The 57,671-nt window shown below is 38.1% G+C and carries 47 protein-coding genes, 4 tRNA genes and 1 pseudogene (1 of these 52 cut by a window edge); 43 read left to right on the top strand and 9 right to left on the bottom strand.

The features are described from left to right. Positions 1-264 precede the first annotated feature (264 nt). The 11 genes from H4J66_RS02425 (at position 265) to H4J66_RS20130 (ending at position 9,815) form a co-directional block, all read left to right on the top strand. Positions 265-1,539 carry a S8 family serine peptidase gene (locus H4J66_RS02425; protein WP_182170101.1) on the top strand — a complete coding sequence of 425 codons (1,275 nt, stop codon included), beginning with the start codon at positions 265-267 and terminating at the stop codon, positions 1,537-1,539. 163 nt (positions 1,540-1,702) lie between these two features. Continuing rightward, the gene (locus H4J66_RS02430; RefSeq protein ID WP_182170104.1) at positions 1,703-3,022 is read left to right on the top strand and encodes a DEAD/DEAH box helicase; all 1,320 of its coding nucleotides are present in this window, start codon (positions 1,703-1,705) and stop codon (positions 3,020-3,022) included. A 618-nt stretch (positions 3,023-3,640) separates the two neighbouring features. Next, a complete protein-coding gene (locus tag H4J66_RS02435; RefSeq protein ID WP_182170107.1) occupies positions 3,641-3,997 on the top strand; it encodes a PAS domain S-box protein in 357 nt (118 codons plus the stop codon). Further along, positions 3,978-4,415 carry a PAS domain S-box protein gene (locus H4J66_RS02440; RefSeq protein WP_182170110.1) on the top strand — a complete coding sequence of 146 codons (438 nt, stop codon included), beginning with the start codon at positions 3,978-3,980 and terminating at the stop codon, positions 4,413-4,415. Before H4J66_RS02435 ends, H4J66_RS02440 begins: the two co-directional genes overlap by 20 nt. Positions 4,416-4,421: 6 nt before the next feature. Then, a complete protein-coding gene (locus H4J66_RS02445; protein WP_182170113.1) occupies positions 4,422-6,038 on the top strand; it encodes a bifunctional diguanylate cyclase/phosphodiesterase in 1,617 nt (538 codons plus the stop codon). A 127-nt stretch (positions 6,039-6,165) separates the two neighbouring features. Beyond that, the gene (locus tag H4J66_RS02450; protein ID WP_182170116.1) at positions 6,166-6,627 is read left to right on the top strand and encodes a nuclear transport factor 2 family protein; all 462 of its coding nucleotides are present in this window, start codon (positions 6,166-6,168) and stop codon (positions 6,625-6,627) included. A 236-nt stretch (positions 6,628-6,863) separates the two neighbouring features. Next, the gene (locus H4J66_RS02455; RefSeq protein WP_182170119.1) at positions 6,864-7,778 is read left to right on the top strand and encodes a hypothetical protein; all 915 of its coding nucleotides are present in this window, start codon (positions 6,864-6,866) and stop codon (positions 7,776-7,778) included. 166 nt (positions 7,779-7,944) lie between these two features. Next, a complete protein-coding gene (locus H4J66_RS02460; protein ID WP_182170121.1) occupies positions 7,945-8,202 on the top strand; it encodes a DUF2999 family protein in 258 nt (85 codons plus the stop codon). A 20-nt stretch (positions 8,203-8,222) separates the two neighbouring features. After that, entirely contained in the window at positions 8,223-8,474 is a 252-nt protein-coding gene (locus tag H4J66_RS02465) for a hypothetical protein (RefSeq protein WP_070376573.1), read from the top strand. Between the two features lie 45 nt (positions 8,475-8,519). Next, entirely contained in the window at positions 8,520-9,059 is a 540-nt protein-coding gene (locus H4J66_RS02470) for a DUF924 family protein (RefSeq protein WP_182170124.1), read from the top strand. Between the two features lie 18 nt (positions 9,060-9,077). After that, a complete protein-coding gene (locus H4J66_RS20130) occupies positions 9,078-9,815 on the top strand; it encodes an RDD family protein (RefSeq protein WP_259368565.1) in 738 nt (245 codons plus the stop codon). A gap of 102 nt (positions 9,816-9,917) precedes the next feature. Here H4J66_RS20130 and H4J66_RS02480 read toward each other — a convergent pair whose 3' ends face one another. After that, the gene (locus tag H4J66_RS02480) at positions 9,918-12,230 is read right to left on the bottom strand and encodes a peptidase U32 family protein (RefSeq protein ID WP_182170127.1); all 2,313 of its coding nucleotides are present in this window, start codon (positions 12,228-12,230) and stop codon (positions 9,918-9,920) included. A 111-nt stretch (positions 12,231-12,341) separates the two neighbouring features. On the opposite strand from H4J66_RS02480, the gene H4J66_RS02485 reads away from it, so the two are divergent. The 21 genes and pseudogenes from H4J66_RS02485 (at position 12,342) to pyrD (ending at position 39,796) form a co-directional block, all read left to right on the top strand. Beyond that, entirely contained in the window at positions 12,342-13,022 is a 681-nt protein-coding gene (locus tag H4J66_RS02485; RefSeq protein WP_182170130.1) for a glutathione S-transferase, read from the top strand. 93 nt (positions 13,023-13,115) lie between these two features. Continuing rightward, a complete protein-coding gene (locus H4J66_RS20135) occupies positions 13,116-13,319 on the top strand; it encodes a hypothetical protein (RefSeq protein WP_259368564.1) in 204 nt (67 codons plus the stop codon). A 12-nt stretch (positions 13,320-13,331) separates the two neighbouring features. Further along, positions 13,332-13,643: pseudogene (locus tag H4J66_RS02490) on the top strand (TlpA disulfide reductase family protein); the annotation flags it as partial. Positions 13,644-13,675: 32 nt separating this feature from the next. Beyond that, entirely contained in the window at positions 13,676-13,900 is a 225-nt protein-coding gene (locus tag H4J66_RS02495) for a DUF4266 domain-containing protein (RefSeq protein WP_070376578.1), read from the top strand. Next, on the top strand, positions 13,891-15,216 hold the full coding sequence (locus H4J66_RS02500) for a DUF3570 domain-containing protein (protein WP_182170133.1): 1,326 nt from the start codon (positions 13,891-13,893) through the stop codon (positions 15,214-15,216). The genes H4J66_RS02495 and H4J66_RS02500 overlap by 10 nt, the downstream gene beginning before the upstream one ends. Positions 15,217-15,295: 79 nt before the next feature. Further along, positions 15,296-16,192, top strand: a complete 897-nt coding sequence (locus H4J66_RS02505; protein ID WP_259368563.1) for an FAD:protein FMN transferase — start codon at positions 15,296-15,298, stop codon at positions 16,190-16,192. Between the two features lie 110 nt (positions 16,193-16,302). Continuing rightward, the gene (locus H4J66_RS02510; RefSeq protein WP_182170136.1) at positions 16,303-16,926 is read left to right on the top strand and encodes a DUF2057 family protein; all 624 of its coding nucleotides are present in this window, start codon (positions 16,303-16,305) and stop codon (positions 16,924-16,926) included. Positions 16,927-16,979: 53 nt separating this feature from the next. Then, positions 16,980-17,765 (top strand): SIMPL domain-containing protein, encoded by a 786-nt coding sequence (locus H4J66_RS02515; protein WP_182170139.1) that lies wholly within the window; start codon positions 16,980-16,982, stop codon positions 17,763-17,765. 145 nt (positions 17,766-17,910) lie between these two features. Next, the gene (locus H4J66_RS02520; protein ID WP_182170142.1) at positions 17,911-18,387 is read left to right on the top strand and encodes a GAF domain-containing protein; all 477 of its coding nucleotides are present in this window, start codon (positions 17,911-17,913) and stop codon (positions 18,385-18,387) included. Continuing rightward, positions 18,387-18,677: a hypothetical protein gene (locus H4J66_RS02525; protein WP_070376584.1), complete on the top strand. Its 291-nt coding sequence runs from the start codon at positions 18,387-18,389 to the stop codon at positions 18,675-18,677. The genes H4J66_RS02520 and H4J66_RS02525 overlap by 1 nt, the downstream gene beginning before the upstream one ends. A gap of 28 nt (positions 18,678-18,705) precedes the next feature. After that, positions 18,706-19,509 (top strand): RNA chaperone ProQ, encoded by an 804-nt coding sequence (gene proQ / locus H4J66_RS02530; RefSeq protein ID WP_231907384.1) that lies wholly within the window; start codon positions 18,706-18,708, stop codon positions 19,507-19,509. 17 nt (positions 19,510-19,526) lie between these two features. After that, positions 19,527-21,563, top strand: coding sequence for a carboxy terminal-processing peptidase (gene prc, locus H4J66_RS02535; RefSeq protein ID WP_182170145.1), 2,037 nt, complete (start codon positions 19,527-19,529; stop codon positions 21,561-21,563). A 203-nt stretch (positions 21,564-21,766) separates the two neighbouring features. After that, complete coding sequence (gene nhaC / locus H4J66_RS02540; RefSeq protein WP_404842790.1) at positions 21,767-23,302, top strand: Na+/H+ antiporter NhaC; 1,536 nt, start codon at positions 21,767-21,769, stop codon at positions 23,300-23,302. Positions 23,303-23,414: 112 nt separating this feature from the next. Beyond that, positions 23,415-25,979: an aminopeptidase N gene (gene pepN, locus H4J66_RS02545; RefSeq protein ID WP_182170151.1), complete on the top strand. Its 2,565-nt coding sequence runs from the start codon at positions 23,415-23,417 to the stop codon at positions 25,977-25,979. 7 nt (positions 25,980-25,986) lie between these two features. Next, positions 25,987-26,202 carry a DUF2835 family protein gene (locus tag H4J66_RS02550; RefSeq protein ID WP_182170154.1) on the top strand — a complete coding sequence of 72 codons (216 nt, stop codon included), beginning with the start codon at positions 25,987-25,989 and terminating at the stop codon, positions 26,200-26,202. Positions 26,203-26,525: 323 nt separating this feature from the next. Next, entirely contained in the window at positions 26,526-28,574 is a 2,049-nt protein-coding gene (locus tag H4J66_RS02555) for a DUF1302 domain-containing protein (RefSeq protein WP_182170156.1), read from the top strand. Between the two features lie 23 nt (positions 28,575-28,597). After that, a complete protein-coding gene (locus H4J66_RS02560) occupies positions 28,598-29,974 on the top strand; it encodes a DUF1329 domain-containing protein (protein WP_182170159.1) in 1,377 nt (458 codons plus the stop codon). A 136-nt stretch (positions 29,975-30,110) separates the two neighbouring features. Then, the gene (locus H4J66_RS02565) at positions 30,111-31,121 is read left to right on the top strand and encodes a YCF48-related protein (RefSeq protein WP_182170162.1); all 1,011 of its coding nucleotides are present in this window, start codon (positions 30,111-30,113) and stop codon (positions 31,119-31,121) included. A 58-nt stretch (positions 31,122-31,179) separates the two neighbouring features. Beyond that, a complete protein-coding gene (locus H4J66_RS02570; protein WP_182170165.1) occupies positions 31,180-33,489 on the top strand; it encodes an RND family transporter in 2,310 nt (769 codons plus the stop codon). Between the two features lie 310 nt (positions 33,490-33,799). Beyond that, entirely contained in the window at positions 33,800-38,650 is a 4,851-nt protein-coding gene (locus H4J66_RS02575) for an NAD-glutamate dehydrogenase (RefSeq protein ID WP_182170168.1), read from the top strand. A gap of 135 nt (positions 38,651-38,785) precedes the next feature. Beyond that, on the top strand, positions 38,786-39,796 hold the full coding sequence (gene pyrD, locus H4J66_RS02580; protein WP_182170171.1) for a quinone-dependent dihydroorotate dehydrogenase: 1,011 nt from the start codon (positions 38,786-38,788) through the stop codon (positions 39,794-39,796). Between the two features lie 40 nt (positions 39,797-39,836). Here pyrD and H4J66_RS02585 read toward each other — a convergent pair whose 3' ends face one another. Further along, positions 39,837-40,250 (bottom strand): hypothetical protein, encoded by a 414-nt coding sequence (locus tag H4J66_RS02585; protein ID WP_182170174.1) that lies wholly within the window; start codon positions 40,248-40,250, stop codon positions 39,837-39,839. A 131-nt stretch (positions 40,251-40,381) separates the two neighbouring features. Between H4J66_RS02585 and H4J66_RS02590 the strand changes: the two genes are divergently transcribed. Both H4J66_RS02590 and H4J66_RS02595 read left to right on the top strand, forming a co-directional pair. Further along, positions 40,382-41,290: a DMT family transporter gene (locus H4J66_RS02590; RefSeq protein WP_259368562.1), complete on the top strand. Its 909-nt coding sequence runs from the start codon at positions 40,382-40,384 to the stop codon at positions 41,288-41,290. A gap of 66 nt (positions 41,291-41,356) precedes the next feature. After that, positions 41,357-41,848 carry a peptidylprolyl isomerase gene (locus H4J66_RS02595; RefSeq protein WP_182170177.1) on the top strand — a complete coding sequence of 164 codons (492 nt, stop codon included), beginning with the start codon at positions 41,357-41,359 and terminating at the stop codon, positions 41,846-41,848. A gap of 90 nt (positions 41,849-41,938) precedes the next feature. Here H4J66_RS02595 and tsaA read toward each other — a convergent pair whose 3' ends face one another. The 4 genes from tsaA to metG form a co-directional block, all read right to left on the bottom strand. Further along, positions 41,939-42,670 (bottom strand): tRNA (N6-threonylcarbamoyladenosine(37)-N6)-methyltransferase TrmO, encoded by a 732-nt coding sequence (gene tsaA, locus H4J66_RS02600; RefSeq protein ID WP_182170180.1) that lies wholly within the window; start codon positions 42,668-42,670, stop codon positions 41,939-41,941. Continuing rightward, positions 42,670-43,086, bottom strand: coding sequence for an Rcs stress response system protein RcsF (gene rcsF / locus H4J66_RS02605; protein ID WP_182170183.1), 417 nt, complete (start codon positions 43,084-43,086; stop codon positions 42,670-42,672). The genes tsaA and rcsF overlap by 1 nt, the downstream gene beginning before the upstream one ends. Positions 43,087-43,099: 13 nt before the next feature. Next, positions 43,100-45,226: a cation:dicarboxylate symporter family transporter gene (locus H4J66_RS02610; protein ID WP_182170186.1), complete on the bottom strand. Its 2,127-nt coding sequence runs from the start codon at positions 45,224-45,226 to the stop codon at positions 43,100-43,102. Between the two features lie 127 nt (positions 45,227-45,353). Beyond that, the gene (gene metG, locus H4J66_RS02615; RefSeq protein ID WP_182170346.1) at positions 45,354-47,471 is read right to left on the bottom strand and encodes a methionine--tRNA ligase; all 2,118 of its coding nucleotides are present in this window, start codon (positions 47,469-47,471) and stop codon (positions 45,354-45,356) included. Positions 47,472-47,576: 105 nt separating this feature from the next. On the opposite strand from metG, the gene apbC reads away from it, so the two are divergent. Next, entirely contained in the window at positions 47,577-48,674 is a 1,098-nt protein-coding gene (apbC, locus tag H4J66_RS02620) for an iron-sulfur cluster carrier protein ApbC (protein WP_182170189.1), read from the top strand. A 51-nt stretch (positions 48,675-48,725) separates the two neighbouring features. After that, positions 48,726-49,322 (top strand): dCTP deaminase, encoded by a 597-nt coding sequence (dcd, locus tag H4J66_RS02625; protein ID WP_070376602.1) that lies wholly within the window; start codon positions 48,726-48,728, stop codon positions 49,320-49,322. Between the two features lie 66 nt (positions 49,323-49,388). On the opposite strand, the gene yvcK is transcribed toward dcd, so the two are convergent. Beyond that, positions 49,389-50,297 carry a uridine diphosphate-N-acetylglucosamine-binding protein YvcK gene (gene yvcK, locus H4J66_RS02630; RefSeq protein ID WP_182170192.1) on the bottom strand — a complete coding sequence of 303 codons (909 nt, stop codon included), beginning with the start codon at positions 50,295-50,297 and terminating at the stop codon, positions 49,389-49,391. A gap of 412 nt (positions 50,298-50,709) precedes the next feature. Between yvcK and H4J66_RS02635 the strand changes: the two genes are divergently transcribed. From H4J66_RS02635 to H4J66_RS02650, 4 genes are all read left to right on the top strand, one after another. After that, positions 50,710-50,785, top strand: a tRNA-Ala gene (locus H4J66_RS02635). Positions 50,786-50,890: 105 nt separating this feature from the next. After that, positions 50,891-50,966, top strand: a tRNA-Glu gene (locus H4J66_RS02640). A gap of 185 nt (positions 50,967-51,151) precedes the next feature. Then, positions 51,152-51,227 (top strand) — tRNA-Glu (locus tag H4J66_RS02645). A gap of 184 nt (positions 51,228-51,411) precedes the next feature. Next, positions 51,412-51,487: transfer RNA gene (locus H4J66_RS02650), tRNA-Glu, on the top strand. 377 nt (positions 51,488-51,864) lie between these two features. Here the strand turns inward: H4J66_RS02650 and H4J66_RS02655 are convergent. Further along, complete coding sequence (locus tag H4J66_RS02655) at positions 51,865-53,439, bottom strand: cation:proton antiporter family protein (RefSeq protein ID WP_182170195.1); 1,575 nt, start codon at positions 53,437-53,439, stop codon at positions 51,865-51,867. 1 nt (position 53,440) lies between these two features. Beyond that, a complete protein-coding gene (locus H4J66_RS02660; protein WP_182170198.1) occupies positions 53,441-54,079 on the bottom strand; it encodes an arylesterase in 639 nt (212 codons plus the stop codon). Here H4J66_RS02660 and H4J66_RS02665 point away from each other — a divergent pair. From H4J66_RS02665 to H4J66_RS02675, 3 genes are all read left to right on the top strand, one after another. Then, complete coding sequence (locus H4J66_RS02665) at positions 54,078-54,812, top strand: ABC transporter ATP-binding protein (RefSeq protein WP_182170201.1); 735 nt, start codon at positions 54,078-54,080, stop codon at positions 54,810-54,812. The genes H4J66_RS02660 and H4J66_RS02665 overlap by 2 nt on opposite strands. Beyond that, positions 54,812-57,388, top strand: a complete 2,577-nt coding sequence (locus tag H4J66_RS02670) for an ABC transporter permease (protein WP_259369041.1) — start codon at positions 54,812-54,814, stop codon at positions 57,386-57,388. The genes H4J66_RS02665 and H4J66_RS02670 overlap by 1 nt, the downstream gene beginning before the upstream one ends. A 105-nt stretch (positions 57,389-57,493) precedes the next feature. Then, on the top strand, positions 57,494-57,671 hold the start of the coding sequence (locus tag H4J66_RS02675) for an AI-2E family transporter (RefSeq protein ID WP_182170352.1). The gene runs 872 nt beyond the window's last position; the window shows 178 of its 1,050 coding nt (coding positions 1-178); the start codon lies at positions 57,494-57,496; its stop codon lies beyond the right edge, outside the window.

Genomic DNA, 57,671 nt, shown 5'->3' on the forward strand with positions numbered 1-57,671 from the left:
ACCTTAAGCACTAACTATTAGCTGCGTTTTAGCAATCGTGTTTATTTGTTCGTTTTTTGTTTGATATTAACTTGATTGTTAACAACTCGATGTCACCCATGAGGGGTTAATATTATTAAAATAGGGGTTTTCCCTGATGGTCATACCAGTATCAAGACTCTACATTAGTAACAACACGTTTACTTTTAGATGTGTACCAAAAACAATAATTAAGTGCTCTATCCTAGAGTAGCTTGAGAAACTTAATACTATGTGGAGCCAAAAATGAAAAAGAAATTAATAAGCTTAATGATTTCATCTTGTATTGCACTGCCAGCTATTGCTGCAGAAGACAACGTACTTAGCAATATTATCGTTAGCCTAGATGCGAATCAAATCGCCAGTGTTGCAGATTTTATCGACGATTACGCTATAGCAAGTAAATATACTTACAGCCATGTTTTTACTGGTTTTTCTGCAACGGTCCCGTCAAAAATACTTGCCCAACTAAGTCAAGATCAACGTGTTTTGAGTGTTTCAAAAGATGGCAGAGTTCACGCAACAAAAAGTACTTCAAATCAAGCGGCAGCCTGCAGTTTCTTATTTGGTTGCCAGACTAGCCAGCAAGAAACTCCTTGGGGAATTAGTCGCATAGGTGCAAATACCGATGAAAACACCGGTCAGGGAGTTCATGTTTATGTTATTGATACAGGTATAGACTCTGATCACCCAGATTTAGCTAGTAATGTCGCTAATGGTTATAGCGTTGAAATGTGTCTTGGTTTAGGTTGTTCAAATAACTGGGATGATGATCAAGGCCATGGCACCCACGTTGCTGGTACTATTGGCGCACTAGATAATAACCTTGATGTTATTGGTGTGGCACCAGCCGTTACCTTACATGCGGTTAAAGTATTAAATGCTGCTGGCAGTGGCTCTAATTCTGGGGTTATTGCTGGTATTGATTGGGTAACACAGCAGGCTGAATCATTAGGCGTAGCGGTTGTTGCTAACATGAGCTTAGGCGGTAATGGCTCTAAAACAGGTACCTGCACCAATGACGGTTTTATTGGTAATGACAACTTTCATCGCGCTATATGTAATGCGAAAAATCAAGGGGTTATTTTTGCTGTGGCGGCAGGAAATGACAGTGCAGATGCTTATGGTTCAACGCCAGCCGCTTATGACGATGCGGTGATAACCGTTAGTGCAACCGATATAAATGATGATTGGGCTGGCTTTTCAAACTGGGGCAATGGCTCTGCTAACTGGACGAGTCATCAATCTGCGCCAGTAGCTATTGCAGCCCCGGGTGCTAATATTTTATCGACTAAAAGTGGTGGTGGTACAACAACGATGAGTGGCACATCAATGGCCGCTCCACATGTTGCGGGTGTTTTAGCACTTTACTTGGAATCTATATCACTAAACCCTGATGGCAGCGCTTTTGACGCAGCAAGAGATTGGTTACTTTACAACAGTGAGTCTAATGCTAACTTAACTAATTCAACGGGTCAGCCTCACCAAGAAGATTTTCTTAACGCAGAAATAGCTAAATAAAGAGCTATTAGTAAAATTTATCTATCTTGTCAGGGGGAGCGGTTAACTTGAATTTAATTCAAGTTAACCGCTTTCTGTTAGGGATAGTCAATTTTATTCACTTACTGGGGCAAAAATAGGCTAAAATATACTTACTTATTTTAGCCTTGAGCCCTTTATCTTAATGACCTCTATTTCACCCCCAATCCAGTTTACAGAACTTGGTCTTATTCCCCCCTTATTAGCTCGATTAACTGAGCTCGAATATATACAGCCTACGCCTATTCAGGCACAAGCTATTCCAAGTGTTTTAGCAGGACGTGATTTAATTGCAGGGGCAAATACCGGTTCGGGTAAAACAGCCACTTTTGCATTACCACTTTTGCAGCACATTTTTCTACAACTATCCGCTGATACAACCTCACATAGCAAGAGTAACAAGGGTAATTATGTTACTGGGCTTATTTTAGTGCCTACGCGTGAACTTGCTAAACAAGTAGCAGACAGCATTAAATCTTATGCCGTGCATTTCAATGGTGCGATAAAAACGGTCGCTGTTTTTGGTGGTGTGTCAGTCAATACACAAATGCTGGCATTACGAGGTGGTACCGATATTCTGGTGGCAACACCAGGTCGATTACTCGATTTAATTTCAAGTAATGCCATTAAGCTCGATTTAGTTAAGACCTTAGTCCTTGATGAAGCCGATAGGATGTTAAGTTTAGGTTTTACCGAAGAATTATCCGCGCTGTTAGCCTTATTACCTAAGAAAAAACAAATATTATTATTTTCAGCAACCTTTCCGGAACAAGTAAAAGCGCTAACCCAAGAATTACTTAACAACCCGATTGAGATACAAGTACAAAGTGCTGATGCAAGTACGCTAGTTCAGCGTGTATTTAGCGTTAATAAAGGTGAAAAAACCGCAGTGTTAGCACATTTAATTGCTGAGAATGAATGGCGACAAGCACTCATCTTTGTTAATGCTAAACACCATTGTGAGCATTTAGCTGAAAAACTTGCTAAACGTGGTATTACCGCGGCAGTGTTTCATGGTGATAAAGGTCAAGGCGAACGAAGTAGGGTGCTTGATGGTTTTAAAGCTGGCGAGATTGACGTGCTCATCGCTACAGACATAGCCGCTCGCGGACTCGACATTGAAAAGCTGCCAGTGGTTATTAATTTCAACTTACCGAGAAGTCCGTCAGACTACATGCATCGTATTGGTCGAAGTGGCCGTGCTGGTGAAGTGGGTCTGGCTTTATCATTAATTGACCATGAAGACTTTCATCACTTTAGTATCATTGAAAAGAAAAATAAAATTCGTCTTGAACGTGAGCAAGTCAAAGGTTTTGAAGCCGATGAAGTCAGTAATGATTCAATTACTGCCGCAGAGAAACCCATGGCAAAGCCTGAAGGCACAGGAAAGAAAAAGCGTAAAAAGAAAGGGTCGGTGAAAACCATAAACGCTGATATTTGGGCGGGTTATAGCGAAGCAGAGTAGATTGATTAAACTAAGCGGCTGAATGTATATTCAGCCTCATGAGCTAATGTCTTACTTGGCAAATATAAACATCAATCATTTATTGGCATTGTGATATTTTTATGGTGTTTTTAGCAAGATTTAGCCCGATGGAATAGGTGCTAATACACTTTTTTTGTCGGTCAATAATCGCTAAATTATACAGTGTCACCTTTGATCTTCTGTACGCTTTTTGACTTTCTGTTATTAATCTCGCCCTATGCTACTATCTTAGCATTAAATGGAATTAAGTTAATTTAACGAACTATCTTAATACAGCTTTTACTTTAATGAGATTTTACATTCATCTTAAGTATAATGGGATCATATGTTCAATGTTAAGCGCTTCTGCCTGCTAAAGGCGATCAAGGTTTCGTTCAAAAAATATCGGTATCTTTGCGCTTTTGTTATGCTGTTATTATTTTCAAATGATACTTTTTCAAAAAGTGATTTTAGCACTATTTTTGAAAGACATAGTGCAGTTATGTTAATCATTGAACCTAAAACTGGTAATATTCTTCAGGCTAATTCAGCCGCTCAAGACTTCTATGGATTCGCAGAAAAAAACTTGAGTCACTAACTATTCAAGATATTAACCTGTTGAGTGTAGAGCAAGTCGCTTCAGAAAGAGCCTTAGCTAAATCAGAAGAGAGAAATTATTTTATTTTTAGACATAAAACCAGTAATGGTGACATCAAAACCGTTTCGTCACATTCCATTCCGATAACTTATAATAATAAAGCTGTGCTGTTTTCCATTATCCAAGATGTGACATCGGAAAGGGAATATCAGCAGGCGCTTTGGCATTATCAAAGTAATTTAGAGAGCTTGGTCGATAAGCAAGTTAATGAAATCGATAAAACTAAAAGAAACTTAATACAACTATTAGTGATAGGTCTCTTGTTATTATCGACCTTGAGTCTTTTTTTACTTTTTTATGTTAAAACGAAAAAATGAAGCTGAAGCTCAGCGTTCATTAATTGCTCAAATTGTAGAGCAAAGCCCGGTCTCAATTCAAACCACAGACCTTAATGGTATTATCACTTATGTTAATAAGGAATTTGTTAAAAGTTCTGGGTTTCAAGCAACAGAAGTGATCGGTCAAAAAACAAATATTCTTAAATCTGGTTTTCATCAATCTCCGCTATATGAAAATTTATGGGCAACAATAACATCAGGTAAACACTGGGTTGGGGAGTTTTATCATCAGCGAAAAAATGGTGATAATTTTTGGGAAAAAGCCAATGTATACCCCCTCAAAGATGCTAAAAATAGAATCACCAGTTATGTAGGGATTGAAGAAGATATTACCCAAGTTAAGCAAGATGAAAAGCAGTTAAGACTCGCTTCAACAGTGTTTAAAACCGCAACATAGGCTGTAATGGTTACCAATGTTGATAATAATATTGTTGCGGTTAATCAAGCGTTTATATTAATTACTGGCTATGAGGAAAAAGAAGTCTTAGGTAGAAATCCTACATTGTTAAGCTCTGGTCATCATGATACAGAATTTTATCAGCGCATGGCGGCAGATTTGGAAAGCTTGGGGCAGTGGCAAGGTGAAATCTGCAATCGACGTAAAAATGGTGAGGTGTTTTATGAATGGTTATCTGTTACTGCTTTGAGAGATGAGTTTGGGCAATTAGAGTCTTATGTTTCACTATTTAGTGATATTACTAAACGTAAAAAGGCCGAAGATAAAATTTATCGCCAAGCCAATTACGATTCATTCACCGGACTCGCCAATAGAAATCTGTTCGTTGACAGATTTGAGCATACTTTGGAACTTGCCCAACGGGACAATAATAGAGTTGCGATATTTTTTATTGATTTAGATGGCTTTAAGAATGTTAATGACACCTTTGGCCATGCCAAGGGAGATATGTTGTTAAAATTAACCACAGAGCGTATCAAAGAGTCGGTAAGAAAAGCCGATACGGTCAGTCGTTTGAGTGGTGATAAATTTGCAATAATTTTGTCGGGTGACAATGATGTCTTTAGTTTTGAAAAAATTGCCAGCCAGATACTTGATAAAATAGCCAAGCCATTTCATTTAATAGAAATAGAAGCTTATGTTACCGCAAGCATAGGTATATCAATATTTCCAGATGATGGCAGTACCTATGAAGAGCTATTGAGTAAAGCCGACAGCGCTATGTATAAAGCCAAAGAAAAGGGCAAAAATAATGTGCAATTTTTTACTAAAGAAATGGACATAAAAGCTCAACAACGAAGGCACCTAGAAGTTGAATTACGCAAGGTTATTGTTAACAAGGAGTTGATTTTACATTATCAACCTATCCATCAAGTTAGTAGTAATAAAGTTGTTTCTGCTGAGGCATTAGTTAGATGGCTACACCCAATAAAAGGCTTGGTTCCACCTGTCGATTTTATTGCATTAGCAGAAGATATTGGTTTTATTACTGAAATTGGAGGTTGGGTCTTAGAAGAAGCTTGTAAACAAGCTAAATGCTGGCAAAGCCAATTTGACCTTGCGCCAAAGATATCAGTTAATATCTCGAGTGTGCAGTTTCAACGTCAGGATTTTATCAGTAAACTGGAAGCTATTTTAGCAAAAACACAACTTGCTCCAGATTCACTGATCCTTGAAATGACAGAAAGTTTATTAATTCAAGAAGATGATCAAACCCTAATTCAGTTATCAGCTATAAGAGCAATGGGCATAGAACTGTCGATTGATGACTTTGGTACCGGCTATTCGTCACTTAGCTACTTAAAGCGTTTTCCTATTAGCATATTAAAAATAGACTGCGCTTTTATCAAAGATATTACCTTTAATGCTGAAAATGAAGCTTTGGCTTGCGCTATCTTGTCGATGGCAAAAAGTTTAGGTTTAAAAGTGGTTGCCGAAGGGGGTGAAGATTATGCTCAGTGCCAATTACTAACTAAGCATCAATGCGATTATATTCAAGGATATTTTTTTAGTCGCCCATTCGAAGAGCACGCCTTTATTGCGTATCTCAACGACAATATTTAGTAATCGAACGTGCAAGGTAATTATAATAAAACGTTATTTTGGTAAGTAACGGTTAATTGTCTATTAACAAAATGGCTATTAATTTAGCTAGGTATAATTATAAAATAATTGATGACGAGGGAAAACCATGAACAATAAAAATTTACTTATTCTTATTTTTACTTTATTCGTAAGCGTTAATTCATTGGCCAATGAAGCCGTTTTTAGACCGGTAGAAGCACTATTTTCTGCGATGTCAGCAGCAGACCATCTTAAAATGAAAGCCGTGGTCACTGATGATTTTCAGTTGTTAGAAGCTGGCGAAGATTGGAGCTTAACCGATCTGATTAACGTTGTTAAACCCTCAGAGTATAAGCGAAGAAATTATTTTAGTGTTATTAAAACAAGGGTTTATAGTGATATTGCCTGGGTAAGTTATTGGAATAAAGCAACTTTCAATAATGGCAAGGAAGAAAGTACTGTAGCTTGGTTAGAAAGTGCCGTCATGGTGAAAGTGGCGGGGCAATGGAAAATGCAAATGCTACATTCAACGCGAATAAAAGCTGAGAGTATTCCTAAAGATATTTTATTGTCTGAATATGTTGATTAACCTGCGAACAACAGATTTAGAGGTGACTAAGTATTGAAAAATAATGACTTGCAGTTGGGATAAACTGTCTTTTCCTAAAAGCGCTAAAACAGTTTATAATAGCGTCGAAAAATTCGATTGGCAGCTGATTTTGAACATTCAAAGTGATCTCCTTATACTTCACCTACTTTCTATCGAATTAAAATAAGTCTTTATTTTAATTCTTTGAAGAGTATTTTTGGAAAATTAAAAACCACATGCTCAAGAAAAACCTAGGTTGGTTAACTCTATTTTTATTATTGTTCATTTTTATTGCGCTGGGTTCATCAATCAAACATCATTATCACAATAAACTGGTTTCAATGGATGAAAGGCTCACCGAAGTTTCTGGTATTGAATTTGATAAGAAAGGTAAACTTTGGGCAATAAATGATGGTGGTGATAAGCCTAATTTATACCGGGTTGAAGCTGATGGTAAAATAAGTAAAACGGTGTTGATCACTAATGCTAAAAATATTGATTGGGAAGATATGACCCAAGACGATTTTGGCCATTTCTTTTTAGGTGATTTTGGTAATAACGACAATAAGCGAAAATGGCTAACCATCTATAAAATAGAAAACCCCATTGATATTAAGGGTGATAGTACTAGCGCTGAGATAATTAAATTTATGTATCCAGAGCAAAATAGTTATCCGCCAAAAGAACATCAGAAAAAATATGATCTAGAAGCTTTTGTTTTTTACAAAAAGAAATTGTACTTATTTACAAAGAACAGATCTGTGCCATTTGACGGTGAAACTAATTTGTACCGAATAGGGGCTTATGCGGCTAATCATCAGGCGACAAAACTCAGCTCTTTCACGACTTGTACGCATCATGAAAAACTCTGTTGGATAACTTCTGCGGCGTTAAGCCCCAATAAAAAGAAACTGGTATTATTAGACTCACAAAGGTTGTGGCTATTTGAAAATTGGCAAGGTGATGACTTTTTTTCAGGCGATGCTTTTGAAATTAATCTAGGGACTATTACCCAAAAAGAGTCAGTGACTTTTTTTGATGATAATACGGTAGTTTATACGGACGAAGAATTTATGGGTATTGGCAGAAATGCTTACTTAATTAAACTTGATCAACAAAGAAAAATTCCTGTTTATTCACTGCAAGAGTGAGCCATGTAAATATTGTTATCAATTTTTGTTTTTTTTAATCATCGAGTCGCTAGGTAAATGACATTTACTGAAAATAGCGTCAATGAATGAGAAAATTAGATTGGTAAATGTCAGTTGAAATAGCGACAATGCTTTTTAGCTAAGTTTTATGTTTTAAGGAAAGGTAATGAATCCTATTATTCAGGCACTAAAAGAATTAAATGTCAGTGAAGAAAAAATTAAAGAACTTTTTCAAGTACTCACCGAAAACCCAATGATGGCGATGATGAATATTCAGTCATTGGGTTTACCACCGGAGAAGTTGCAATCGATTATGATGATGGTCATGTCTAGCCCAGAACTCATTAAAGAAGCGGTTGAAGAGCTAGGTTTAGATTTTGCTAAAGTTGAAGCGGCTAAAGCTAAACTTAAAGAAAATAAATAATAGTTTAGTAACGGTTATTGATGGCTAAGCCCAATAAAAAAGCCCCTGAAAAGTCTGTTGATATTTATTGCAGTAAGTGCCGAGCACCGCTGTATAAATACAAAAAAGGCGGTAAGGGGGCATTAGTTAAATGCTTTAAAGCTCGGATAGTTAAAAATTTTACCATAACACCTTGTGTGTGCCCAAGCTGTGCGAGTATTTTTGCTAGGGAGATGTTAATTCGGGGTATGCCGGCCTTTAAAATGATTGGTGGTAAAGTGACCTTTAAATAAAGGTGCTTAGCCGATAGATTGATTACAGCTATTGAGGTTAGGTAAATGAATGCAGATGACGTTTTAAATTTTTGGTTTACAGAAATTGATCAATCACAGTGGTGGCTAAAAGACCTCGCGTTTGATCAGTGCATTATTAGCAAGTTTTCGGCTGTGCATCTGGCGGCAAATAGTGGTGAGTTATTCAAATGGCGACTTACAGCTAAAGGACGACTTGCTGAAATTATTATTTTAGATCAGTTTTCTAGAAATATGTATCGTGATACGCCAAGTGCTTTTGCTTGTGACCCCTTAGCTTTAGCGCTTGCCCAAGAAGCGATAGCCGCTGGCGCTGACCAAGAGTTAAATCCTTTAGAAAGAAATTTTTTGTATATGCCGTTTATGCACAGTGAGTCTTTAGTGATACATGATATCGCTGTTAAGCTCTTTGTCCAGAATGGTGTTGCTTCAAGTATCGATTTTGAAAATAAACATAAAATAATCATTGAAAAATTTGGCCGTTATCCGCACCGCAATAAAATCCTTAACAGGAAGTCTAGTCAAGAAGAACGTGAGTTCTTAACACAAGCCAATTCATCTTTTTAAAAAGGAAGCATAGTCTACATGGATCCAATAATCGATTTTACGTCATATACCTTAGAAGAATTATACTCAGCAGCAGAACAAATCGACAGTGAGCAATACCCAGAACGAGCTGCAGAAATTAATAAGTTAATCGCTGAGAAAACAGTTGTTGAACCTGAACCTGCACCTGTAACTGTAGCAGTTGAGCAAACTGTCGTTGAGACTGCACCTGCACCTGTATCTGAAGCAGATGAGCAAAGTGTCATTGAGACTAAACCTATACCTGTAACAGTCGAGCAAACTGTCGCTGAGCCGGCAGTAGAAAAAAATGTGAAAAGAGTGGGTGAAAAAGCAACACGCTTAGACCGTTTTTATGCGGCATTAATTGATGGTCTTATTGGTATATTTGCCGCTGTACCTATTTTTATCACTGTCGGTTTTAATAAATTAGCAGAACCCACTTTTTCTTTAACAGTGATGTTACTTGCTTATGGACTTATTGCTGGCCTTGTCTTACATGGTTACCTGCTTTACCATTATGGACAAACCATAGGCAAGAATTTCATGTCTATTCGAATTGAAAATTTAGATGATAGTAAGGCAAGTTTAACGACCATTTACGTTAAGCGGATGATACCGATGCAATTACTTTCACTTGTTCCTTTTAGTGGTCAAATTATTTCAGGCCTGGTTAATCCACTCTTTATCTTTGGTAAAGAAAAGCGTTGTCTGCATGATTATGTCGCAAAAACAAAAGTCTGTTATACCAACAACTAAACTTATTTAATGATAAAACCTGCATGTTTACTGACTTAGTCTGGTGATAAACATGCAGTTATTTTATAAGCATCGTTTGGGTATTATTTGCTCGCGATTATCTTATAAGCCGTTATGATATTGGCTGTTCGTTGATTCAGGTACCATGATATTAAGTGTCTCAGGTACGTTAATATTACCGTTAAGTAATGCTTCAAATTGACTAATTAATAACGCTTTGTCTGGTGTTTCTTTATCACCTGAGCCAATGTTAGTCAGATCAATCATAAAGCCATCAAATAAATCACTTAGGTCTTCAATAATTTCAGTATTTAAAAACTGGTCTTGATTATAAATACTTGGATAGCCGGCTTTTTGTTTATCGATAGCAAACGAAACACCTTTCAAGTTAGTGATACTGGTTGATTTATCACACGACAGCATACAGCCGTTATCAATGCGTGGCTTTTCACAGCCAACACTTTGTTGGAAGAAACATTGTCGGCTGGCCATCAATAAAATAGGGTGGTAAATACTGTAGAAAAGTTTGAAGTTTTCCGGACGAGCAATATTTCTAATTTGTTGACGGTTTATTTCGTTAGAAATAAACGCACCTTTACAATCAAAACCTTCTTGCATTGCAAGTAAAGCGTAAGAGTTAGTCGTATTTAAGAAAGGCCCTGCTATCCACTGAATCCCCAAACGGTTCGCTTCATAAGCGATACCCGTGTTATTGGTTACAATCAGTTGTGGTTTTACTTGTTGTAAAATATTGACCGCAACGTCGTAATCTTTGCCAATTAATACTGAAGGAAACCAAGGGATCAAGCGAGGGTTTTCTATAAGAAAACCGACATACTTAGTACAACCGCGTTTGTATGCATCGGGTAATTTAAAGTAAATATCTGCCGAAGTTAATTTTGCTAATTCAACATCACTTTCATCGCAAATAAGAATTGATAGCTCGGCTTTTGCATCACCAGTCGGGGTATGTTTAGGGTGATTGGCTAACTTAGGTAATTGAACCTCAGGTAACACAGCTTTAGAGTTATTCAACAAAAAGGCGGCTTCATTTTTTAATACCGTTAATTCTTTAAAAGGAATGCTTAAGCCATCTTCTAAGTCATCGGTTATTATTTCAATCAAATCAAAATGGGCATTGTTAAAGCTTTTAAAACGCTTTTCAAGGGTTTCTCTGTCAATACTCAGTTTACCACTTTTTACTAAGTTGCTTTGTGACTTCAGCGCGTAACTTTTAACCTCAAGCCCTTTATCGCTGTCTTTAGCATCAACAAAAGCTTGCTGTTGAGAAAGTTCTTTTGTCGTTACGGTCAAGGTAAGTGGTTGATCTAATGTACCTGAAATAGCCAGTGTTAGCGGTATCTTGCCAATGGTTAAATGTTTTATTTTATCGTCAACAGAGGCATTGATTAGCTGTTTTTCATCATTAAGTTTTTGTTCAACTTCTTGAATTTGTACAACTGATATCGCATTACTTTTATCAACAGCATGGTATTTAGAGTTATCCCGTGGGTTTTCAATAAACATTGACTGATTTAAATCACCACGTAAAAAGGCGTTGGAGAAGTCGCGGTTAAAAACTTTATAAAGGCGTTCACCATCTTCGAGTAATTCACCTGTTTTAAGGAAACCATCAATTTGTTTGCGAAAGCTATCAACAACAGTATGAACGTAGCTGGCACCTTTTATACGTCCTTCAATTTTAAAGGAATGCACACCCGCTTCGATAAGCGCAGGTAAATCAAAAAAAGCCGAGTTATCTTTTATATTTAATGGGAATTTATTACCGGTTGCTGTTGGTTCATATTCTTCACGACAAGCTTGGCTACAACGACCGCGATTTCCTGAATTGCCAACACTTGCTGAGGTTGAATAACAAAGACCAGAGAAAGCAACACAGAGTGAACCATGTACAAAAACTTCTGTTAAGGTATCGTGCGCTTTACCCGCTGCTGCCATTGCGGTAATTTCACGTAAATCTAGCTCTCTTGATAAATTCACTCGTGATGCACCGAGTTTTTTCAAAAAAGGTATTTGACCCACGTTATGGGTGGTTAATTGCGTTGATGCGTGAATATCTAAGGTTGGAAAATGCTGGGTAAGCAGATAGAACATGCCAATATCTTGCACGATAACACCATCAAGTGTGGTGTTGGCAAGTTTAGTTAATAATTTAGCCAGTGAAGCAAATTCACGCTCTAAGATCACCACATTCAAGGTTAAAAATATTTCACATTGATACTGATGAGCTAAACGAATAACGCCAACAAGTTGATCAAAGGAGATATTAGTCGCACGATTACGGGCGTTAAAAGTATCTAGGCCACAGTAAACGGCATCGGCTCCAGCAATAATCGCTGCTTTAATTGCTTCGACATCACCGCCGGGTGCTAATAACTCTATTTTTTGATCCATGGGGTCACTTATTTTCACTTAAATTTAAAGGTGGCGATTTTACCGATATATTTCCTTAATGAATACCGTTAAAGTAACTTATTATTTTATATTTTCTATAAATAAACGCCCATGAAGCCAAACTCGTCGTTACCTGTACTCTATTCCTTAAGAAACTGTCCTTATGCAATGCGCGCAAGAATCGCAATATATTATGCAAAACAGACAGTTGCATTACGTGACCTGGTATTAACCAATAAACCCGATGAAATGATTGCGGTATCACCAAAAGGCACGGTCCCAGTTTTAGTCACCGAACTTGATACGGGAGAGCCGCGGGTGATTGAAGAAAGTCTGGAGGTTATGCTGTGGGCATTAGATAAAAGCGATCCCGATAATCTTCTGCATAGTGATACACCTGATTTATTACCAGAAATATTATCGTTAATTTCAACATTTGATGATGAATTTAAACAATGTTTTGATAAATATCAGTGTGCAAAACGTTATCATGAAACTTCACTGGCCAGTGACAGAGCTGCGTGTGAAAAATACATAGCCGATTTAGAGCAACGTCTACAACTCACTGAATTTCTTATGTCAGACAAAAACAGTTTGGCCGATATCGCTTTATTGCCTTTTATTCGTAAGTTTTCAAAAGTCGAGCGGCAATGGTATTTACATTCACCGTATCCGAAACTTAGGGCATGGCTAAATAACTATTTACAAAGCCGGATGTTCAGCAAAGTGATGACCCAATACCCCTTGTGGTTGGAAAATAAAGCGGTGATAACTTTTGGCGATGACCGTTAAAAAGTCATTATTAAGTTTGTTTAATTTTTCTTAAGCTTTCCTTAAAAAAACTTAACTAAGATAGCGTCAATTATATTTCTTGATGGTATTTCAGTGAACATACTCAACGCACAACATCCTTATCTAACAGCAAGAGTGGCTATTAAAAAATTGCAATTTTTTTTCCTTTTGATGCTAACGTCTTTAGCATTACTGAGTCATGCCCAAGCGAGTAATCTATCTGAAAGTTCAGCTAAAATGCAATTAGATACCCTCATAGCTCAACACCATGGTGATGTTATTTATGTAGATTTTTGATCATCTTGGTGCGGTCCTTGTCGTAAATCATTCCCGTGGATGAATAAAATGCAGAATGAGCATCAAGCACAAGGCTTTACTGTTATCAGTATTAACCTCGATACGGAACAAAAATTAGCCACTGAATTTTTACGAGAGAACCCAGCAAACTTTGCGGTAATTTATGATCCTAACGGTGAGCTCGCGCGCTTTTTTAAAATTCAGGGGATGCCCAGTAGTTTGATCATCAACAAGTTAGGTGAGATTAAATACGCACATAGTGGTTTTTTTACCAACAAAGTTTCACAATACGAACAAGAAATTCAACAGTTACTTGCTCTCTAACGAATAATATAAAGAGAATAATGAGGTTTTCAATGAACAATAAATTTAAATATTCACTGGTTTTTGCTGCGGTAACTTTGGCATCAGGTTGCTCAAGTTTAGGTGTCGAACCTTGGGAACGTGATCTGTTAGCAAAAGAGCAAATGGCCTTAACATCTTCGCCAATTGATTCGGCACTTGATGATCATATTTATTTCAGCAAAGAAGCGTCAAGCGGAGGTAAAAGTTTCGGTGGCGGAGGTTGTGGATGCAATTAATTAACGAGAGTAAATCGAAAAAAACCATCAATAAAAAGAACCTCAAGGCTGCGTTAACTTTAGCAACTACCGCTTTGTTAGGCAGTGTTCAAGTTAGTGCTGCCCCATCATCAGTAGCAGCAGATAAAGATACTTGGTCTTTTGACTCCGCGTTTTTATATTACAGTGAGGCTGATCGTGTTTCAGCAGCAGAAGCTGTTTTTAATGCTAAAAAAACTTACAGCGACGATAGTATTTTAAATTTGAAGTTAACGGTTGATGCATTAACGGGGGCTTCAGCCAATGGCGCCGTTGCTCAGCCCGATGTTCAAACGTTTACCAGACCCTCGGGTAAAGGAGATTATGAAGTTAAAGCAGGTGAAACACCCCTTGATGACACTTTTCATGATACGCGTGTACAGCTGAATGCTCAGTGGACGCAAGCACTCGCGCCGAATTTTACAGGCAGTGTCGGTGGGCATCTTTCAAAAGAATATGATTACTTATCTTTAGGGATCAATGGCAATATTGCTTATGACTTCAATAAGAAGAACTCGACTATCTCTTTCGGTTTAAGTCATTTTCAAGACACCTTTACACCAGAAGGGGGTTTACCTAAGCCTTTTGCTTCTATGGAGTTAGCTTATAATGATAGTGAAGATGAAAGTGCTCATGATGCCACTCGAATGGGCAGTGATGATGATAAAACCACCTCGGATATTATGGTAGGTTTTACCCAAGTCATTAATAGACGTATGGTCACACAGTTTAATTATTCCTATTCGGTTGTTGATGGCTATTTGACGGATCCCTTTAAAGTCTTAAGTTTGTTAAATAACGAAGGTCTTGCACAAGACTATTTATATGAGAATCGCCCTAATGAGCGGACCAAACAAAGTGTTTTTGCACAAACAAAATATCATTTTGATGAAACTATTTTAGATGTGTCATATCGGTATATGTGGGATGACTGGGATATAAAGTCTCATACGGTAGATACTCGCTTTTATATTCCGTTAGGTAACGGTAGCTATTTAGAGCCACATTTTCGTTTTTATCAACAAGGCGCAGCCCAATTTTATCAACCTTTCTTAATGGAAGATGATGCAACACCTGAGTTTGCCAGTGCCGATTACCGTATTGGTGAAATGACCGCTTATACGGTTGGTTTAAAATATGGTATGAAGTTAGCAGATGGTAATGATTTGTCTTTTAGACTTGAATATTATCGCCAAGACCCAAAAAGTGCCGGACATAAAGTGCCTAGTGCTTTAGCTAACATAGATATATATGAAAGCATTGATGCAATAATTGCGCAGGTTAGCTATTCGTTCTAAAGTGTAGTAATAATCTAAATAATACAAGCCCTTATTTAATCACATAAATAAGGGCTTTATCTTTTTACCAAGGTGACAATTGAATAAACTTAGAGAAATAAAACTGGCCAAACGCTCAGACGGATTCTGTATTCAATTTGATGCTATGGCCAGTCCGTGTGAGGTGATTATTGAAACCTCTGATCCCGCGCTTGCCAAACAGCTTGGTGAACAAGTCAGTACAGAAGTTTGGCGTATCGAAGACAAGTATAGCCGTTACAACTCCGATAGTCTTTGTAGCCAGATAAATCAAAGTCAGGGTAAGCCCATCGCTATTGACGACGAGACTTTTGCTTTATTAAACTTTGCTGATACTTGTTACCAACTCAGCGATGGGATATTTGATATAACCTCAGGCGTGCTAAGAAAAGTCTGGTGTTTTGATTGCTCTGATAATATTCCTACTTCGTTGGCGGTTAAAAAGGCCATGGATAATGTGGGTTGGTATAAAATAAAATACGATAATCGCCAAGTGACTTTACCGATAAATATGGAAATTGATTTCGGTGGTATTGGTAAAGAGTATGCGGTTGATCGCGCTATAGTCTTAATAAATTTATTAACACAACAACCCGTATTGGTGAATTTAGGTGGCGATTTAGCGACAAATTCATCAAGAAAAAATGGTCAACCGTGGCAAGTTGGAGTAGAGCACCCTGGTTTTGTCGACAAAAAAACCATAGTCGTGTCATTATTTAAGGGGGCACTGGCAACGAGTGGCGATGCAAAGCGCTTTTTAGAGAAAAACGGTCAACGTTACAGCCATATTCTAAATGCTAAAACGGGTTGGCCAATTGAACATGCGCCGCGGTCAATGACTGTATCAGCACCACAATGCATTCAAGCGGGAATATTGGCGACGTTAGCTCAAATGCAGGGCGAAAATGCAGAACAGTTTTTAACCGAACAAGACATCAAGCACTGGGCTATTCGTTAGGTATTTAAAATAGGCGAATTAATAACAGCATTTATCACAAGTTAAATCGCAAATAGTACGAATTAACGATAAGCTAAGCTTACGTTAATTCTCTTTTGTAGGTTTTACTGATGACACCTTGGTCTGTTAATTTACTGGCTTGTTTATTTTTTTGTTTTATAACTGTCAACAATGCTGTTGCTGCACAATTGGTGGTACCTGATGTTTATAAATTGATAAAAGTTAATGGTGAAAAGGCAAGTAGTGATTTCTTTAGCCGAAATACTGTTGTTGATATCAAACGTGGTGAAAATATTTTAGTGGTGCAATATAGCGAGCTTTTTGAAAATTATGATGATGACGACCACGTCACGATAAAGTCTGCTCCCCAAGTTATTTTATTTACTTTAAAAGAAACCATCCACCAGAAGTACATTATGGTCACGCCCGTTATATCTGACAGCGTTAGCGCACGTAAATTTGCCCAATCTCCGACCATTGAAATAAAGTCTATTAATGAAAACTCAGTTCAACAAGACGCTATCTTTGTGCTTAATCAAAGTTTAACTGAATTTGAAGCTGGTTTAGCCTTTGAAAAAATTGCTGAACATCAAATGCAGCTGGCAAAAACGCCTAAAAATAACAAACAAAATAGCGATATTAAAAAAGCAGATGATGCTCTAAATAAATTAAGGTTTTGGTGGCATAAAGCAAATAAAGAACAACAAAAACAATTTATTGAATCTATTCAATAGACGTAAAATAGTTAATGTACCCTTTTAAAAATAATTCACTATTGAGGGATAAGATGAAATACCTACTCGTTATTATGATCAGTTTGTTCTCATTACCTATCACGGCAGAGCAATACACGACTCAGGGGATTGAAGTCATTGGTAAAGGGTCAGTAAGTGCAAAGCCTGACAAGTTTACTTTTACGGTGACGGTTAGCCAACGCGGCAATGTTGCCAGCAAAGCTAAAGCTTTGGTTGACCACAAAAGCCAGTTAGTGACCCAAATGTATTTATCAATGGGCATTGCTGAGTCTGCTATTGAATCTGCTCGATTAGAATTAATTCCCCGCTATGAAAAACGGGCTGATGTGCCAGCGATAATAGTTCATCAGAGATTGTCTAATCAAGGAGGCGAAAATAACAACACGAAGGCCGTTATTCATCGTAATCAATTAGCAGATAACTCTGTGGCTCAGCAAGAAAAAATTTACTTTGAAGTGTCTCGTACCATAAAAGTGACTTTTACCAACTTTTCGCGCTATGACCAATTACTCGATAATGTTGTTAAAATTGGTGTTAATCGCATTTCTGCTTTGCAAAATTCAATAGTAAACGCTGACGTTTTGTATCAACAAGCGCTGATCAATGCCTTAAAAAATGCGCATCAAAAAGCCACCACTATTGCTAAGCAAATGGGCGTTACCTTAGGTAAAGTTTCAAATTTGACCGAGTCTGCTTATCACACTCCAAACACTTATGTTATGGCCGGTAGAAGTAACGCCGGTTTTAATTCACAAGTAGCGGAAAATAATGTTGTGGCACAAGTGAATGTTACTTTTGCCATAAAAACCGAGAAATAAAGCGGCAGTTAAGCTAATTAGCAGCAATATAAGTTAAAAGTGCATAAAATCTGTAATAATTGCTTTAACTTCACGGGTTATCAGGTTATGTTATGCGTTTTTTGACCATCACTTATCTTTGATAAACATAAGAATACCGGTATTTATGAATAAAAATGATTTATATCAAGAACTTTACCAACAAGTTGATGCCTTAATCAGCGATGAACCTGATGTTATTGCTAACATGGCAAATATTAGCGCTTTACTGTTTGAACACTTATCTCAAGTAAACTGGGTTGGATTTTATCGTTTAATTGATAATGAACTAGTTTTAGGGCCTTTTCAGGGTAAAGTGGCTTGTATTCGTATTCCTGTTGGCACAGGGGTCTGTGGCACGGCAGTCAGCCAAAGCACCACACAACGTATTGCCGACGTTCATTCGTTTGATGGTCACATTGCTTGCGATGCGAGTAGTAATTCAGAAATTGTTATTCCGGTAAAAGTCGGTGACAATATCATTGCTGTCCTTGATATAGATAGCACAGCCTATGATCATTTTGATGAAATTGATCAACAAGGTTTGGAAGCAATAATTAATTTATTTGAAAATATGATCATCAAGCATGGCGTGTTAAACTAATGAAAGAAATTATCGTTATTCATGATTATCTCGTTAGCGAAAGTATTGTCGGTGACTGGGATGGCCAAGAAGAATTCGTTGCCGAACGAATAAATGAAATTTATCATCTGATTTATGATTTAGCCGAAGAAGATATTGAACCAGAGATATTAGCGCAATTATTATCTTTGGTTTGGGACACTTGGATTTGCCAAGAATCACTACCTGACATAGATAGTGAAGATATTTATGACTGGTGCCAACATTTGTTGGATAACCGTGAACAGTACCTTCAAGATTTAACCTCTTAGATTTAAGAAATTTTAAAAAGTTGTATTTATGGACACTAAAATAGTAAACGAAGTGAGCAAAACAGAAATGAGTAATACTGAAACTGAAGTAACTACTGACGTTGCAGTTGATACTGACGTTGCACTACAAACACCGGTAACAGCAGAGCAAGAAACTGAAGTTAAGCGGTTAAGCACAAAGGAAATTATTGCTTATTTAGCGGATAAATTTCCTAAGTGTTTTTCGGTTGATGGTCCAGCTAAAGCGCTTAAAATCGGCATCTTTCAAGATTTGTCTGCAAATTTAGCGGAAGATGGCACTGTAAGTAAAACTCGCTTACGCCAAGCATTAAGACATTACACTAGCAGCTGGCGTTATTTGAAAGCGGTTAAGTTGGGTAATTTTCGTGTTGACATCGATGGCAATGACTCTGCTGAGATAGATCAAGAGCAAGCTGACTATGCCAGTAAGACACTAAAAGAAAGCCAAGACAAATTTGGTAACAAAAACAAACACGACAAAGCAAGCAAAAAGCCTTATAAAGGATCTAAGCTTAATAAGTCAGACAATCCTACTGAAGCAAAACCGTCTGCTCACAACCTAGAAGCAAAGCAAGAAAAACAAGCTAAGTTTAAGTCGGTAAAATCAACTAAATCGACGCATACTAAAGCAGAAGTTAAACTTGTTCCTGTTGAAGACAGCGCAGTCGTTGTTGGTAAAAGCGTTAAAGTTAAATTAGGCAACTCGCCTATGAACGCTATTATCACTGAAGTTGCTGGTAAAGATGTGAGTGTACAATTAAATTCAGGAATGGTTGTTAAGACACAAATTAAAAATATATTTACTGAATAAATTGGAGTGTTTTGGGCATGCTAAAAATTTGTCGTATCGCAATTGCCGTTTCTTTGTCGCTATCAGCAATGAACATCTTTGCTGTCGAAAATCTTGATAAGGTAGACTCGCTACCCATATTGGCTCCTGAAAGCCAGCATGCTGCATCGAGTAAACGCGTTACTGCGCAGTTTACTCGAGCCCATTACTCGAAAGTTGACATGGATGATGCACTTTCCGAAAAAATATTTGACCGTTATATAAAACAACTTGATTATGCTCGAAATGTTTTTTTAGCGACCGATATTGAAGACTTTCAAAAGCATCGTCTTGAATTTGATCAGATAATCTCTCGTGGTAAGTTAGATATCGCCTATGACATATTTAACTTAAACCTTCAAAGACGTGCCGAGCGTTATGACTATGCATTAAGCCTTTTAGAAAAAGAAGCTTTCGACTTTACCATAAACGAAGTTTATAACTTCGACCGTGAAGAAGCTGATTGGCCAAAAGATAGTGCAGAATTAAATGAGTTATGGCGCTTAAAAGTTAAGTACGACGCCCTAAATTTAACCTTAGCGGGTAAAGAATGGCCTAAAGTGCAAGAAGTTTTAGGCAAACGCTATCGTTATGCGATTAAAAGATTAAAACAAAGTGAAAGTGAAGATGTTTTTCAAGTCGTCATGAATAGCTTTGCTCGCGTTGTTGAACCTCACACCTCTTATTTATCACCAAGAAATGCTGAAAAATTTCAAATGGACATGAATCTGTCTCTTGAAGGCATTGGTGCGGTACTTAGAGCTGAAGAAGACTATACGGTTATCAATAGTGTTGTTCCTGGTGGACCAGCAGACAAGTCAAAAGAAGTAAAACCTAAAGACCGAATCGTTGGTGTTGCGCAAGACGATGATAAATTTGAAGATGTTATCGGTTGGCGTTTAGATGATGTTGTAGATCTCATCAAAGGACCTAAGGGCACCAAAGTTCGTTTGCAAATTTTGCCAGCGGAAGCAGAAGATGATGCCGTTATTAAAGTTGTTACGATTGTTCGCGATAAAATAGTCCTTGAAGACAGAGCAGCAAAGTCTGAAGTGTATTTTGAAACTAAAGGTGATGAAAAGTCGAAAAAATTAGGTATTATCACTATACCTAGTTTTTATAATAACTTATCGCGCGATGTGAACAAAGAACTCGATAAACTTAAAGCCGAACAAGTCGCTGGTATTATTATTGATTTACGTGGTAATGGCGGTGGTTCATTGCGTGAAGCAACATTATTAACGGGTTTATTTATTGATAAAGGCCCCGTTGTTCAGATACGTGATGGTGCAAACCGAGTACAAGTTAATAGTGATGATGATGGTGTCAGTTCTTATGATGGCTCATTAACCGTAATGGTTGACAGATATAGTGCTTCTGCTTCTGAAATTTTTGCCGCTGCGATTCAAGATTATGGTCGTGGGGTAATCGTTGGCGAACATACCTTTGGTAAAGGTACTGTTCAGCAACATCGCGGGCTAGGGCGAGTTTATGACCTTTATGATAATCCATTAGGTAGTATTCAATTTACCATCGCTAAGTTTTACCGTATCAATGGTGGTAGTACTCAGCATAGAGGTGTTTTACCCGATATTTCTTTTCCAACGGCTGTTGACCCAGAAGACTGGGGAGAAAGTCGAGAGAAAAATGCGCTACCTTGGGATCAAATCCCTAAAGCAAAATATCAAGCCCTAGGTAACTTATCGGCTGACTTAACGTACATCACTTCACTGCATAGTGAACGTGTTAAAGGTAATCGTGAATTTAACTATTTACTTGATGATATTGCGGTTTATCAAAAAGAGAAAGATGATAAAACTATTTCTCTTAAGTTAGATGAACGTAAAACAAAACGTGAAGAACGAAAAGCGAAGCAACTTATTCGTGTTAATGAACGATTAGTTGTTATGGGTAAAGAAAAAGTAAAATCACTTGAAGACTTACCCGATGAGTTAGAAGAATTAGATCCATTTTTAGATGAAACGGCTAAGATAACTCTTGATTTAATCTCGCTGGGTAAAGTCGCTAAAAAATAATGATTACCCACTCATAAAAGCCGCTTAATTGCGGCTTTTATGTAAGTAAAAAGCTAAACTCAATTTTCTCTATAGATTAGCCTATATGCGTTACCCTGACTTTTAGGGGTTTGTGATTAATATCAATTTGATTAGCGTAATATTATTTTTCCTAATGAAAAATAATATTACGAGTTAATAAAATGGTATAAACATTAAAAATTATAACTATAAAAAACTTAAGGTCGGCATCGCACATGACAGAGCCAGAAAAAGACAATCAACCCGTAGTAATCAGCACCCACAAAGAACCAAGCATGCTAGATGCGTTAATTCCTATTTTTGCATTAGTTGTTATGTTAACAACAGCTGTTTGGTATTTTGCTGACAACTCATCTTATGGTCCTAATCAAATTGCTTTATTACTCGCTATGGGTATAGCGATTGTGATTGGTATCAAGAATGGTTATTCGTGGCAGTCGATTGAAGAGTCAATTGTTGGTGGTATTTCTATTTCTTTGGGGGCAATTTTAATACTGTTAGCGGTTGGCTCATTAATAGGAACTTGGCTACTGTCTGGTACTGTGCCTACGATGGTTTATTATGGCTTACAAATTATTGACCCTAGTTGGTTCTACGCCGCTGCCTGTTTAGTTTGTGGTATTGTCGCAATGAGTATTGGCAGTTCTTGGACTACAGCGGCAACGGTCGGTGTCGCCTTTATTGGCATTGCGAACGGTTTTGAAATGTCGACCGCGGTTACGGCAGGTGCTGTTATTTCAGGTGCCTATTTTGGTGACAAATTATCGCCGTTATCTGAAACGACTAACCTTGCTCCTGCAGTAGCAGGCAGTGAATTATTTGAACATATTCGATATATGTTATGGACCACCATACCTTCTATTAGCATAGCCTTGGTGCTGTTTCTTATTATTGGCTTTGATCACTCTTCAAATGTAACTGGAGACACCGCAAGTATTGACGCCTTGCTGACCACACTAGATGCAACTTATAATATTTCTATATTTAATCTTATCCCACTTTTTATCTTACTTTATTTAGCCTTTAAAAAAGTACCGGCATTTCCTGCTGTGGCGATTGGTGCTTTAATTGGCGCTGTTTGGGCGTTAGTTTTTCAGCAAGAGCTTATTTTAAACATGGCTGCAGAAGGCGTTAGTGGCGTTAAAGCCTATATAACCGTGGTTTGGACAGCATTTTTTGATGGCGTAGTGGTTAATACTGGCAACAAACAAATTGATGAGTTGCTTAGTCGTGGCGGTATGTCGAGTATGCTAAACACGATTTGGTTGGTAATGTGTGCCTTAAGTTTTGGTGCCGTGCTAGAGCATTTAGGTATGCTAAATAAATTTGTTAAAGCCATCCTATCAACAGCTAAATCAACGGGAAGTTTAATCGCCAGCACTGTTGCAACTTGTATTGGCACTAATTTAATAACAGCCGATCAATATATGGCGATAGTTATGCCTGGTCGTATGTTTAAAGCAGAATTTAAACGCCGAGGTTTTCATCCAACACTATTAAGTCGTACGTTAGAAGATTCAGGTACTATTACTTCACCGTTAATTCCATGGAATACTTGTGGTGCCTTTATGTTTGGCGCTTTGGCATTAACATCATACGATTATATTTTTTATTGCTTTTTTAATTTAATTAATCCAGTGCTTGCCATTATTTATGGTTACACCGGTTTTAAAATTAAAATGTTAGCAACAATCAGTGATGAAGCAATAAAGAGCTAACATCAAAGAACATTGCGATAAAAAGAGGATATTCATCCTTTATTTACGCTTGATATCGACATAATATAAAGCCTGTTTTTGCAGGCTTTATATTTTCAAAAAGGAAACTCTCATGACTGATTTTACCGCGCGCTATTTATCTGATTACCAAGTTTCAAATTTTTATATTACTACCGTCGATTTGACCTTTGAACTTGCTGACACGGCAACCATAGTAACCAGCATTATGGCGATTAAACGTGAAAATAAAGAGGCTAAGCAATTAGTGCTTGATGGCGAACAATTGAAACTTATTTCACTACAAATTGATCATCAAGACTTACCTGAAAGTTATTATCAGGTCAGTGACACACAGTTAACGCTAGATATTAGTGCTGATGAATTTATATTAACCATAGTGACTGAAATTGACCCACTTAATAACACTTCACTTGAAGGCTTATTTAAGTCGGGCGGCGCTTTTTGTACACAATGTGAAGCTGAGGGTTTTAGACGTATAACCTATTACCTAGATCGCCCTGATGTGATGTCGATCTTTTCAACCAAAGTCATCGCTGATAAAAAGCGTTACCCTTATTTGTTATCAAATGGCAATAAAACTGAATCGGGTGATTTACCACAAGGGAAGCATTTTACTTGTTGGTATGACCCTCATCCAAAACCTTGTTATTTATTTGCTGTGGTTGCCGGTGATTTTGACTTACTTGTTGATACCTTTACCACCCAAGATAAACGCGACGTAGCATTAGAAATATTTGTTGATAAAGGTAACTTACCTAAAGCTCACCATGCGATGGCATCACTAAAAAAATCGATGCTTTGGGATGAAGAAACCTTTGGTTTAGTTTATGACCTCGATATTTATATGATTGTAGCCGTCGACTTCTTCAATATGGGGGCGATGGAAAATAAAGGCTTAAATGTTTTTAATTCGAAATTTGTTTTAGCAGATAATGAGAGTGCCACCGATACTGACTTCTTTAATATTGAAGCTGTGATTGGTCATGAATACTTTCACAACTGGACGGGTAATCGGGTAACTTGCCGCGATTGGTTCCAGTTAAGTCTCAAAGAAGGTTTAACAGTATTTCGCGATCAGCAGTTTAGCGCTGATATGCACAGTGCCGCAGTAAACCGTATTAAAAACGTGAGATTGCTGCGTTCAAAGCAGTTCGCTGAAGATGCGGGACCTATGGCTCATCCCATTCGCCCTGAAAAAGTACTAGAAATGAATAATTTCTACACCTTAACCGTTTATGAAAAAGGTGCTGAAGTCATCCGCATGATTAACACCTTATTAGGAGCAGTTAAGTTTAGAAAAGGCATGGACTTATATTTTGCTCGCTTCGATGGTATGGCCGTGACCTGTGATGACTTTATTAACGCGATGTCAGATGCTTCGGGTGTTGATCTTGATTTATTTAAAGGCTGGTACTATCAGTCGGGTACGCCGACATTATCTGTAGATGAGCTTTTTTCAAAGGGACAGTACCAATTAACCTTGACCCAGAAAAATCCAAATCAAAAAGATGGTAGCGAGGGTAAAGCATTACATATTCCTGTTGCTATTGAGCTTATCGAAAACAATAAGGTGATCCGACGTGAGTTACTTGAGTTAACCACTGAGCAGCAAACATGGACCTTTGACAATCTTGCTGTTAAACCTGTGCTAGCGATATTGGCAGATTTTTCAGCGCCGGTGAAGCTTACGATTAAGCAAACAGATAAAGAGCTGGCAACCATTATGGCTTTTGCAGATGATGAGTTTTGTCGTTGGGACGCTGGTCAGCAATTGATGTTGAATTATATTAAAGCGTTAGTCGATGACAGTAGCTTTGTTCTGCCACAGAGTTTATTAACGACTTATCAAGCTATTTTTGACGCAAATACCGATAATTCCTTTAAAGCCGAACAATTATCACCACCTAGTTTTGACGAAGTTGTCGCAGAAATAGCACAGGTTGATCCCATCAAAGTAGTTAATGCTATTGCCGCAGTGAAGTTATTTTTAGTGACTGGCTTAACCGCTAGTTTTGAGAAAGCCTTTACAGCCAATAAATCTTTTACCTATAAATATGGCGGTGAAGAAGTTGGCCAACGCGCACTAAAAAATGTTTGTTTGTCTTACCTTTCTTTACTTGAGCATCAACAGAGCAAGGTAGTAGAACAATATCAATCGTCAGATAACATGACTGATACTTTGGCAGCATTAGTCTGCTCTGCTGACAACAACTCAGCCGATTTAGCAGGGCAGTTACAGCATTTTGAAAAAAAATGGCAGAGTACATCATTAGTCATGGATAAATGGTTTAGTATCGCGGCTCAACAATGTAGCGCAGATATTTTTAGTTCACTGGATAACTTACTCACTCACCCGTTATTTAGCTTAAAGAATCCAAATCGAGCACGTTCATTAGTGGGTAGCTTCAGCGTTAATAATCCGCGTTATTTTCATTGTCAGTCAGGCCAGGGTTATCAGTTTCTCGCTGAGCAAATCGCTTTGTTGAATGAAATAAACCCACAGGTGGCTTCAAGGCTCATCACACCTTTAATTCAGTTTAGATCTTTTGATTTATCTAGGCAGGAATTGATGCGAGCAGAATTAGAGAAGTTGACTACACTTAAAAACTTATCAAAAGACTTAAAAGAAAAACTTGATGCGGCCTTAGCGAGCTAATTCTTTTATGAAATATTTCTTTTCAATAAATATGACCACTGCTGAGTTTTTCCCTTATTATGAAGGTAAAGCTCAGCAGATGGTTGTTACTACAACTCAAGGAGTGCGGGTACAATTTCCGGCAATGCATATGCGAAAATATTTATTATCTACAGGTATTAAGGGACTTTTTTGTCTAGAAACTGAAAATAATAAATTTTTATCTGTGACAAAAATGGCATGATTAGAGTATTAGCTTTAAACAGTGGTCGGACCATTTGATGTGTTTGAAGGCTCTTGGCCTGTTTCGCTGTAACACTTAATACAAGTAACTACTTGTTAAAATCTATATGAAGAATTTTTTGTTTTAAACGCTTGTTTAAAACACTGGTGTCTGATTCGCTTTTTATTGATTAGAAGTCATTAAAACACGGGGTATTATCAATTGTTTTTACCTCTTGCACCATTGATAAAATGATGCAATTATTGTTTTAGACCACTTATTTCAAATAGTAAGTAGCGATGATAAAAATAAAATATAATCTACACGCTCTGGGGAGAGAATAAATGAAATATAGCCCTCGCAATCGGTTTTATAAAAAACCTTTAGCTGCCAGTATAACCGCTGCGCTTGTTTGTTTAGCGACAGTAAGCCAAGCACAAGCAGAAAATTTTACATTAGGCAACTTCGACGTTACTTTTGATTCAACATTTAGTTACGGTCAAAGTTGGCGTGTAGAAGATCGCAACTGGAATGATAATGTTGGTAAATCAAACAATTTTAATAATGGTTTTGATTTTAGTAATTATCATCCATCATTAAATCCAAATCCTGATCCAGCAACGGTATGGAATGGAAAAGGCGGTTATTCAACCAATGGTGATAACGCTAACCTTAACTATAACGCCGGTGATAGCTTTTCTCAGATAATCAAAGGTTCACATGAACTAGAAGTTCGTTATGAAAACTTTGGTTTGTTCGTTCGTGGCATGTATTTCTATGATTTTGAAATGAGTGACGGCGACCGAGCGTGGACTAATCCTTTATCAGAGGTTAGAAACGATCCTTGTCGTGACGGTGAAGCAAGTGATCAATTATGTAATGACGTAAGATTACTTGATGCTTTCGTTTATGGTGATTTCGTTGTAGGTGACATGCCGCTTTCTGTTCGTGTCGGCCAACAAGTGATTAGCTGGGGTGAAAGTACGTTAATCTCTCATGGTATTAGTGAGTTAAACCCTGTTGATATCGCTCGTCTTCGTGCTCCTGGTTCAGAATTAAAAGAAGCCTTTATACCTTTCGGTGCAATTTGGGGTTCACTCGGTGTTTCTGAGAACTTCAATATTGAAGCCTTCTACCAGTACAACTGGGAAAAAACAGTGTTACCAGCACCTGGTAGCTACTTCTCAACTAATGACTTTGCTGGTGACGGTGGTCAATTTAATAATGTTCAGTTAGGCTTTGGTAGTAACCCTGATATGGACTTAGATTATCTTATTGAAGGTTTAAATACTCTTAGTGGTGCTATTGCTGCTGGCGCTGTTCCTCCTGAAAGTATCGGCGCAGCCTATTTAGGTGCTTTTCCAACGAAAATTACACTTCGTCAAGATGATGCAGAAAATGAACCTGAAGATGGTGGTCAGTATGGTCTTCGTTTATCATGGTTTTTACCTGACTTCAACGACACCGAAATCAGTCTTTACCACATGAATTACCATAGCCGTCGCCCAATATTTGCTGGTGTTACTGCTGATTTTAGTAATGAAGCTATTGGCCATGATATTGGTATGTTACTTTCAGGCGCTATTACTGAAGAAAATTATACAAATTTGAAAGCATTTTCTCGTGTAGAACTTGATTATGTAGAAGACATTAAAGTTTATGCGATGAGCTTTAATACCGTTTTAGGCACAACTTCTGTTGCCGGTGAAATTACTTACCGCCAAGATGAGCCGTTGCAGATTGACGATGTTGAGTTATTGTTTGCGGCGATGCCACAGCAACTAGCGAATGATCAAGGTCGCACTGAGCTTGATGGTATTTCTCAAATGCCAATATTCCAGGGCGGCGAACATGCTGATGGTTTTGTTCTATCAGATACTTTGCAAGCACAAACAACGCTAACACATCTTTGGGGTCCTTCATTTGGTGCCAGCCAGTTAACAACATTAATTGAAGTGGGTGGTATTAACCTGCAAGACATGCCTGACCAAGACGTATTACGACTAAATGGTCCAGGTACTGCACGTAACGGTGGCATTGCCGGTAAAGAAGGTTTAGAAATGGCCGTTCAGGACGGTGTTGAAACTAACCCGTTCCCAGACGCATTTGCTTGGGGTTACCGTGCAATTGCTAAGTTAGACTTTAATAACGTTATCGCTGGTATTAACATTTCACCACGTGTCGTTTTCTCTCATGATGTTAAAGGTACGACACCAGATCCATTATTCTTATTTGTTGAAAAACGTAAGTCTGTGGCGTTAGGTATTAACTTTAATTACCAAAGTCGCTGGTCAGCAGACATTAACTATAACGGTTTTTGGGATGGCGTAGGTACAACCAATCAAATAGCAGATCGCGATTACATTTCATTCAGCATTAAATATTCAATATAAGGGCTAAGTTAATGAGCAATATTATGAAAAATTCACTAAAAAAATTAACATTAGCCTCAGTTGCAGTAAGTTTGGCTATTGTGTCAACAGCAACTTTAGCTAAAGTTTCATCGACTGAGGTCGCAAAGTTAAGTAAAGAATTAACACCTATTGGCGCAGTGCGTGCGGCCAATAAAGACGGTTCTATTCCTGCATGGAACGGTGGTATTACTTCTGTTCCTGCTGGCTATACTGTTGGTGATCACCATATAGACCCATTTTCTACCGACAAAGTAAAATACACGATCACTGCTGCTAATGTCGGTGAATATAAAGCCATGTTAACGCCGGGTCAGATCAAGTTATTTGAAACATACCCTGATACTTATAAAATGAATGTTTATCAATCAAGACGTTCAGCTTCTTACCCTGAGCATGTTTATCAAGCAAGTATTGATAATGCCGGACGTACAGAATTAGTTGAAGGCGGTAATGGTATTGTTAACGCGGCTGTTGGTATCCCATTTCCGGTACCACAAGATGGCTTAGAAGCTATTTGGAATCACATTTTACGTTATCGTGGTGAATCTTTAACACGAGAAGGGGGTCAAGCAGCTCCCACCGCTTCTGGTGATTATACTTATTTAGGTTTTGACGATCAGCTAATGATCCCATATGGGGTTAAAGGTGCTTCAGCAGATAAACTTAAAGAAACCAATATTTTGTTTAAGTTTAAGCAAAAAGTAACTGAACCAGCACGTTTAGCGGGTACCGCATTATTAGTTCATGAAACAATGAACCAAATACAAACACCACGCCAAGCTTGGACATACAACACCGGACAACGTCGTGTTCGTCGTGCACCGAATGTTGCTTATGACACGCCAGGTACAGCGTCTGATGGACTACGTACAACAGATGATTTTGACATGTTTAACGGCGCACCAAACCGTTACAACTGGACATTGAAAGGGAAGCAGGAACTATTGATCCCTTACAATGATTATCGTTTACACAGCGACTCATTAAAATATGCGGATATTTTAATGCCAGGTCATATTAATCCAGAACATGTTCGTTATGAAAAACATCGTGTATGGGTTGTCGAAGCTAACTTAAAATCAGATACGCGTCATACCTACAAAAAACGTGTTTTCTTTATCGATGAAGATAGCTGGCAAATTGCGGTAACCGATATTTACGATAACCGTGACGAGTTATATCGTGTTGGTGTTGCTCATGGTTTGAATTATTACGAAGTTCCTACACAATGGTCTACACTTGAAGTGTTCCATGATTTACAGTCTCGTCGCTATATAGCAATGGGCTTAGATAATGAAGCTAAAATGTATGACTTTTCAGCTGAGTTAGATGATATATCATTTACTTCTTCTGCATTAAGACGTGAAGGGCGCAGATAACCGCTAGGTTTTAAACATTTATAACGGCTGACAACGCTCAGCCGTTATACTTTCAAAAGATTAGAAACTTTAACAATGTCATGGATGATGTGATAAAAGTAACACTATAATTATTAACGAATGAGAATTCTTCTTTATGCAACGTCTGTTGGCCTTCCTTTTTAGCGCTTTATTCTTCCTTAATGCTTTTTCACAGCAACTTCCTGCTATGCAAGCACCTTTAGCCAGTAAATCACTTATGCTTGATATTTTTAAAATCAACGATAAGCAGCTTGTCGCTGTAGGTGAACGTGGTCATATTTTACTTTCAAACGACGCAATTACATGGCGTCAAGCTAACGTTCCCGTTCGTTCAACCTTAACGGCAGTCTATTTTATTGATGCTACTCATGGTTGGGCTGTCGGACATGATGCAACTATATTATTTTCTAGTGATGGCGGCGAAAATTGGCAAGTACAACAATACTTACCCGCTAAGCAAAAACCTTTACTCGATATTATGTTTAAAGATAAAAATGAAGGCATAGCGATAGGCGCATACGGTCAGCAATACCGCACCAGTGATGGCGGTGAAAATTGGACATTTGAATTTCATGGTGAATTTCTATTCCCTGAAGATCTCGCTTACTTAGAAGAATTAAAAGAACAAGATGAAGAGGCTTATTTAGATGAACAAGGCAGTATACTTGCCCACTTTAATAGTATCTTTAAAGACGGTCGTACGCTTTATATGGTTGGTGAAGTAGGTTTAATTGCTAAAAGCAATGATTTTGCCGAAAAATGGTTGCCGTTTGATAAAATATATCAAGGTTCATTTAATGATATTGCTCGCACTCAGCAAGGAAATTTATTAGTTGTTGGTTTGCGCGGTAATATTTTTCGCAGTTTAAAAAGTGGCACACCTTGGCAACATATTAATACCAATACCCAAGCGTTATTAAATTCGATAGTGCTCGGTGATAACGGTAGTATTTTTGTATTAGGAAATAATGGTGTTATTTTAAAAAGTGACGATGATGGCGCTAGCTTCTCTTTAAATATTCAAGCTGACGGTAAAGCGTTAATTAGCGGTGTTTGGTTTAATAACCAGTTAGTCATCGTTTCTGAAGTTGGTCTTAAAGTTATTGCACTGACTCAGTTAAAATAAAAGTAAATCGATAAATACGCTTACCGCCAATTCCACTGAAGCAGATGAAGTAAATTAAATGAAAATAGAATCCCTTATTAATGTTATCGAAGCCACTATGTTCCGTAAAAGAGTCATGGTGCTTGTTGCTTTCGTACTAGCCAGTATTTTTCTTGTTTTTCAAGCGAGCCAAATAAAGCTTGATGCGGCTTTTGAAAAGCACATTCCCCTTAATCATACCTACATGAAAACGTATCTTGAATATCGAGAAAACTTTGGTGGCGCTAATAACGTGCTTATCTCAGTTTGTGACACAGAAGGAGATATTTTTAATGAATCTTTCTTTGGCGCGCTAAAGGGTGTTCATGATCAGTTATTTTTCATTCCTGGTGTTGACCGTATTCAAGTTAAATCATTGTATTCACCGAGTACCCGTTTTGTTGAAATTGTTGAAGACGGTTTTGCCGGTGGTCCGGTTATCCCAGCAAATTTTCAGCCTGATTCACAAGGTTTAGCCGTTGTTAAAGCAAATATTGAGAAAGCAGGTATCGTTGGTAGTATTGTTGCCGACGATTACAGTTGTGCCATGGTAAAAGCGTCCTTAATGGATACAGACCCACAAACAGGCGCACGCTTAGATACACTTGTTATTGCTGAGCAACTTGAGCAGCAAATTAGAGGTAAATTCGAAAAAGACAATATTAGTATCCATATTATTGGTTTTAGTAAGATGGTTGGCGATGTTGCTGAGGGCGCGAAAGGCGTTGTTGCTTTCTTTGCCATTGCAATTGTTATTACTACGCTGATGGTTTTTTGGTTTTGTCGTTCTATCTCTCTAACCCTTTTACCCATAGCATGTTCGTTGGTTGCCGTTGTTTGGCAGTTAGGTATGTTATCTACCTTAGGGTTTGGACTCGATCCGATGTCGATTCTAGTGCCGTTTTTAGTGTTTGCCATTGGTGTCAGCCATGGCGTGCAAATGATTAACTCGGTCTCCAAATTGGTTAGTAAAGGAGCAACATCCAAAGAAGCCGCGCAAATGAGCTTTCGCTTGTTGTTGATACCAGGCGGTATCGCCTTGCTGTCTGATACGGTCGGTTTCTTAACGTTACTTTCTATTGATATAGGTATTATTCGTGAATTGGCTATCACTGCATCTCTGGGTGTTGCTATGATTATTTTAACCAATTTAATTTTACTCCCTTTATTGGTTTCTTTTATTCATGTCCCTAAAGTTGAGCCTGAAATAGCAGATAAGAACAAAGTCACTGTTTGGGATGTAATGTCTTCGTTTGCCACTAAGCGAATTGCAACAGTTATACTTGTTATAACCGCTGTTTTATATGCTGCTGGATACTATTACTCACAAGACATGAAAATAGGAGAGCTTCATGCGGGCGCTCCATCATTGCATGAGACATCACGTTATAATCAAGACACTTTTTTAATTACTGACCGTTATGCCATCAGTGTTGACTATATGTCAGTGATCGTCGAAAGCCCTGCTGATTCATGTACTTTTTACGAGACAATGGACTTAATCGATACCTTTCAATGGCAGATGGAAAATACGGTTGGTGTGCAATCAGCAATCAGTTTAGCGTCAGTTGCTAAAATTGTTAATGCTGGTTATAACGAAGGTAATGCTAGATGGCGTGTTCTATCACGCAACCAACAAACATTAGTGCAATCAATTGCCAGAATCCCTTCAACAAGTGGCCTATTGAACAGTGATTGTAGTGTTATGCCCGTGATTCTTTTCTTAGAAGATCACAAAGCTGAAACCATTAATCGAGTTGTTGATAAAGTAAAAGTTGTTACTCAAGCATTAGAAACAGACAAGGTTAAGTTTAAACTTGCCTCAGGCCCTGTTGGTGTTATGGCTGCGACTAATGAAGCGGTCGCTGAAGCGCAAACGCCGATGATGCTTTACGTTTATGGCGCGGTAACTTTATTGTGTTTCATTAGCTTTAGAAGTGTGCGTGCCACGATTGTCGTTATCGTGCCGCTTTATGTCGTGTCAACGTTAGCGCAATGGTTAATGACTGCACTTGATATTGGCCTAACGGTTTCTACACTTCCGGTTATTGCTTTAGGTGTTGGTATTGGTGTTGATTACGGTATTTATATCTTGTCAACGATGAGTATAAAATTACGTGAGGGTTACCAAGTTCAAGAAGCTTATTTACTTGCTTTGAAAGAGCGAGGCAGTGCAGTCTTAATAACCGGTGTTACTTTAGCGATTGGCGTTTCAACCTGGTTTTGGTCAGATTTGAAATTTCAAGTCGATATGGGAATACTCTTAACCTTCATGTTCTTGGTGAATATGATCGCTGCAGTACTGGTCCTACCTGCTATTGCTGCTTTTTTATGGCCTAATAAGAAATAAGGTTAATACGTTAAACCTGCATAAATAAACAAGAAAATGACCGAAAGGTCATTTTCTATTTATAACAAGTGAATAAACAATTACTCTCAGTAATTTTGACAAGCCGCTGTAAATAATTAATCACCATAAATAGTAAAATATTCCTCGCAATAGCCTAAAATTCTTAATAAAATCGCACATATAGTCTATTCTTTTAGACAATAATAAATATTTATATAAAAAATTATACAAATTACCCTGTTAATTGTTTTAAATAATCAATTTTGAAATGATTCAGTACAACAGCGTTTTATCCAAAAAGGAAAACGGCATGGCGTTAGTAGACGGTTTACCCTCAGTGATACTCTCGAATGTAGCACAGTTAATTCAGCAAAAAGTTCCCGCTAAAACAGCTCCGCTCGTTGAGCAGTTTGCAGAGCTCCTTTATAGTAATATTTCCACGCTTGATTTAGAGCATCGTAACGATAGTGATATGTACGGTGCGACGTTGAGTTTGTGGAATTCGTTAAATGGTCACCAAAATAATGCACCGGAGATTAAAGTTTTTAATCCTCAAGTTTCTAAGCATGGCTGGAAATCAAGTCATACTATTATCGAAGTCATTATCGCTGATATGCCATTTCTTGTTGATTCATTGCGAATTGCCCTTAACCGTTTAGGCTTATCACCACATTTAATGTTAAATAGTCCTATTAATATTATTCGTGATGACAAAAATCAAATTACACGTTTATCGGCAGCCGCTAATAAATCGTTAAAATCAGCAACGGCTGTCGCTGTTTTTTTTATTGAAGTTGACCGTCAAACCGATCAAAAAGTCCTTGTTAAAATAACCAAAGAGCTTCATTCAGTGGTCAATGACATTGCGATAACGGTTGATGATTGGCAAGCCATGCGTGCCCGTCTTGGTGAAGTGATCACCGAAACAGCCGAAGCAAAGTTACCTTGTTCAATCAATGATCATGATGACGCATTAGAGTTCTTAAAGTGGATGTTAAACGATAACTTCACTTTATTAGGCTACCGCTCATACAATGTTAAAACGTTAACAGGTGATATGGCACTCTCGGCCAATGTTGAATCAAGTTTAGGATTAATGAAGCGCTCTGATGGCACAGTAGAGCGCTTAATCTCAACATTATCTAGCTCTGCTCGTGAGCTTGCTTTAGGGGTTAACCCGTTAATTTTGACCAAAACCAATTCTCGGTCACGCGTACATCGTCCTGCCCACTTAGATTATATTGGCGTAAAACGTTTCGATGCTGAAGGTAATGTTATTGGTGAGGAACGCTTTGTTGGTTTATTTGGCTCTGCTTATTATACCAATAGTGCCTTAGACTTACCGTTAATAAAGTCTAGAGTAACCACCGTTTGTGAAAGCTCTGGTTTTGCTCGTGGTACTCACGCGTATAAAGCGATGATTAATATTTTAGAAACTTACCCACGTGACGAAATATTACAAAGTAGTACAGATGAATTATTAAAAAATGTTTTAGGCATTTTCCAAATGCAAGAACGTGATTACTCTGGACTCTTTGTTCGCCGTGATGCTTTTGATCGTTTTTACTCTTGTATGGTCTATGTGCCCAGAGAGCGTTATAACACTGAATTACGTGTAAATACCCAAAAGTTACTCAAAGAAGCATTTGGTAGCAGTCAAGAAGTCGAGTTTACCACTTACTTTTCTGAATCAGCACAAGCGCGTACCCACTATATTGTTCGTGTTAAATCAACTAAAGCAGATATCAACGTGAAACAAATTGAAAAGAACTTAAATGAAGCAGCAAGAAGCTGGGATGATAAACTCGCAGCATCTCTGAACTCTCATAAAGGTGAAGCTAAAGGTAAAACATTAAGTCGTAAATACTGTAGTTTTCCACAATCTTACAAAGATGAAGTGTTACCGGGCACGGCAATCGTTGATATTGAAAAACTTGAGTCGTTATCAGCAGAAAACCCACTGGAAATGTTGTTTTATCAGCCACAAGAAGAAAGTGCTAACAGCCGTCACGTAAAATTAAAATTGTTCCATACCGGCGACCCCATCCACTTGTCAGATATTTTACCTATCCTTGAAAACTTCGGTTTACGTGTTATTGGTGAAAGCCCTTATTTAGTTAAAACATTAACGGGTGAACATTGTTGGATCTTAGACTTTTCGATGTTACTTACCGGGCAAGGTAAGTTCACCCTTGAAATAGTACAAAACTTGTTCCAAGACGCCTTTGCAAAAGTTTGGGCGGGTGATTTAGAAGATGATGGTTTTAACCGTTTAATTTTAGGTGCCGAGCTTGGTGGTCGCGAAGTTTCTATTATCCGTGCTTATGCACGATATGAGCGTCAAATTGGTGGTACCTTTAGTCAAAGTTATATCGAAGATACTTTTGCTCGTTACCCCAACATTGCCGAATTACTGATTAAGTTCTTTATTTTCCGCTTTGATCCAACAACGAAAATTTCAGAAAAAGCGTTGAATAAAGTCAGTGCCGATATTGAAAAATCTCTCGATAATGTCGCTAACTTAGATGATGACCGGATTATCCGCCGTTTTGTTGAAATGATCAGTGCCACCATTCGTACTAACTATTTTCAACCGCATCCGATCACAGGTCAAAAATCTTACATTTCATTTAAGATCTTACCTCGCCAGATAAGTGACGTTCCATTGCCGCTTCCTGAATTTGAAATATTTGTTTATTCACCACAACTTGAAGGTGTTCATTTACGCGGTGGCAAAGTCGCCCGTGGTGGTTTACGTTGGTCAGACAGACAAGAAGATTTCCGCACCGAGGTTTTAGGCTTAGTTAAAGCTCAACAAGTTAAAAATACGGTTATTGTTCCTGTTGGCGCTAAAGGTGGTTTTGTTTGTAAACAACTCCCTGTAGGCGGTACTAGACAAGAAATATTTGAAGCAGGTAAAGAATGTTACCGTACCTTCATTCGTGGTTTGTTAGATATCACCGACAACATTATTGATGGCGTAATTGTGCCACCACTTAATGTTGTTCGTCTTGATGATGATGACGCTTATTTGGTAGTTGCTGCCGATAAAGGCACGGCAACCTTCTCAGATACTGCTAATGCGATTTCCGATGAATATAACTTCTGGATGGGCGATGCGTTCGCTTCTGGTGGTAGTGTTGGCTATGACCATAAAGCGATGGGAATTACGGCTAAAGGCGCTTGGGAGTCTGTTAAACGTCATTTCCGCGAAATGGATATTGATTGTCAAACAACTGATTTCACCTGTATTGCTATTGGTGACATGGCAGGTGATGTATTTGGTAATGGTATGTTGTTGTCAAAACACATCCGTTTACAAGCTGCATTTAACCATATGCATATTTTTATTGACCCTAATCCCGACGCAGCAAGCTCTTATGTAGAGCGTGAACGTTTATTTAATATGCCGGGCTGTACTTGGGAAGATTACAATAAAGAATTAATTTCTGAAGGTGGTGCGATTTTCAGCCGTCATGTGAAATCTATCAAGTTAACACCACAAATTAAGAAAATGCTTGGTACACAAAAACAAACCATGTCACCGATTGATTTAATGCAAGCCATTTTAAAAATGAAAGTGGATTTATTGTGGAATGGTGGTATTGGCACGTATGTTAAAAGTTCAAAAGAAAGCCATCTTGACGTTGGCGACAGAGCGAACGACTCATTGCGTATCAATGGTAAAGAATTACAAGCCAAAGTTGTTGGTGAGGGCGGTAACTTAGGTTTCACCCAACTGGGTCGTGTTGAGTTTGGTTTACGTGGTGGACGAATTAATACCGACGCTGTTGATAATGCCGGCGGTGTTGATTGTTCTGATAATGAAGTTAACATTAAAATATTATTAAACAGTTTAGTACAAAATGGTGACTTAACTGTTAAACAACGTAATCAGTTACTTTATGACATGACTGATGATGTCGGTAAAATTGTTATAGAAGACTGTTATCGTCAAACCCATTCATTGTCTATTACGGCAATGCGTGGCGTCAAACAATTAAAAGAGCAAGAGCGTTTTATCCATGGCTTAGAAAAAGCGGGCAAATTAGATCGTGCTTTAGAGTTTATTCCAACCGACGATGAAATCTCTGAGCGTTTATCTAAAGGCCAAGGCTTAACTCGCCCAGAAATTTCTGTACTACTTGCCTATGGCAAAATGGTCTTAAAAGAAGATTTGGTTTGTCCAGGTATTACAGACAACCCTTATCACAATCGTTTATTGCTTGAAGCTTTCCCTCCACAATTACAGGTTAAGTATCAAGAACAAATGCAGCTGCATCCTCTGCGTGCTGAAATTATAGCGACAAAATTAGCCAATGATATTGGTAACGATATGGGGTTCAATTTTGTTAATCGCATGCATGAAGAAACAGGTGCAACGGTTGCTGAAATCGCCAATTGTTATGTTATGGCCAGTGAAGTTTTTGAGTTGTCAACTATTTGGAACCAAATTACCGAATTAGATAATAAAATTTCGACTTCTATTCAAACTGAAATGTTATTTCAAATGCGCCGTACGGTAAGACGAGCAACACGCTGGTTCTTACGCCATCGTAATAAAGCGTTAGGTATTGCTGAAACAATCGCTATGTATCGCCCAACGTTTGAAAATTTAGCCAAAAATTTAGATAAGTTATTAGTTACTGCAGAAGTTGAGCAACTAAAACGTGTTGAAACAGATCTAGTTGGAACAGGCGTTCCAGTGAAAATCGCAAAACGTATTTCACAGTTAAGTTCATTATTCCCGGTAATGGATATTGCTGATATTTCAATAGCGGATAATCGTCCAATTGAATTAGTTGCTGATTTATACTTCAAACTAGGTGTTCGTTTAGACTTGCATTGGTTCTTAGATCAGATCACTAGCCAACCGGTATCTAATCACTGGCAAGCGCTTGCTAGAGCTTCATTTAGAGAGGAACTTGATTGGCAGCAACGTTCATTAGCACAGGTCGTTTTACACTGCGATTGTGGTGTTGAACAACCTGAAATTGAAGCCTTACTTAATAACTGGATTAAGACGAATGCTCAACCACTTGAACGTTGGAACCAAATCTTAGCTGACTTTAGAATTGGTCGCACGCATGAGTTTGCAAAGTTCTCTGTTGCGCTAAGAGAGTTAATGTTACTGAGTTTAAATTGCGATCCAGCAAAATAAGTCAAAGCCATTAATCAAGCTTTAACGAGATTGATTTAACTGATAAAATCCTCACTACTAAGTGGGGACTTTTTTTAGGTCGTTTTCGATTTTAATTAAAGTTTTTTCGCGTTAACTTATCCGTCCAGAGGCAATATGTTTTATTCCGCAATTCGTAAAGTATTATTCAAGTTTGATCCTGAAGCTATTCATGAGCTGACGATAAAAGGCTTTAAAGCCTCGGGTTCAACACCATTAAATTTACTTTATAAACAAAACATTACTGATAAACCAGTCGAAGCCATGGGTATTACCTTTCCTAATCCTGTTGGTTTAGCGGCTGGATTAGACAAAAATGGCGAATGTATTAACGCGTTTGATGCCATGGGGTTTGGCTTTGTTGAGATAGGAACTGTGACACCTAAGCCACAACCAGGCAATCCAAAACCACGTATTTTCCGTTTACCGACAGCAAATGCAGTTATAAACCGCATGGGCTTTAATAACAAAGGCGTTGATTACTTAATTGATCAAGTACGTAAGGCAAATTTTAAAGGCGTGCTGGGTATTAATATTGGTAAAAATAAAGATACCCCAGATGAGCAAGCTAAAGACGATTATCTTATTTGTATGCGTAAAGTTTATAACTACGCAACCTATATCACTATAAATATCTCATCGCCAAATACGCCAGGTTTACGTTCATTACAATATGGTGATGCATTAAATGAGCTATTAGCCGCGCTTAAATCAGAACAAAAAGTATTGACCGAATTGCATAGTAAATATGTACCGTTAGCCGTAAAAATAGCACCTGATTTAAGTCATGAAGAGATTGAATCGATTGCCCAATGTTTGATTAGCAATAATATTGATGGCGTTATTGCCACTAACACCACACTTTCACGTGAAGGTGTGGTTGGCTTAGAGCATGGAGAAGAGCAGGGGGGTCTCAGTGGTGAGCCAGTAAAAGACAAAAGTACCGAGGTTATTCGTTTATTGGCGATAGCCCTAGATAATAAATTACCTATAATCGGTGTTGGCGGTATTTCGAGTGGCCGTGATGCACAAGAGAAAATAGCGGCGGGTGCTAAATTAGTACAAGTTTATACTGGTTTTATATACCAAGGTCCTGAACTGGTTAAAGACATAGTAAATAGTCTTTAACTGACGAGTTCAATGGTTTAACGCTATTTCTTACACTTGCTTATATATGGGGTAGCGTTAACTTAGTGGCAATTAAATTCAGTACCTTGTGCAGTTTTACTTGAATGTAGCGAGGTAATAATTTTTTCTCTTGCGCTAGCAGAATTAACTCAGCTGGCGTTATCGCAATAAAACATTTTACCTGCTGATGTTCTTTTTGGTAAACACTAAATACATCATCAGAAAAATAGCTAATCTCTTCCTGATGGGCTTTAGTTATCTCTTCATCAACAAATTGCTGAGTTTCTAGATAGAGATTGATTAATAAAATATTATTTTCATCACCATACCAATTTGCAGTTAATGTTTGAAAATTAAATTGTGCTTCAAGCTTATTACACACTGACTTTATCTGAGTAAACTTTTCCAGTAAATCGTTACCCGGCATAATAGCGATCGGTAGCTGTTCTGTCATAGTTTTAAGGTTACTTTGAATTTCAATATTTAAACATTATCAATATTAATTGGTAACATAAAGCATAAAAGGCTTTTTATTGCCCTTGCCTAACATTATTTTGCTGGTCGTTTTCATCATTAGGATAGGTTTTGGACTTTTCTTTCTTATCTTTAGAACTCTGGGTTTATTTCACTTTACTTGCCGCTGTTATGCAAGCTATTCGCACCGCCGGACAAAAGAAGCTATTGGGACACTTAAGTGCGATGGCGACGACAGGTGTGCGCTATATCTATGCGCTGCCTTTTGCTTTTATATATTTACTCTTTATCACCGAACAGCGAGCAGTGTCTTTACCTTTGCTTAACCGTCATTTTCTTATGTACGCGCTTATCGCCTGTCTGATGCAGATTATTGGGACTTTTTGTTTGGTTGCGGCTTTTAAATATCGTAATTTTGCGGTAGCAACAAGTTTAGCTAAAACTGAAGCTATTCAAGTTGCTGTCGTGGGAGCCTTGTTCTTTTCAGTTTCCTTATCATTGCTAGCGTGGTTATCTGTTTTTATTGGTGTGATAGGCGTGTTAATTGTCTCAAAAGTAAAATTTACCGTTACTGATATTTTTAAAAACCCTGGCGCTGGTTTTGGCTTATCTTCAGGGTTAGCCTTAGCCATTACGACCTTATTAATTAGAGAATCAAGCTTGGCCCTAAACACAGATTTAATGGTTAGTGCCGCTGTTACCTTGTTGTTTATGGTTGGTGTACAGTCCGTCATATCAATTATTTATCTTAGTTTAAAAGATAGAAAACAACTTACCTTAATGGCTAAACATTGGCGTATGTGTTTATTTGTTGGCATCACCAGCGTTATTGGTTCAATTGGTTGGTTTACTGCCGCTAGTTTTCAAAATGCAGCCTATGTGAAGGCACTAGGGCAAGTAGAGTTTTTTATTACTTTATTGTTAACTTACCGAATTTTTAAGGAGCGTATTAGTCGCTTTGAATACTTAGGCATGTTATTAATTATTGTTAGCGTGGTTATTTTATTACTTTGGGCATAGTGGCTAGCGTCTGTTTTTGCTACACTCGCAGAAAATTATTATTGTATTAATTAAATTGGATTTAAAATGAAAATTGCAGATAAAACCGTTGTTCAATTTCACTACACCTTAAAAGATGAAGCTGGCAATGAAATTGAATCATCATACGCGGGCGATCCTTTAGCCTATCTTCATGGCTATAAAAATATGTTAGTCGGTGTTGAAAATGCCTTAGTGGGTAAAGAAGTAGGCAACAAATTTTCAGTTACGCTACAACCAGAAGATACTTACGGTGAACGTAAAGAAGATATGATCCAACGTGTTCCAGCAAAACATCTACAAGACGGTCAAGGGACCACTAAATGGCAAGCTGGCATGACAGCTTCCGTTGAAACTGAGCAAGGTCAACGTCAAGTGACTATTGTTAAAGCGGGTAAGTTTATGGTCACTGTTGATATTAACCCACCTCTTGCTGGTATGGTATTAACCTTTGACTTAGACGTCATTGATGTCCGTGCTGCTACAGATGAAGAAATCGAACATGGTCACGCACATGGCGCTGGCGGTCATCACCACTAAATTTTCTTAGTTAAAGTGGTCATTTATTTGAATGTTAAAGGTCAGCTCTGCTGACCTTTTTTATATTGAGTTGCTGAGTGTGTTTTAAAGTTAATCATCAACTTTATTTATTGACAGCACATACATCTCATTATTTAAATTTGCTTGCCAGCATATATTTAAATTATAGAGTTTCATGCCATAGATTTTATCATCGCCTTGTCGCTTTTTATAAGCGGGCCTAGGGTCCTGCGCTAAGACTTGTTCAATAAAAAGTGCTAGCTCTGGATACTCTCGTTGATACTTTTGCATATCATCTTGTGCTTGCTGAGAAAACTTGGTGGTTAACGCTTGCAAGGGTTGTTGTTGTGCAAAGCCGGCCTGTGCATTATCAATACTATCAGAGTAGGGAATATAAGGTTTAATATCAACAACGGGCGTTTGATCAAGCAGATCTAGTCCAGAAATATTAATAACAGTTTGTTTGTTGTTTTGCGTAATACCCTCTAACTTTACTACCGACATGCCAATTGGGTTAGGTCTGAATGTAGAGCGAGTGGCTAATACCCCCAATTTTTTATTCCCTCCCAAGCGAGGTGGTCTCACGAGCGGTTTCCAACCTTGGCGCTGCGTACCATGAAATATAAACAATATCCACAGATGACTAAATTGCTCAATGCCACGAAGTAACTCTTCGTTATTGGCATCATCAAGCAATAAAATTGAGCCTTGTGCTGCACTCACTAGACCCGGTTGACGAGGAATAGCGAATTTTTCTTTGTAGGGAGAATTAACGCGACCAATATAGTTAAAGGTTACCTGGTTTTCAGGTGATACAGTCATTAGTTAATCTTTTTAAGCGGTTCAACTTGATAAGCCATACCATAGCAGACAAGTGTTGCATTACATTGCTTATTTGCTTGGTCGTCATCAATCAGCGCGCAACCACTAAAAATTATCGCATTCGCTTGTTGCTGAGCCGCTTGTCTGCGCGCTTCAGTTCTTGCCGCTATTTTATCAGGTAAGGCATGATGACTTTTTGCCTGACAATCTTCACCTTCAACTAAGCCAATAAGTTTATAACGGCCAGGAAATTCACTCTCATCTTGAAAAAATTTTACCTGTGCATGGCTGAAGTATGTTTGAAAATTTTCTTTGTCCAAATTTGTTGAAACGGTATATTGAGATGAGCATGCTGATAATCCGATCAACGTCAGCATTAGTATTAATTTATTGTTGGTTTTACTTGTTGGCTTCATTTTTATCACTAGGTTACTTACTTATATTTGCTTTAACAGGGGCTTTATTACTGATCCAATAATTAAATAATTTATCAATAACTTTGCTTTGTTGTTTCATATTTATCCAATTACGCATAAACAGTTCAAAAGCTTGATCGTTATGATTAATCGGGAATGCCATAGATATAGGTGCTAAGACAGGTTTAGGCACAATAACTGTGTACTCAGGATGTAATAATGTCCAGGCAGAAGCTGCAGCAGCACCAAATAACATCCCATCAAAATGTTGATGCTTTTCTTTAAAGAATAATCTGGGTGTTGATATTTTCCAGGCCTTATTATAAATAAAGTTGCGTTCAACAGCTGTTTGGTAGAAAAAAGTTTCAGGTATACCGATAATTAGCGCTTTATTTTCAATGATTTTAGACCATTGCTTAAACTCTACACGCCTTTCATCTTTTACAATAAAGGCCAGTGATTGCTGAGAATAAGGCACCGTAAGCGTGAATTTAGTCATATTATCTGGGATAACAGGAATACCTGTCGTGATATCTAAATAGCCTGATTGTAAGAGTGCTTCCGCTTGATGATGAAATATTCTTACAAATTCAACATTGACGTTGAGGTCAATGGCAAGTTGATTCATTATTTCAATATCAAAACCGACCAACTTACCGTTATTGTTATGAAAGGCATAAGGTAAGTCATCTCTGAAATAGCCAACCCTAATAAAACCACGTTGCTGAATTCGTTTTAGCACAGGAGAAAATGTAGGTTTGGTGACAGCATTAGCAGGGCTGTTTTCGAGGTAGCTGCTTTGAACACTAGTGAACAAAAAGTCTCGCTCTATAAATTTAGTATAACCTTGATACTGGTGACTTATAGCGTCAAAACTGAAACGTAAGGAGATAAATGCCAATACCGAAACAAGTGGGATTATCGCTAAGTTACGCAGCAGTACACGCCATTTTATAGTAAAGCGCTTTAACATTGCCGTGGCAATTAATAGCGGTAAACAGCTAGAAAATACCACTGAAAAAATAGCACTTAGTCGAGCGCCAATAAGGTTCTCTGCCACTAAATAAAAGTCGAACATAGCACCGGAAACATTAAACAATTCTAGTAAATTTTGCATCGCTAATGTTGTGCTACCAAATAACTGTGGCAAACCAGCAACAACTAGATTGATATGATCAGTAAAAGAAATATGGGCACCAGAGAACCAAGCGGCAAAGAGCACAAAAAGTAAAGCAAGCAGCTTACCACCGACGGGTAAACTAAAAGATATTGGCACAATAATCTCTGATATTTTTTCAAGATCGCTATCTTGAGGGTATTTTTGCTTAAGTAATTTTTTAGTGTTTTCAACAATCACAGGCAATACTGAAAAGAAGCTGCCTGTAGCAAAAGCAGTGATCATTGGCTCGCGAGAAACACTAACTATTTCTCGATAACCAAAAGGGGTGACCGTAGCAACAATGGCGGGGAATACTACAAAACAAAGCAGAGTTACCAAAACTATTGCACTAAGCATATAAACAACTAAACCATCGAGTTGGCTTGCATCAAGAGTAACAGCGGCACGCCAACCGATACAAAATATACCCAAAGGGGCAAATTTCATAATAAAACCATTAATGTTTGCGGTTGCTTGTTGTAAGTTTGAAAGCATTAACAAGGTTTGTCTTTTAGATTTAATCTTCATTAAACCAAGCCCCATACAGATACTAAAAAAAACTACCGCAGGGATTAAAGTATTTGCTAAGGCATTAAAAGGGTTTGCCGAGATAAATAAGTCAACCAAGCTAAATTCTGGCACAGATTGTATGGTGTTATTAGAATAAAACTCGGCATGTTGCCATTGAGGAAAGGACAAAGGGGTGCTAAAAATAAAAAATAGTACGACCGCTATCATCATTAAGATAATCAATAAACTTTGTTTAGAGACCTTTTTGGCTTTACTCGGCGTAAGCCCACCTATACCAACAACTAGTGACAGCACAATATAAGGCAGTACGGTCATTTGCAGGGCAGTAACAAAAGCATTGGCGGTGTTATCAATCACTGAATATTCGGTTGAAAAGTGATACCCCATCAACAACCCAAGAAACATCGCTAAGATAATTTGTACTAATAACGGTGGTTTAATAAACAACATTAAAATATTGTACTCATAAGTATTTTGCCATAATAATTGTAACGAACTATTTGAAAATTATAATACAAAAAAGCAGTGAACGTTCACTGCTTTTATTTCTTTGGTATTAACAGCTGACTGAGGGTTGTTATTTCACCCGCATACCCGGCTGTGCACCGTCGTCAGGATTTAATATCCATAAATCTTTACCACCAGGGCCTGCCGCAAGCACCATGCCTTCAGACATACCAAAACGCATTTTTCTTGGCGCCAAATTAGCAACCATCACGGTATGCTTACCAATTAAATCTTCTGGTTGATACGCTGACTTAATACCGGCAAACACTTGGCGTGTTTCACCACCTTCTTCTTTTGAATCAAGAGCAAGGGTCAAACGTAACAGTTTATCAGCTTTTTCTACATGCTCGGCATTAATGATTTTTACTATACGCAAATCAATTTTAGCAAAATCGTCAAATTGAATTTCTTCGCTAATAGGATCACACCCTAATGGATCATTAAGAGCCGCACTATTATCGACGATTTTTTCTTTTTTCGCTTTTTTTACCGGTTTTTCAGCGTCATCTTTAACAAGTAAATTGTCTTTTGATGCATCTGTCATTGCGTTAACTTTATCCATGTCGACACGCTGTAGTAAGGCTTTAAATTTATTGATCTTGTGGCTTGTCAATAATTTTTTATGTCCTTCCCAAGTTAATTCATCATTTAAAAACGTCGCTGTGCTATCGGCTAACACCGGTAATACTGGCTTTAAATAAATCATTAAGGTGCGAAACATATTGATACCTAGGGAACAGATGTCTTGCACTTCTTGTTGCTTAGTTTCATCTTTCACTAACTGCCATGGTTCTTTTACGGCTATATATTCGTTAACTTTGTCGGCCAATGCCATTATTTCACGCATACCACGGGCAAAATCACGCGCTTCATAGTGAGCGGCAATAGAGTCACCTGCCGCCATGACCTCTTCAGCGAGAGCTGGGTTGTCGATGTTTTCTGACAACATACCGTCAAAGCGTTTAGTTATGAAACTGGTACAACGTGAGGCAATATTAACCACTTTACCCACTAAGTCTGAATTGACTCGTTGCGCAAAATCTTCAAGATTTAAGTCTAAATCATCAATTTTATGAGTTAATTTAGCCGCATAGTAATAACGCAAATATTCAGGGTTTAAATGATCTAAATAAGTACGACCTTTAATAAAGGTGCCTTTAGACTTAGACATTTTTGCGCCATTAACAGTCACAAAACCATGAGCATGCACTGCCGTTGGTTTTCTAAAACCTGCACCTTCGAGCATAGCTGGCCAGAATAAACTATGAAAATATATAATGTCTTTGCCAATAAAATGGTAGAGCTCAGCTTCTGAGTCAAGTGCCCAAAACGCATCAAAATCGATACCGGTTTTATCACATAAGTTTTTGAAACTACCCATGTAACCAATAGGAGCATCTAGCCAGACATAAAAATATTTGCCCGGAGCATTGGGTATTTCAAAGCCAAAATAAGGAGCGTCGCGGCTGATATCCCATTGTTGTAGACCTGACTCAAACCATTCCGCTAACTTATTAGCCATTTCATCTTGTAATGCGCCACTTCGTGTCCAATCTTGCAACATCTCACTAAAAGCAGGTAAATCAAAGAAGTAGTGCTCTGAATCTTTTAATACTGGTGTTGCGCCAGAAACAACTGAACGCGGGTTTAGCACTTCAGTAGGCGAATACGTCGCGCCACACTCGTCACAGCTATCGCCGTTTTGATCGGCGGCCTGACACTTAGGACAAGTACCCTTGACAAAGCGGTCAGGTAAAAACATCCCTTTTTCTGGATCGTATAGTTGAGAGATGACCCTGGTTTTAATATGACCTTTAGCATGTAAACGATTATAAATTTCGTGAGCAAACGCTTCATTCTCTGGGCTATGCGTTGAATGATAGTTATCGAAACTAATGTGAAAGTCTGCAAAGTCGCTCATATGCTCTTCACGGACACCATTGATCATTTCTTCAGGTGTTACCCCTAACTCATGCGCTTTAAGCATAATAGGCGTGCCATGGGCATCATCAGCACAAACAAAATAAGTTTCATGGCCGCGCATACGTTGAAAACGCACCCAAATATCGGTCTGAATATGTTCGAGTAAATGACCTAAATGAATAGAGCCATTGGCATAAGGCAGCGCACAAGTTACAAGAATTTTACGTTTATTTTTAGCAGTTGATGATGACTCTGATGACGACATAGAAAGTTTACATTTATTGGTGGTAATTATGAATGGAATGGTACAGAATTTGTCATTACTTTTCATTAATAATTATTGCCTAAACGCGATAAAGTGCCTTTTAAAATGTTCTCAAAGATATTTTCGTCAAAAACACTCCCCAGTGACGCTAAACAAACGCTTGTTGATAGCTTAAATCGTTATCGCAGTGAAAATTTTCCTCAAGGAATGTTGTATCCTGATATTGACCCTGAAATTACCTTAGAAAAAGGCAATGATATTGTTATTAAATTGTCTTTACCTTTCCCCTGCAATAGTGAAATACACTTATTAAGTGAAATGCTTACTAAAGAAGTTAAGCAAACCGTTCGTTTTGATGTTAAGTATAATGTTAAGCCGGTTCGGCGCCATGAACTCCTAGGTATAAAGAATATTATTGCTATTGCCTCTGGAAAAGGTGGAGTAGGGAAGTCGACAACAGCGGTTAATCTTGCCTATGCATTAATCGCAGAAGGAGCTTCGGTTGGCATTTTAGACGCGGATATTTATGGCCCATCAGTTCCTACATTACTGGGTTTAAAAGGAGCAAAGCCCAGCTCTGATGATGGTAAATTACTCACGCCAATAAATGCTAATGGTTTAAGCGCAATGTCATTGGGTTTCTTAGTCGATGAAGATGATGCAACTGTTTGGCGAGGCCCAATGGCAAGCAGAGCTTTTAGTCAATTACTTAACGAAACTGATTGGCAAGGTATAGATTATTTAATTGTTGATATGCCCCCAGGTACCGGTGATATTCAATTAACGTTATCACAACAAGTACCCGTGGCAGCTTCTGTGGTTATTACCACACCACAAGATATAGCACTGGCTGACGCGATAAAGGGTATTGCGATGTTTGAACAAGTAAAAGTACCTGTGCTCGGTATTATTGAAAATATGAGTTATCACCAATGCGAAAATTGTGGTCATCAATCACACTTGTTTGGTGAAGGTGGAGGCCAACGGGTTGCCAATAAATATGATACGCAACTTTTAGGACAACTGCCGCTTGATGTCAGTATTCGTCGCGATGCAGACCAAGGGGTTTCGCCATTATTAACAGATAACACTAGTAACATCAGTGAGCAATATCGTAAGATAGCGCGAACTATCGCTGCACAGTTATATCTGCAGTTGGATTCGCGCAGTCCAAATACCGCAAAACTATTGATTGAAGATTAGTCTCTATAGCTAATTTCCTAACCTTAAAGTAATAACGTAAGAAGAACTAACATGAGATTGTCCGACAAAGACATAGAAACATCGCTTGAAAGAGGTGAAATTATTATTACACCCGCACCCGACAGCAGTATGATTTCAGGGGTAAGTGTTGATATTCGTTTAGGTAATGAATTTCGCGTTTTTCAAGATCATACCGCACCTTATATCGACTTAAGTGGTCCCAAAGCTGAAATGCAAAAAGCGATGGACTCAGTAATGAGTGATGAAATTGTTATTGCTGATGGTGAGGCTTTCTTTTTACATCCAGGTGAATTAGCGCTAGCGGTTACCTATGAGTCGGTCACCCTACCTGATAATATCGTTGGTTGGTTGGATGGTCGTTCATCATTAGCGCGCTTGGGCTTAATGGTCCATGTCACCGCGCATCGCATCGATCCCGGTTGGTCTGGACAGATTGTTTTAGAGTTTTATAATAGTGGTAAGCTTCCTTTGGCGCTTCGTCCTAAAATGAAAATAGCTGCACTAAACTTTGAAACTATGTCTTCAAGCGCTGCACGTCCTTATAATAAACGTGAAGATGCCAAATATAAAAATCAAACAGGTGCTGTTGCTAGCCGTATTAGCCAAGACGAGGCTTCTAAAAACTAAAAACTAAAAACTAACAAACCGTAAAATGGATGATCATTTTACGGTTTTTTATTAGAAGTCTAGAAATTAGGCAAAAATACTATTTTTTTTATTAATACCACTTATGCAAAGTTTTAATGCCTGTAACAGCTTCTCTTTATCATGGTAATGACTGTCTGAATCACTAGATAGGTCGCAATGAATAACGGGTAAAATAGTAGATGTTACTGTTTCACTTTGACAAATAACACTATCAATAGGTAAGCAGCCAATATTTTCTTTAATCCAGTTAAGTTTCTCATCTAACGATAGTGCTGCGGCTGGACTGTCTTCTGGACCTAAGTTCTCAATAAACACACAATGAGCAGAGCTTGCCTGAATCGCTTTAGTAATATCGCGCACTAACAAGGGTGGAATAACGCTGGTAAGAAAGCTCCCAGGGCCTAAAATAATCAAATCAGCAGACCTTATTGACTCAATGCACAAAGGTAAGGTTTTAACCAACGGGGCTAATAATAATTTTTCTGGCATTATTGGCATTTTATCAACTGAGAGTTCACCTATTTTACAACGTCCCTTGGGGTAGAAGGCCATAAGATCGGTTGGTGTCTCTGACATTGGATACAAAGGCGTTCTAACCCCTAATAAACGTCTGACAAGCTTTATTGAATCAAGTGGCCGAGATTGCAATTTCTCCAGGGCATATAAAATAAGATTTCCTAGATTGTGACCACCCAGTTCATCTTGCCCATCAAATCTAAAATCAAATAATTGGCTGCCAACAGAGTCCTTATCAACAAGTAATGTTAAACAATTACGTAAATCGCCCCAAGCAATAGAACTACTGCGTCTGCGTAAGCGGCCAGTAGAGCCTCCATTATCGGTTGTGGTTACTATACCCGTTAACTGCTTTTTTAAAAAAGAGAGAGTAGATAACACACGACCTAAACCGTGTCCGCCACCAATAGCGACAACATTTAGCTTTTCTAGCTGCATGAAAAATTCTTATTATTATATCTTAGTGCAACTTTACCCCCAATTTTGTCATAAAGAAACTATAAACCCTTATTTCATTGAGCTTGCCTTCGTGTATTCTTTGAAATCAAGTAAAAAATATCACCTTGTAGATAAATAATCGTTTAACATTAGTGACATCGCTTAATTGCAGATAAATAAAAGCGCTTTCGAAAAGTTGATATTGATAAATCACTGATTAAACAAAAAATAGTCAACTTGATGCTTAAGTAAACACTTAACTAAAAACTTTGCAAAAAATACCTTTTTATCTAAAATAATAGTTGACAGTTTTAGGGCGGGTGCTTAGAATGCGCCTCGCTTTCAACGAGTGATTAATCATTTGTTAGGCAATGAATTTATAGCATATTAGGCCATGTTATTAATTTGTAGCGGGGCTATAGCTCAGCTGGGAGAGCGCTTCGCTGGCAGCGAAGAGGTCTGCGGTTCGATCCCGCATAGCTCCACCAAGTTTTAAGTTATTTAATTAAGTTAATCTTTATTTAAATAATATTGGTTTTAAGTGTTTTTTATCACTTAAAATAGAAAAGTTTACTTTTCACGATAGTATTTGTGTCCCTATCGTCTAGAGGCCTAGGACACCGCCCTTTCACGGCGGTAACAGGGGTTCGAATCCCCTTAGGGATGCCACTTATTTTTTATCGCCATATTGGCAGTAATTTAATAAGTAAACAGGGTATAACAAACTAGGTCTTGTTATCTCCTTTGGTTGAAGAATTTTTTCAATGATAAAAACAAGATGTAAATCTTGTACGATGCTTTTCTAAGTAGTTGAACCTTGTTTATTCAATGTTCACTTACTCAATAGTTTTAGTGTCCCTATCGTCTAGAGGCCTAGGACACCGCCCTTTCACGGCGGTAACAGGGGTTCGAATCCCCTTAGGGATGCCACTTATTTTTTATTTCCTTTATCGGAAGTTAATAAATAGGTAAAAGGGTATAGCAAACTAGGTCTTGTTGTTTCCTTTGGTTGAAGAACGTTTCAATCATAAAAGCGAGATGAAAATCTTGTTTGATGCTTTTCTAAGTAGCTGAACCTTGTTTGTTCAATGTTCAGTTGCTCAATAGTTTTAGTGTCCCTATCGTCTAGAGGCCTAGGACACCGCCCTTTCACGGCGGTAACAGGGGTTCGAATCCCCTTAGGGATGCCACTTACTTTTTATGTACCGAGTTTACTAAAAATTCAGTGCTATAAATGATATAAAAAAACCGACTTATTGTCGGTTTTTTTATGCCTGAAATTTGATGTTTCAACAAGAAGATTACCTTAAGTCTATTTTAAGCATTTAAGCAATCCTGTGTTACATTGCTAAGCCTGCAACATACAAAGTGACTTTAGGTCACCCTTTTCGAGTTTGTCTGCTAGGGGGCTTTAGCTTTTCGTCGTGCTATCACTATTTTATTATCTGATAATCTTATGAGTTTACTGAGCAGCCTAAAGGCGATAGTAAAAGCAAAGTAACAAGGTGATCTGTTACTTATTAGCAATCAATCTTTAGTGACCTGATTACTGGTTCAAGTCATTATATTACAGCTTATTAGGTTTGATCATCGCTAAGCTTTCCTCAGCAAAACCAACGCCAGCCTCAGTATAGAAGTTAAACACTTTATCTACGCCAAAGGTTTCAATCTCTTGGCGCTCATCATCAAACCGAGCAATAGCGGCTATTTGACCCTGATAATTTGCATGTCTTAATTGTAAGGTTATATTTTTAATATCTTGAATTTGTGGCAGAGCGAGCAAGATTAACTCTAGTTTCTCTATTTTTATATTTTCCCAAAAATCGATATTCTCAGCGTCACCACAAAATGCTTGTACGTTATTGTCATTTAACCAAGCGATTTTACCTTGGTCGGCATCTAATCCCCATACTTGACCCGTAGCCTGGCTGTCTAAAGCTTTATAAGCGCCCATACCAACGCGTCCCATACCAATTACAACAATCGGTGCATCACAAGGTTGTATAAAGTTATCTTCGCTGAGTTTACTTTTTCTTTCGTATTTACAAATAAACGATTTATGCCGAGTGAAAATCTGATGAGCATAGTTATAAGTGATATTAGTAATAATAAACGATAAGGAAACGGCCAATGACAAAATGACCAACCAATCATTTGTTAACCAGCCATTTTTTGTTGATAGCGAAGCGATGATCAAACCAAACTCACTAAAATTGCTTAATGCTAGTGCAGTTAAGTAAGAGGTTCTGCCACGTAATTTAAATTGTGTGAATAAGAAAAAGAACAAGCAAAATTTTACAGGGATAAGTAAAGTTAGTAGACCTGCCATAGCAAGCATTTCTAATGTGGGTAATGCGGTAAAGCCAATAGATAAGAAAAAACCAATTAAAAAGAGATCTTTAAAGCCCATCAATGATTTATTAATTTCACTGGCTTTACTGTGCGAAGCCAAATACATCCCGACGAGCAGGGCGCCTAAATCGCCTTTAATACTCACTAACTCAAAAAGTTCATAGGCACCAAAGGCTAAGAAAAACCCGGTTAGCGGAATAAGCTCACCGTGGCCTACTTGGTCAATAAGTTTATTGATTAACGGCTTTATCAAAAAGGCGCTTAACAACAGTAAAGCCCATAATGTTGGGGACTTACCAGTCGCCACCACTAAAAATATTACCGCGACAATATCTTGTATCACTAAAATCCCCACGGCTAATTTACCGTGGCGCGTGCGCATTTCGCCGTGATCTTCCATAAGCTTAACGACACAAACCGTACTACTAAAGCTCAAGGCAAAAATAATTAAACCTAAGGTGTAGAAAGACAAGTCAGCAAAGTAGCTAATAGCAGCAAGGGCGAATAATTTTAGCAGCAAAGCACCGATTAACACCCAAGTGACACTATGAGACAAACTGCCTAACCAAACTTCTTTTTTTAATAAGTCTTTAACATTGAGTTTTAAACCAATAGTAAATAACATTAAGGTTATGCCTAGGTTTGCTAATGTATTGATACTGTCGTCGGCTTGAAAACCGAGAAAATTTAGTAAAAATCCTGCAAATAAATAACCAATTGATGGTGGTAATGAAAATGACTTTGCCGCCATCCCACAACCGAAGGCAAATAGAATCCAAATAAAGTCCATATTATTTTTTCATGATTTCTTTTAACTGACTAGCGACAAATTCAGCAATAATGGGCTGAGCTTTAACACTAGGGTGAATGCCATCTTTTTGCATTAAACTGGCGTCGGTGACTAAGGGCTCAACAAAAAAAGGTAACAAGTTAATGTTAGTTTCAGCGGCAACATCAATAAATACTTGTTCGAACATTTTATTATAACGAGGCCCATAATTTGGGGTTATTTTGATTTGATAGAGTGTCACTGGAATATTTTTATCTTGAGCGAGCTTTATCATTTGTAACAAATTATTTTTAATTTTCTTTGGTGAGTAGCCTCTAAGGCCATCATTGCCACCAAGTTCTATCACTAAATGGTCAACCTTTTCTTTGGCTAATATCCCAGGTAACCTTGATAAACCGCCTGTTGTAGTCTCACCACTAATGCTAGCATTAGTGATCTTATAAGGACTTTTTTGCGTAGTTAATTGTGTATTTAGCAGGTGAACCCAGCCTTGGTTTTGTTTCATTCCATAGCTTGCACTAACACTATCACCTAGTAGTAAAATAGAATGCCTGGCTGAAGGGTTAGCCAATGTCGAAAAAGATATAGAAATTAAAGCTATTAAGCTTAAAAACAAAATATAAATGGGATGTTTATTCATGAAGTCAAATTCCGAAGCCATATTAAAAGTAAGTGCGTTAACTAAGTCTGTGCAGTTAGAAGAGAAAACTCTTGATCTACTTCAACCTGTTGACCTAACGGTCAATACAGGTGAAACATTAGCAATAGTAGGTTCATCAGGCTCAGGAAAAACAACCTTGTTAGCTATTTTAGCGGGCTTAGATTTACCTACATCAGGTGAAGTTTATCTTAAAAACCACCCATTGCACCAGTTTAATGAAGAGCAACGTAGTCAAGTACGAGCAGATCACGTTGGATTTATCTTCCAGCAATTTTTATTAATTAGCAGTTTAACCGCACTTGAAAATGTTATGTTGCCGGCTGAGTTGGCAAATTTACCTGATGCAAAACAGCAAGGACTGGCGTTACTTGAAGCTGTAGGTCTTGGTGAACGTGCCGAACACTATCCGTCACAATTATCGGGTGGTGAACAACAACGGGTCGCTATTGCTCGCGCTTTTATTACCAAGCCCGACGTATTATTCGCCGATGAACCTACCGGAAATTTAGATACCAAAACAGGGGTGCATATCGCCGATTTACTTTTTCAATTAAATGAAAAACATGGCACTACCTTAATATTGGTTACTCACGATCCAAAATTAGCCCAGCGCTGTCAACGTCAAGTTGAAATGGACAGCGGCGTTCTACAAGAGATTAATCTCAACAATGCCAATCAAGATGAACTTCCTGCTCATATGAAAGTAGGTTAATGATGACTGAATTAAGGGTAAAACCATCAAATACTTGGGTTAAACAATCATTACGACTGTTACATCATGAGTTTCGCCGCGGTGACTTAACCATTATATTTTTAGCGATTGTTCTCGCAGTCGGTACCGTATTTTCATTAACGGGTTTTTCAGAGCAAATTAAGCAAGCTATCATCACCAACAGCGCTAACACCATAGCAGCTGATCGTGTGCTGGGCTCTAACCGAGTAATACCTACCGAATATCTTGATAAAAGTGACAGTTTATCGCTAAATGTCGCCTCAAAAATATTACTGGATTCTATGGTATTTTCAGGTGACAACATGCTGTTATCTGAACTTGATGTTGTTTCTGAAAAATATCCTTTGCGTGGCGAGTTTCTCGTTAAAACGTCGTTAGATCAAGAAATACCCAGCTCGGTTGGTGCGCCAAAACAAGGAACGGCTTATGTTGAAGAAAGTATTCTTAGCCGTTTAGATGTTAAAATTGGTGGCACAATAGAAGTAGGGGTGCTCCCACTGACTGTTGCCGGTGTTATTGTAGAAATTCCTGACCGTTCATACCGTATGTTTGTTGCCGGACCCACTATATTTTTTAATATTAAAGATATAGAGAAAACGCAATTAATAAAGCCAGGCAGTCGCGTTTATTATCAATATATGTTTGCGGGGGAACGTGACGATATTGAAGCATTTGAAACCTGGATAAAGCCACAACTTAATGAAACTCAAAATTGGTACGATGCTAAATCAGCAAAAAATCGTTTATCAAAGGTATTAGATAGCTCAGAGAAGTTTTTATCATTAGCCAGTATGTTAGGTATTGTGCTTGCTGCTGTCGCTGTTGCTGTCGCCAGTCGACGATACGGGCAACGTCATCAACCTATGGTTGCAGTATTTAAAGCGTTAGGCGCTTCAACATCACATGTAAAAAAATTGTATATGCTGCACTGGGGCTTACTTAGCTTAATAAGTATCATAGTAGGGCTTATTGTTGGTTATATGCTGATGCTCGCGGGTGTGAGTGCTATAGAGAGCTACTTGTCATTAGATGAGAGCCAACTAACGTTTAAACCATTTATTACTGCTGTGATAACCGGAGTGCTTTGTGCGGTTGCCTTTGCCATTCATCCTATTACTGAATTAATTTCAACGAAACCACTCGATGTTATTCGCGGTTTTAGCAAAAATGAATTACCAAGGTTTGGTTGGCATCAAGTGATTCCACTATTGGCACTTTTTGCGCTTCTGATGTTATTTAGTCGCGATCTCGTTATGAGTTTGTCATTGTTGTTAGGTGGTATATTAGTTTCTGGTGTTTTATTGCTTTTAGGGCGATTAATTATGGGAGCAGGGCGAAGTGCTGGCGCTAAAGCCGGTAAAGCTTGGCATCTGGCTTTAGCCAACTTAAAGCGCCGCGCCAATGAAAACAGTGTGCAACTAGTCAGTTTTACTATCGCTATTCAGTTATTACTGCTAATAACGGTAATGAAAAGTTCAATTATTGATGAGTGGCAAGCACAGTTCCCAGAAAACACACCTAATCATTATTTACTTAATATTGCCAATGAAGAAGTTGCACCACTAAAAGCTTTTACCGAGCAGCTCAATCTCGATAACCAGGGGTTTTATCCTGTTTTTCGAGGACGTTTATCAGCGATTAATGGTGAAAAAACAGTCAGGATTGACGAAGATGATAATAAAGATTCAGCAACGACCAACGCAGATAAAGCGAAGGTAGAGGATAAAGAAAAGCCAAAAGAGCGAAAAGGTGCAGGCCGTGAATTAAGTTTAACATGGCAAGAGCAATTACCCTTGACCAATGAAGTTATCGAAGGGCAATGGTGGCAAATAGAGGATACATTACCGCAAGTCTCTATGGAAAAAGGTATGGCTGAACGTTTAGATGTTAAGCTTGGCGATGAGCTCACTTTCACGATTGGTACTGACGAATTCACCGTGCCAGTTACTAGTATTCGCGACGTCAACTGGAAGAGTCGACAGTTAAATTTTATTATGGTTTTCAATGAAGCTGCCGTTATCGATATAGAGACCACTTCTATTTCGGCGTGGATGATATCAGACCAGCAAAAAAATGAAGTTTATCGCTTTTTAAGCCAATATCCTACCATCTCAATTATGGATTTTGGTGCAATAATGAAACAACTGACCAGCATGATTGAGCAAGTTTCAATCGCGATTGAACTTATTTTAGTATTAGTTATTTTAGCGGGTAGTTTGGTGTTGGTTGCACAAGTGCAAGCAAGTATGGAAGAGCGTGAGCGAGAGTTAGCGATATTGCGTACCTTAGGTGCAAAAGGTTCACTGCTGCGAAATAGTGTATTGTTTGAGTTTGTTGCACTTGGCGCTGTTGCGGGGTTAATGGCGAGTATTGCGATGGAAATAGCGGTGTTTTTCTTGCAAACGCAAGTCTTTGAAATGTCTGCGAGCTTTCATTTCAACTACTGGTTAGTGGGTATTGCTGCTGGCGCTGGATTTGTTGGTATTATGGGCATGCTAAGTTGTTGGCGATTATTGAATATGTCAAGTTTGACCTTGATCCGTCGAACTATGTAAACCGCGCTTGCTTGTTAACAATCGAAACTTAAGTTTACTAACACTAAATTTAAGTTTCGGGTATAGTAACGTTTTTTAAATGATAAAGTTAACACTATGGGATTAATGGAAAAATCAGGCGGCGCAGTAAAAATGCTGGTAGTAACCGCAGCACTGTTTATTGTTTTTGCAGGGATAAAAACGGCCGCTAATATTTTAGTGCCTTTTTTACTGTCTGTTTTCATCGCTATTATATGTAATCCGCTTATTGCCCGCGCTAGCCGTTATAAAATACCAAAAGTAA

It is taken from the genome of Colwellia sp. MB3u-55 (genome assembly GCF_014076785.1).
Classification (GTDB): Bacteria; Pseudomonadota; Gammaproteobacteria; order Enterobacterales; family Alteromonadaceae; genus Colwellia_A.

Excerpts from the sequence above, each read along its gene's own strand:
- H4J66_RS02660 (WP_182170198.1), bottom strand. The coding sequence starts at position 54,079 with ATGAATAAACATCCCATTTATATTTTGTTTTTAAGCTTAATAGCTTTA.
- pyrD (WP_182170171.1), top strand. The coding sequence starts at position 38,786 with ATGTTTTATTCCGCAATTCGTAAAGTATTATTCAAGTTTGATCCTGAA.
- H4J66_RS02455 (WP_182170119.1), top strand. The coding sequence starts at position 6,864 with ATGCTCAAGAAAAACCTAGGTTGGTTAACTCTATTTTTATTATTGTTC.
- H4J66_RS02425 (WP_182170101.1), top strand. The coding sequence starts at position 265 with ATGAAAAAGAAATTAATAAGCTTAATGATTTCATCTTGTATTGCACTG.
- H4J66_RS02665 (WP_182170201.1), top strand. The coding sequence starts at position 54,078 with ATGAAGTCAAATTCCGAAGCCATATTAAAAGTAAGTGCGTTAACTAAG.
- metG (WP_182170346.1), bottom strand. The coding sequence starts at position 47,471 with ATGTCGTCATCAGAGTCATCATCAACTGCTAAAAATAAACGTAAAATT.
- H4J66_RS02515 (WP_182170139.1), top strand. The coding sequence starts at position 16,980 with ATGAAATACCTACTCGTTATTATGATCAGTTTGTTCTCATTACCTATC.
- H4J66_RS02610 (WP_182170186.1), bottom strand. The coding sequence starts at position 45,226 with ATGTTGTTTATTAAACCACCGTTATTAGTACAAATTATCTTAGCGATG.
- H4J66_RS02460 (WP_182170121.1), top strand. The coding sequence starts at position 7,945 with ATGAATCCTATTATTCAGGCACTAAAAGAATTAAATGTCAGTGAAGAA.
- prc (WP_182170145.1), top strand. The coding sequence starts at position 19,527 with ATGCTAAAAATTTGTCGTATCGCAATTGCCGTTTCTTTGTCGCTATCA.
- rcsF (WP_182170183.1), bottom strand. The coding sequence starts at position 43,086 with ATGAAGCCAACAAGTAAAACCAACAATAAATTAATACTAATGCTGACG.
- H4J66_RS02520 (WP_182170142.1), top strand. The coding sequence starts at position 17,911 with ATGAATAAAAATGATTTATATCAAGAACTTTACCAACAAGTTGATGCC.
- H4J66_RS02550 (WP_182170154.1), top strand. The coding sequence starts at position 25,987 with ATGAAATATTTCTTTTCAATAAATATGACCACTGCTGAGTTTTTCCCT.
- pepN (WP_182170151.1), top strand. The coding sequence starts at position 23,415 with ATGACTGATTTTACCGCGCGCTATTTATCTGATTACCAAGTTTCAAAT.
- H4J66_RS02450 (WP_182170116.1), top strand. The coding sequence starts at position 6,166 with ATGAACAATAAAAATTTACTTATTCTTATTTTTACTTTATTCGTAAGC.
- H4J66_RS02445 (WP_182170113.1), top strand. The coding sequence starts at position 4,422 with ATGGTTACCAATGTTGATAATAATATTGTTGCGGTTAATCAAGCGTTT.
- H4J66_RS02510 (WP_182170136.1), top strand. The coding sequence starts at position 16,303 with ATGACACCTTGGTCTGTTAATTTACTGGCTTGTTTATTTTTTTGTTTT.
- proQ (WP_231907384.1), top strand. The coding sequence starts at position 18,706 with ATGGACACTAAAATAGTAAACGAAGTGAGCAAAACAGAAATGAGTAAT.
- H4J66_RS02655 (WP_182170195.1), bottom strand. The coding sequence starts at position 53,439 with ATGGACTTTATTTGGATTCTATTTGCCTTCGGTTGTGGGATGGCGGCA.
- H4J66_RS02670 (WP_259369041.1), top strand. The coding sequence starts at position 54,812 with ATGATGACTGAATTAAGGGTAAAACCATCAAATACTTGGGTTAAACAA.
- H4J66_RS02575 (WP_182170168.1), top strand. The coding sequence starts at position 33,800 with ATGGCGTTAGTAGACGGTTTACCCTCAGTGATACTCTCGAATGTAGCA.
- H4J66_RS02485 (WP_182170130.1), top strand. The coding sequence starts at position 12,342 with ATGAAGCCAAACTCGTCGTTACCTGTACTCTATTCCTTAAGAAACTGT.
- tsaA (WP_182170180.1), bottom strand. The coding sequence starts at position 42,670 with ATGACTGTATCACCTGAAAACCAGGTAACCTTTAACTATATTGGTCGC.
- H4J66_RS02470 (WP_182170124.1), top strand. The coding sequence starts at position 8,520 with ATGAATGCAGATGACGTTTTAAATTTTTGGTTTACAGAAATTGATCAA.
- H4J66_RS02500 (WP_182170133.1), top strand. The coding sequence starts at position 13,891 with ATGCAATTAATTAACGAGAGTAAATCGAAAAAAACCATCAATAAAAAG.
- apbC (WP_182170189.1), top strand. The coding sequence starts at position 47,577 with ATGTTCTCAAAGATATTTTCGTCAAAAACACTCCCCAGTGACGCTAAA.
- dcd (WP_070376602.1), top strand. The coding sequence starts at position 48,726 with ATGAGATTGTCCGACAAAGACATAGAAACATCGCTTGAAAGAGGTGAA.
- H4J66_RS02560 (WP_182170159.1), top strand. The coding sequence starts at position 28,598 with ATGAAAAATTCACTAAAAAAATTAACATTAGCCTCAGTTGCAGTAAGT.
- H4J66_RS02595 (WP_182170177.1), top strand. The coding sequence starts at position 41,357 with ATGAAAATTGCAGATAAAACCGTTGTTCAATTTCACTACACCTTAAAA.
- H4J66_RS02555 (WP_182170156.1), top strand. The coding sequence starts at position 26,526 with ATGAAATATAGCCCTCGCAATCGGTTTTATAAAAAACCTTTAGCTGCC.
- H4J66_RS02465 (WP_070376573.1), top strand. The coding sequence starts at position 8,223 with ATGGCTAAGCCCAATAAAAAAGCCCCTGAAAAGTCTGTTGATATTTAT.
- H4J66_RS02430 (WP_182170104.1), top strand. The coding sequence starts at position 1,703 with ATGACCTCTATTTCACCCCCAATCCAGTTTACAGAACTTGGTCTTATT.
- H4J66_RS02480 (WP_182170127.1), bottom strand. The coding sequence starts at position 12,230 with ATGGATCAAAAAATAGAGTTATTAGCACCCGGCGGTGATGTCGAAGCA.
- H4J66_RS02585 (WP_182170174.1), bottom strand. The coding sequence starts at position 40,250 with ATGACAGAACAGCTACCGATCGCTATTATGCCGGGTAACGATTTACTG.
- H4J66_RS02565 (WP_182170162.1), top strand. The coding sequence starts at position 30,111 with ATGCAACGTCTGTTGGCCTTCCTTTTTAGCGCTTTATTCTTCCTTAAT.
- H4J66_RS02570 (WP_182170165.1), top strand. The coding sequence starts at position 31,180 with ATGAAAATAGAATCCCTTATTAATGTTATCGAAGCCACTATGTTCCGT.
- H4J66_RS02440 (WP_182170110.1), top strand. The coding sequence starts at position 3,978 with ATGTTAAAACGAAAAAATGAAGCTGAAGCTCAGCGTTCATTAATTGCT.
- H4J66_RS02495 (WP_070376578.1), top strand. The coding sequence starts at position 13,676 with ATGAACAATAAATTTAAATATTCACTGGTTTTTGCTGCGGTAACTTTG.
- H4J66_RS02525 (WP_070376584.1), top strand. The coding sequence starts at position 18,387 with ATGAAAGAAATTATCGTTATTCATGATTATCTCGTTAGCGAAAGTATT.
- yvcK (WP_182170192.1), bottom strand. The coding sequence starts at position 50,297 with ATGCAGCTAGAAAAGCTAAATGTTGTCGCTATTGGTGGCGGACACGGT.
- H4J66_RS20130 (WP_259368565.1), top strand. The coding sequence starts at position 9,078 with ATGGATCCAATAATCGATTTTACGTCATATACCTTAGAAGAATTATAC.